The organism is Mycobacterium sp. 1165196.3, from assembly GCF_001673415.1.
Taxonomy (GTDB): domain Bacteria; phylum Actinomycetota; class Actinomycetes; order Mycobacteriales; family Mycobacteriaceae; genus Mycobacterium; species Mycobacterium europaeum_A.
This window is the reverse complement of sequence record NZ_LZLU01000152.1, coordinates 1-57,219: the sequence shown is the minus strand read 5'-3', so window position 1 is coordinate 57,219 and position 57,219 is coordinate 1. Positions and strand designations below refer to the sequence as shown.

56 protein-coding genes (1 of these 56 only partly in view) are annotated in these 57,219 nt (G+C 64.2%); 33 read left to right on the top strand and 23 right to left on the bottom strand.

The genetic code is table 11. From position 1 onward, the window contains the following. A protein-coding gene (locus A5659_RS16825) for an acyl-CoA dehydrogenase family protein (protein ID WP_067182728.1) crosses the window boundary here: on the top strand, nt 1-340 show its 3' portion. It extends 821 nt beyond the left edge of the window; 340 of the gene's 1,161 nt are visible here — the last part of the coding sequence; its start codon lies beyond the left edge, outside the window; it ends in the stop codon at nt 338-340. On the opposite strand, the gene A5659_RS16820 is transcribed toward A5659_RS16825, so the two are convergent. Further along, nucleotides 329-1,126, bottom strand: coding sequence for a TetR/AcrR family transcriptional regulator (locus tag A5659_RS16820; protein ID WP_067182725.1), 798 nt, complete (start codon nt 1,124-1,126; stop codon nt 329-331). The two genes, A5659_RS16825 and A5659_RS16820, sit on opposite strands and share 12 nt — an antisense overlap. A gap of 288 nt (nt 1,127-1,414) precedes the next feature. On the opposite strand from A5659_RS16820, the gene A5659_RS16815 reads away from it, so the two are divergent. Next, a complete protein-coding gene (locus tag A5659_RS16815) occupies nt 1,415-2,602 on the top strand; it encodes an amidohydrolase family protein (RefSeq protein WP_067182722.1) in 1,188 nt (395 codons plus the stop codon). Between the two features lie 16 nt (nt 2,603-2,618). Here the strand turns inward: A5659_RS16815 and A5659_RS16810 are convergent, their stop codons facing one another. Genes A5659_RS16810 through A5659_RS16795 form a run of 4 tightly spaced genes read right to left on the bottom strand, consistent with a single transcriptional unit; the run spans nt 2,619 to nt 6,539 of the window. Next, nucleotides 2,619-3,443 carry an enoyl-CoA hydratase/isomerase family protein gene (locus tag A5659_RS16810; RefSeq protein WP_067182719.1) on the bottom strand — a complete coding sequence of 275 codons (825 nt, stop codon included), beginning with the start codon at nt 3,441-3,443 and terminating at the stop codon, nt 2,619-2,621. A 38-nt stretch (nt 3,444-3,481) separates the two neighbouring features. Next, nucleotides 3,482-4,552, bottom strand: coding sequence for a hydroxyacid dehydrogenase (locus tag A5659_RS16805; protein ID WP_067182716.1), 1,071 nt, complete (start codon nt 4,550-4,552; stop codon nt 3,482-3,484). Between the two features lie 28 nt (nt 4,553-4,580). Next, the gene (locus A5659_RS16800; protein WP_067182711.1) at nt 4,581-5,696 is read right to left on the bottom strand and encodes a TauD/TfdA family dioxygenase; all 1,116 of its coding nucleotides are present in this window, start codon (nt 5,694-5,696) and stop codon (nt 4,581-4,583) included. A gap of 42 nt (nt 5,697-5,738) precedes the next feature. After that, nucleotides 5,739-6,539, bottom strand: coding sequence for an HpcH/HpaI aldolase/citrate lyase family protein (locus A5659_RS16795; RefSeq protein ID WP_197498039.1), 801 nt, complete (start codon nt 6,537-6,539; stop codon nt 5,739-5,741). Nucleotides 6,540-6,627: 88 nt separating this feature from the next. Here A5659_RS16795 and A5659_RS16790 point away from each other — a divergent pair, with 88 nt between their 5' ends. Together A5659_RS16790 and A5659_RS16785 are read left to right on the top strand one after the other, a co-directional pair. After that, a complete protein-coding gene (locus tag A5659_RS16790; RefSeq protein WP_067182708.1) occupies nt 6,628-7,776 on the top strand; it encodes an acetyl-CoA acetyltransferase in 1,149 nt (382 codons plus the stop codon). Next, nucleotides 7,773-8,177: a Zn-ribbon domain-containing OB-fold protein gene (locus A5659_RS16785; RefSeq protein WP_067182705.1), complete on the top strand. Its 405-nt coding sequence runs from the start codon at nt 7,773-7,775 to the stop codon at nt 8,175-8,177. Before A5659_RS16790 ends, A5659_RS16785 begins: the two co-directional genes overlap by 4 nt. On the opposite strand, the gene A5659_RS16780 is transcribed toward A5659_RS16785, so the two are convergent. Beyond that, nucleotides 8,167-9,720 carry a class I adenylate-forming enzyme family protein gene (locus A5659_RS16780; RefSeq protein WP_082976090.1) on the bottom strand — a complete coding sequence of 518 codons (1,554 nt, stop codon included), beginning with the start codon at nt 9,718-9,720 and terminating at the stop codon, nt 8,167-8,169. The genes A5659_RS16785 and A5659_RS16780 overlap by 11 nt on opposite strands. Before the next feature lie 104 nt (nt 9,721-9,824). Between A5659_RS16780 and A5659_RS16775 the strand changes: the two genes are divergently transcribed. Next, the gene (locus A5659_RS16775; RefSeq protein ID WP_067182698.1) at nt 9,825-10,691 is read left to right on the top strand and encodes an SDR family NAD(P)-dependent oxidoreductase; all 867 of its coding nucleotides are present in this window, start codon (nt 9,825-9,827) and stop codon (nt 10,689-10,691) included. Nucleotides 10,692-10,702: 11 nt separating this feature from the next. Here the strand turns inward: A5659_RS16775 and A5659_RS16770 are convergent, their stop codons facing one another. Next, on the bottom strand, nt 10,703-11,536 hold the full coding sequence (locus tag A5659_RS16770; RefSeq protein WP_067182695.1) for an enoyl-CoA hydratase/isomerase family protein: 834 nt from the start codon (nt 11,534-11,536) through the stop codon (nt 10,703-10,705). Nucleotides 11,537-11,625: 89 nt separating this feature from the next. On the opposite strand from A5659_RS16770, the gene A5659_RS16765 reads away from it, so the two are divergent. From A5659_RS16765 to A5659_RS16715, 11 genes are all read left to right on the top strand, one after another. After that, nucleotides 11,626-12,882, top strand: coding sequence for a hypothetical protein (locus A5659_RS16765; protein WP_067182692.1), 1,257 nt, complete (start codon nt 11,626-11,628; stop codon nt 12,880-12,882). Further along, on the top strand, nt 12,879-13,685 hold the full coding sequence (locus A5659_RS16760) for an enoyl-CoA hydratase/isomerase family protein (RefSeq protein ID WP_067182689.1): 807 nt from the start codon (nt 12,879-12,881) through the stop codon (nt 13,683-13,685). The genes A5659_RS16765 and A5659_RS16760 overlap by 4 nt, the downstream gene beginning before the upstream one ends. Before the next feature lie 15 nt (nt 13,686-13,700). Then, nucleotides 13,701-14,960: an acyl-CoA dehydrogenase family protein gene (locus A5659_RS16755; protein ID WP_067182686.1), complete on the top strand. Its 1,260-nt coding sequence runs from the start codon at nt 13,701-13,703 to the stop codon at nt 14,958-14,960. Beyond that, complete coding sequence (locus A5659_RS16750) at nt 14,957-15,772, top strand: enoyl-CoA hydratase/isomerase family protein (protein WP_067182683.1); 816 nt, start codon at nt 14,957-14,959, stop codon at nt 15,770-15,772. Before A5659_RS16755 ends, A5659_RS16750 begins: the two co-directional genes overlap by 4 nt. Continuing rightward, nucleotides 15,769-16,569: an enoyl-CoA hydratase/isomerase family protein gene (locus A5659_RS16745; protein ID WP_067182680.1), complete on the top strand. Its 801-nt coding sequence runs from the start codon at nt 15,769-15,771 to the stop codon at nt 16,567-16,569. The genes A5659_RS16750 and A5659_RS16745 overlap by 4 nt, the downstream gene beginning before the upstream one ends. Continuing rightward, the gene (locus A5659_RS16740) at nt 16,566-18,029 is read left to right on the top strand and encodes a class I adenylate-forming enzyme family protein (RefSeq protein WP_067182677.1); all 1,464 of its coding nucleotides are present in this window, start codon (nt 16,566-16,568) and stop codon (nt 18,027-18,029) included. Before A5659_RS16745 ends, A5659_RS16740 begins: the two co-directional genes overlap by 4 nt. 363 nt (nt 18,030-18,392) lie before the next feature. After that, nucleotides 18,393-19,052 (top strand): hypothetical protein, encoded by a 660-nt coding sequence (locus tag A5659_RS16735; protein ID WP_067182737.1) that lies wholly within the window; start codon nt 18,393-18,395, stop codon nt 19,050-19,052. Between the two features lie 96 nt (nt 19,053-19,148). Beyond that, the gene (locus A5659_RS28570) at nt 19,149-19,493 is read left to right on the top strand and encodes a hypothetical protein (RefSeq protein WP_067182674.1); all 345 of its coding nucleotides are present in this window, start codon (nt 19,149-19,151) and stop codon (nt 19,491-19,493) included. Nucleotides 19,494-19,545: 52 nt separating this feature from the next. Then, the gene (locus A5659_RS16725) at nt 19,546-20,097 is read left to right on the top strand and encodes an SDR family oxidoreductase (protein ID WP_231997853.1); all 552 of its coding nucleotides are present in this window, start codon (nt 19,546-19,548) and stop codon (nt 20,095-20,097) included. After that, nucleotides 20,094-20,852 (top strand): SDR family NAD(P)-dependent oxidoreductase, encoded by a 759-nt coding sequence (locus A5659_RS16720; protein WP_067182667.1) that lies wholly within the window; start codon nt 20,094-20,096, stop codon nt 20,850-20,852. The genes A5659_RS16725 and A5659_RS16720 overlap by 4 nt, the downstream gene beginning before the upstream one ends. A 66-nt stretch (nt 20,853-20,918) precedes the next feature. Next, nucleotides 20,919-22,103 (top strand): amidohydrolase family protein, encoded by a 1,185-nt coding sequence (locus tag A5659_RS16715; protein WP_082976089.1) that lies wholly within the window; start codon nt 20,919-20,921, stop codon nt 22,101-22,103. A gap of 4 nt (nt 22,104-22,107) precedes the next feature. Here the strand turns inward: A5659_RS16715 and A5659_RS16710 are convergent, their stop codons facing one another. The 4 genes from A5659_RS16710 to A5659_RS16695 are packed head-to-tail and all read right to left on the bottom strand — an operon-like array spanning nt 22,108 to nt 27,029. Then, nucleotides 22,108-23,664: a class I adenylate-forming enzyme family protein gene (locus A5659_RS16710; protein WP_067182661.1), complete on the bottom strand. Its 1,557-nt coding sequence runs from the start codon at nt 23,662-23,664 to the stop codon at nt 22,108-22,110. Beyond that, a complete protein-coding gene (locus A5659_RS16705; protein ID WP_067182657.1) occupies nt 23,661-24,863 on the bottom strand; it encodes an acyl-CoA dehydrogenase family protein in 1,203 nt (400 codons plus the stop codon). Before A5659_RS16705 ends, A5659_RS16710 begins: the two co-directional genes overlap by 4 nt. Beyond that, nucleotides 24,860-25,825: an acyl-CoA dehydrogenase family protein gene (locus A5659_RS16700; protein ID WP_067182654.1), complete on the bottom strand. Its 966-nt coding sequence runs from the start codon at nt 25,823-25,825 to the stop codon at nt 24,860-24,862. The genes A5659_RS16705 and A5659_RS16700 overlap by 4 nt, the downstream gene beginning before the upstream one ends. A 7-nt stretch (nt 25,826-25,832) precedes the next feature. Then, a complete protein-coding gene (locus tag A5659_RS16695) occupies nt 25,833-27,029 on the bottom strand; it encodes an amidohydrolase family protein (protein WP_067182651.1) in 1,197 nt (398 codons plus the stop codon). 339 nt (nt 27,030-27,368) lie between these two features. On the opposite strand from A5659_RS16695, the gene A5659_RS16690 reads away from it, so the two are divergent. Next, a complete protein-coding gene (locus tag A5659_RS16690; protein ID WP_067182648.1) occupies nt 27,369-28,484 on the top strand; it encodes an acyl-CoA dehydrogenase family protein in 1,116 nt (371 codons plus the stop codon). Further along, nucleotides 28,481-29,383 (top strand): TIGR03619 family F420-dependent LLM class oxidoreductase, encoded by a 903-nt coding sequence (locus tag A5659_RS16685; protein WP_067182645.1) that lies wholly within the window; start codon nt 28,481-28,483, stop codon nt 29,381-29,383. Before A5659_RS16690 ends, A5659_RS16685 begins: the two co-directional genes overlap by 4 nt. A gap of 7 nt (nt 29,384-29,390) precedes the next feature. Here A5659_RS16685 and A5659_RS16680 read toward each other — a convergent pair whose 3' ends face one another. Continuing rightward, nucleotides 29,391-29,837 carry a nuclear transport factor 2 family protein gene (locus A5659_RS16680; RefSeq protein ID WP_067182642.1) on the bottom strand — a complete coding sequence of 149 codons (447 nt, stop codon included), beginning with the start codon at nt 29,835-29,837 and terminating at the stop codon, nt 29,391-29,393. Between the two features lie 50 nt (nt 29,838-29,887). Here A5659_RS16680 and A5659_RS16675 point away from each other — a divergent pair, with 50 nt between their 5' ends. The 3 genes from A5659_RS16675 to A5659_RS16665 all read left to right on the top strand — a co-directional run bounded on the left by A5659_RS16675 (nt 29,888) and on the right by A5659_RS16665 (nt 32,284). After that, nucleotides 29,888-30,517 (top strand): cysteine hydrolase, encoded by a 630-nt coding sequence (locus A5659_RS16675; RefSeq protein ID WP_067182640.1) that lies wholly within the window; start codon nt 29,888-29,890, stop codon nt 30,515-30,517. A gap of 100 nt (nt 30,518-30,617) precedes the next feature. Continuing rightward, nucleotides 30,618-31,811, top strand: coding sequence for an amidohydrolase family protein (locus A5659_RS16670; protein ID WP_067182637.1), 1,194 nt, complete (start codon nt 30,618-30,620; stop codon nt 31,809-31,811). Beyond that, complete coding sequence (locus A5659_RS16665) at nt 31,808-32,284, top strand: MaoC family dehydratase (protein WP_067182634.1); 477 nt, start codon at nt 31,808-31,810, stop codon at nt 32,282-32,284. The genes A5659_RS16670 and A5659_RS16665 overlap by 4 nt, the downstream gene beginning before the upstream one ends. Nucleotides 32,285-32,306: 22 nt before the next feature. Here the strand turns inward: A5659_RS16665 and A5659_RS16660 are convergent, their stop codons facing one another. Beyond that, the gene (locus tag A5659_RS16660) at nt 32,307-34,676 is read right to left on the bottom strand and encodes a CaiB/BaiF CoA-transferase family protein (RefSeq protein WP_067182631.1); all 2,370 of its coding nucleotides are present in this window, start codon (nt 34,674-34,676) and stop codon (nt 32,307-32,309) included. Further along, nucleotides 34,673-36,133 carry an aldehyde dehydrogenase family protein gene (locus A5659_RS16655; RefSeq protein WP_067182628.1) on the bottom strand — a complete coding sequence of 487 codons (1,461 nt, stop codon included), beginning with the start codon at nt 36,131-36,133 and terminating at the stop codon, nt 34,673-34,675. Before A5659_RS16655 ends, A5659_RS16660 begins: the two co-directional genes overlap by 4 nt. 254 nt (nt 36,134-36,387) lie before the next feature. Between A5659_RS16655 and A5659_RS16650 the strand changes: the two genes are divergently transcribed. Genes A5659_RS16650 through A5659_RS16615 form a run of 8 tightly spaced genes read left to right on the top strand, consistent with a single transcriptional unit; the run spans nt 36,388 to nt 43,126 of the window. After that, the gene (locus tag A5659_RS16650; RefSeq protein ID WP_067182625.1) at nt 36,388-37,560 is read left to right on the top strand and encodes a cytochrome P450; all 1,173 of its coding nucleotides are present in this window, start codon (nt 36,388-36,390) and stop codon (nt 37,558-37,560) included. Beyond that, on the top strand, nt 37,560-38,759 hold the full coding sequence (locus A5659_RS16645) for an acyl-CoA dehydrogenase family protein (protein ID WP_067182622.1): 1,200 nt from the start codon (nt 37,560-37,562) through the stop codon (nt 38,757-38,759). The genes A5659_RS16650 and A5659_RS16645 overlap by 1 nt, the downstream gene beginning before the upstream one ends. Next, nucleotides 38,756-39,331 carry a MaoC family dehydratase N-terminal domain-containing protein gene (locus A5659_RS16640; protein ID WP_067182620.1) on the top strand — a complete coding sequence of 192 codons (576 nt, stop codon included), beginning with the start codon at nt 38,756-38,758 and terminating at the stop codon, nt 39,329-39,331. Before A5659_RS16645 ends, A5659_RS16640 begins: the two co-directional genes overlap by 4 nt. Continuing rightward, nucleotides 39,331-39,744, top strand: a complete 414-nt coding sequence (locus tag A5659_RS16635) for a Zn-ribbon domain-containing OB-fold protein (protein WP_067182618.1) — start codon at nt 39,331-39,333, stop codon at nt 39,742-39,744. The genes A5659_RS16640 and A5659_RS16635 overlap by 1 nt, the downstream gene beginning before the upstream one ends. A gap of 20 nt (nt 39,745-39,764) precedes the next feature. Further along, entirely contained in the window at nt 39,765-40,871 is a 1,107-nt protein-coding gene (locus tag A5659_RS16630) for an acyl-CoA dehydrogenase family protein (RefSeq protein ID WP_067182616.1), read from the top strand. Continuing rightward, nucleotides 40,868-41,320, top strand: a complete 453-nt coding sequence (locus tag A5659_RS16625; RefSeq protein ID WP_067182614.1) for a MaoC family dehydratase — start codon at nt 40,868-40,870, stop codon at nt 41,318-41,320. Before A5659_RS16630 ends, A5659_RS16625 begins: the two co-directional genes overlap by 4 nt. Next, nucleotides 41,317-42,486, top strand: a complete 1,170-nt coding sequence (locus tag A5659_RS16620) for a lipid-transfer protein (RefSeq protein WP_067182611.1) — start codon at nt 41,317-41,319, stop codon at nt 42,484-42,486. The genes A5659_RS16625 and A5659_RS16620 overlap by 4 nt, the downstream gene beginning before the upstream one ends. Nucleotides 42,487-42,508: 22 nt before the next feature. Then, entirely contained in the window at nt 42,509-43,126 is a 618-nt protein-coding gene (locus A5659_RS16615; protein ID WP_067182606.1) for a TetR/AcrR family transcriptional regulator, read from the top strand. A gap of 64 nt (nt 43,127-43,190) precedes the next feature. On the opposite strand, the gene A5659_RS16610 is transcribed toward A5659_RS16615, so the two are convergent. From A5659_RS16610 to A5659_RS16600, 3 genes are all read right to left on the bottom strand, one after another. After that, nucleotides 43,191-44,423, bottom strand: a complete 1,233-nt coding sequence (locus tag A5659_RS16610) for a cytochrome P450 (protein WP_067182604.1) — start codon at nt 44,421-44,423, stop codon at nt 43,191-43,193. Further along, complete coding sequence (locus A5659_RS16605) at nt 44,420-45,652, bottom strand: CaiB/BaiF CoA-transferase family protein (RefSeq protein WP_067182602.1); 1,233 nt, start codon at nt 45,650-45,652, stop codon at nt 44,420-44,422. Before A5659_RS16605 ends, A5659_RS16610 begins: the two co-directional genes overlap by 4 nt. 137 nt (nt 45,653-45,789) lie before the next feature. Then, nucleotides 45,790-46,320: a nuclear transport factor 2 family protein gene (locus A5659_RS16600; RefSeq protein WP_082976088.1), complete on the bottom strand. Its 531-nt coding sequence runs from the start codon at nt 46,318-46,320 to the stop codon at nt 45,790-45,792. Between the two features lie 115 nt (nt 46,321-46,435). On the opposite strand from A5659_RS16600, the gene A5659_RS16595 reads away from it, so the two are divergent. Beyond that, entirely contained in the window at nt 46,436-48,046 is a 1,611-nt protein-coding gene (locus A5659_RS16595; protein ID WP_067182735.1) for a class I adenylate-forming enzyme family protein, read from the top strand. A gap of 47 nt (nt 48,047-48,093) precedes the next feature. Here the strand turns inward: A5659_RS16595 and A5659_RS16590 are convergent, their stop codons facing one another. From A5659_RS16590 to A5659_RS16580, 3 genes are read right to left on the bottom strand one after another with little or no spacing between them, the layout of a single operon-like run. Continuing rightward, entirely contained in the window at nt 48,094-48,798 is a 705-nt protein-coding gene (locus tag A5659_RS16590; RefSeq protein WP_067182598.1) for an alpha/beta fold hydrolase, read from the bottom strand. Next, entirely contained in the window at nt 48,795-49,898 is a 1,104-nt protein-coding gene (locus A5659_RS16585; RefSeq protein ID WP_231997851.1) for a dihydrodipicolinate reductase, read from the bottom strand. The genes A5659_RS16590 and A5659_RS16585 overlap by 4 nt, the downstream gene beginning before the upstream one ends. Nucleotides 49,899-49,903: 5 nt before the next feature. Beyond that, complete coding sequence (locus A5659_RS16580) at nt 49,904-50,668, bottom strand: spirocyclase AveC family protein (RefSeq protein ID WP_255364647.1); 765 nt, start codon at nt 50,666-50,668, stop codon at nt 49,904-49,906. A 556-nt stretch (nt 50,669-51,224) separates the two neighbouring features. Here A5659_RS16580 and A5659_RS16575 point away from each other — a divergent pair. Both A5659_RS16575 and A5659_RS16570 read left to right on the top strand, forming a co-directional pair. Then, a complete protein-coding gene (locus tag A5659_RS16575) occupies nt 51,225-52,028 on the top strand; it encodes an SDR family oxidoreductase (protein WP_067182589.1) in 804 nt (267 codons plus the stop codon). Then, entirely contained in the window at nt 52,019-52,822 is an 804-nt protein-coding gene (locus tag A5659_RS16570; protein WP_067182580.1) for an SDR family NAD(P)-dependent oxidoreductase, read from the top strand. The genes A5659_RS16575 and A5659_RS16570 overlap by 10 nt, the downstream gene beginning before the upstream one ends. 6 nt (nt 52,823-52,828) lie before the next feature. Here the strand turns inward: A5659_RS16570 and A5659_RS16565 are convergent, their stop codons facing one another. Genes A5659_RS16565 through A5659_RS16555 form a run of 3 tightly spaced genes read right to left on the bottom strand, consistent with a single transcriptional unit; the run spans nt 52,829 to nt 56,189 of the window. After that, the gene (locus A5659_RS16565) at nt 52,829-53,827 is read right to left on the bottom strand and encodes a hypothetical protein (protein WP_067182579.1); all 999 of its coding nucleotides are present in this window, start codon (nt 53,825-53,827) and stop codon (nt 52,829-52,831) included. Nucleotides 53,828-53,870: 43 nt separating this feature from the next. Continuing rightward, nucleotides 53,871-54,935, bottom strand: a complete 1,065-nt coding sequence (locus tag A5659_RS16560) for a dihydrodipicolinate reductase (RefSeq protein ID WP_067182564.1) — start codon at nt 54,933-54,935, stop codon at nt 53,871-53,873. 15 nt (nt 54,936-54,950) lie between these two features. Beyond that, a complete protein-coding gene (locus A5659_RS16555) occupies nt 54,951-56,189 on the bottom strand; it encodes a cytochrome P450 (protein ID WP_067182732.1) in 1,239 nt (412 codons plus the stop codon). Between the two features lie 116 nt (nt 56,190-56,305). Here A5659_RS16555 and A5659_RS16550 point away from each other — a divergent pair. Then, nucleotides 56,306-57,219: dihydrodipicolinate synthase (locus A5659_RS16550; RefSeq protein WP_067182562.1), on the top strand; the 914-nt coding region annotated here is incomplete at its 3' end.

Sequence of the window (57,219 nt, the reverse complement as noted above, 5' to 3'; positions counted from 1 at the left end):
AACCGATGTTCGGCGCCGGCTCGCCCGCGTCGCAATGGAGGCCGAGGTGTCGATGCTGTTGCAACGGCGGTGCGTGTGGATGCACGAACAGGGTGATGTACCGGTGGCCGAGGGACCAATGTCGAAGGTCTTCAGCACCGAGGCGCTCGAACGCGCAAGTCAGGACATGTTCGAACTCATCGGCACCGACGCCTTACGCAGCTACCTCGAGCCGACCGCCCCCGAACGCGGCCGATTCGACCACTCATTGCGATTCTCGTTGGGCACCACGATCTATGCGGGTACCAGCGAGGTCCAGCGCACGATCATCGCCCAACGTGGGCTCGGTCTACCCCGTTAGTTTCTTTGGCCGTCCGGCCCGACTGGTCGACCTCGCACGGGGGTCTGCCTTGCGCGCAGGCTTGGCCTTGACGTCCTGGACAGGCGGTGAGACAGCCTGCTTGCACCACGCCCACAGTTGGTCCTCGGTCAGCTTCGGACTCTTACCGCCGAGATGGAAGACCCCAATTTGAGCGAGGGCGGTGAGTGTGGTGTTCAGCAGCGTAGTCAGCTGCGCTGGCGTCAGGTCGGTGCGGACCAGTCCGGCGCGTGCACATGACGTGATGATCTTGGTCAACAGTTTCAGGTGCGGCTCCCACACCTTGGCGAAGTCGTCCGGCCGCTCGATTTCTAGGCTGAGGTTATAGATCGTCATGACCCGGCCGCCGACCGCTTCCGACGACTCGGCGCGGGATAGCACTCCCCGGCAGAATGCCTCGAGTTGCTCCATCGGACCGTCGGCCGCTGCAACATCCTGCCGGATATCCTCGGTGAACTGACTCGTGACGTTCTCGTAAAGCGCCAACATCAGTTCTTCTTTGCCGGCGAAGTGTTGGTAGAACGCCCGCAGGCTCAGATTCGACCTGTCGATGAGCGTCTGGATCGTGAAATCGGCTTTACCCGACTCCTCTACCAATTCGAGCGCCGTGGCCAAAAACCGCGAACTGCGGGCCAGGGCACGCGCTCTGGCGGTGCTCAACCGCCGTTCGATCGTGCGTTGCTGCCACGTGCCCGGCAGATCGACCTCGTTATCGACTAGTTCTAAGCCGGTTTCGACGTTGCCACCGGCAGGCTTCTTCGTAGGCATAATGCGGTAAGAATACGCGCCCGGAACGGAAAACGTGCGATCTACCTACACGTGTATGTTGATTCTCACTGCGCGTAAGCGCTTGTTGTCGACTGGACCGAACCCTTCGACGACCGCAGGCGCCGCGGGCGTCCCTCGCAGTGCCTCGCCGGGCGTCGCTGGCGACGGGTTGGCGCGACGCCCGGGCGCGCGGCCGATCTTTGATGCGGTACCGTGGAAACGGTCATTCTCATTTATGATCATGCCCCGCACATCGAGCCCGCGGACCGTTGTCGAAGGAGAGCAGCCTTGAGCGCAGATATCCTAATCGTCTCGCCGGACGACCATCTGGTGGAGCCGGCCGATCTGTGGACCAGCCGGCTTCCAGAGCGTTATCGGGACATCGGCCCGCGGATCGTTCGCACCCGCGGGCGCATGGATCCGTCTGTCACGTCCGACGTCGCATTCGTCGAGGACGACGAGGGCCGCGACGCGGACATCTGGCGCTACGAGGACGCGGTCATTCCCATCCCACTCATCAGTGCGGCCGCCGGCTACGAAATCGACGAGCTCACCACCGACCCGATCACCTACGACGAAATGCGGCCCGGCTGCTTCCGTCCGGCGGATCGCCTCGCGGACATGGACGTTGCCGGCATCGAGGCCTCGGCCTGCTTCCCCAATACGCTCGTCCGGTTCTGCGGTCAACGCTTCCTGTACGGCAAAGACAAGGAACTCGCCAAGCTGTGCGTCGAGGCATACAACGACTTCCAGATCGACGAGTGGGGCGGTAGCTCGAACGGTCGGCTGATTCCGCTCGGCATCATCCCGCTCTGGGACGTCGAACTGGCCGCGAAGGAGGTGGACCGGGTCGCCGCCAAGGGCATGCACGCCGTGTGCTTCTCCGAGCTGCCCTCTCGTCTCGACCTGCCGTCGATTCACAGCGGTTACTGGGACCCGTTCTTCGCCGCCTGCGAGCGGAACCAGGTGGGGATCATGCTGCACATCGGATCGAGTTCTTCACTCACCAAATCCTCCCCAGACTCTCCCCATGTCGTGACGAGCGCACTGATGGCGGTCAATTGCACGATCGCCCTGGTCGACTGGCTATTCTCCGGCAAGCTCAAGCAGTTCCCCGACCTCAAGCTCGCTTTCGCCGAGGCGCAAGCGGGTTGGATCCCGTACTACCTGCAGCGGGTCGACGAGGTATGGGAGGACCGGCGAGCGTGGGGCGGGATCCATCCCCTGCTGACCGAGCCGCCGAGCACCCAGGTACCCGGTCGAGTGTGGTTCTCCACCTTCGGCGATCCGGTCGCCTTCCGCATCCTTGATCTGGTCGGTGAGGACCAACTCATGTTCGAAACCGACTACCCGCACAACGACACGAACTGGCCACACAGCACCGAGGTCGCCAACAAGGCGACGGAGGGACTCGACGAGGCAACTAAGCGAAAGGTGCTGTCCACCAACGCGAAGAATTTCTTCGGGATGCTGTAGCGCGCCCGCCCCAGCGCTACAGTGCTTTCCATTCGGGTTTACGCTTCTCCAGGAAGGCGCGCGGACCTTCGACGGCATCTTTCGTCAGGGCCACCTTCATCCGGTAGTTCTCGGCAAGCAGCTCTGCCTCATAGATCGGCATCGTCAGCCCCTTGCGCACCGCCATTCGTGAACCCCTGACCGCCAGTGGCGCATTCGAATTCACTACATCGGCGATCTCCCAGGCGCGGGCCATGAGCGCGTCGTGCGCGACCAACTCGGTGAAGACACCCAGGTCATAAGCGCGCTGCGCGTTGAGCCTTTCGTGCTTGCCCATCAAAACCAACCGCATTGCCACCGGCAGCGGAAGCACACGGGCGAGCCTGACCCCTTCACGACCCGACGTCACGCCGATGCTGACATGCGGGTCCATCAATGTCGCACGCTCGGACGCGATGGTGATGTCCGCCGTGGTCACGAGGTCCAGTCCCGCACCACAGGCGATGCCGTTGACCGCGCAGATGATCGGCTTGGTCATCTGCAACCATGGCGGCGTGGCCTCCTGTGGCGCATCCCATTGCCGCATCGAACTGAGAATTGGTTCTCCCTGATTATCGATTCCCGCCGCGTTCTCCATGTCATGGTCGGCGGCCTTGTTGACATCCGCCCCGACACACAACGCGCGGCCGGCGCCCGTGATGATCACCGTCCAAATGTCCCGCGAGCGTTCGATTTCCGCGTAAGCTACCTCCAGCTCGGCGATCATCTCGTCGTTGATTGCGTTGAGCACCTCAGGGCGGTTGAGAGTCACACACGCGGTATGACCCTCAACCTCGACCTCGATCGTGTCATATTGCGTCACCTTGTCAGGGCCCCTCTCTCAAAGCCTATGCGGCTTGGCTAAGTAGCAACGCGGGCAGCGGGATAAATGCCCAGGATGTCGTGGAAGCGTTCGCAGTACCGCGGCCAGACATCAGGGTTCAGCAGGCGTGGCGGGATGCGGCCATCAAAGATCGTCTGCCATTGCGTCGCGGTCGCAACAGCGATGTCCCGCGCGGCTTCCACGGTGATGCCCGCGGTGTGCGGTGTTGCCACGACGTTGTCGAGCTGAAGCAGCGGGTTGTCCTGGCGGGGCGGCTCTTCGTGAAACACGTCGAGGCCTGCTCCGGCGATTCGACCGCTGCCCAAAGCTTCCAACAGCGCCGCCTCGTCATGGACGGGCCCGCGCGCCGTCGTGATGAAGAAGGCGGTCGGCTTCATCGCGGCGAACTGCGTTCTGCCGATGAGACCGCGCGTTTCGCTGGTCAGAGGGCAGGTCACCTGTATGAAGTCCGAATGCTCGACCAGCTCGTCGAGCGTCACCAGCTGCACACCGCGAGACTGTGCGGCCGCCTCGTCAAGATAAGGGTCGACCACAAGCACCTCCATGCCGAACGGCGCGCACAGCTCGACGAGCCGGCCCCCGATGGCACCGAGCCCGACGACGCCGAGGGTCTTGCCAAACAGCTGACTGCCACGCAACGAAAGCCGATCACCGAGCGGACCGCGCCTCAATACCCGGTCGGATTGGGTGATCTTCTTGGCTAGATCAATCATGAATCCCAGCGCGTGCTCGGCCACCGCCTCCGCTCCCGGCCCGGAGTTGTTACACACCGCTATGCCGGCGCGAGTGCACGCATCGACATCGATGACGTCATAGCCGGCGCCGGCCGAACACACGGCAAGTAGAGACGGGCAGCGCGCGACCAATGCCTTCCCGGCCAGCCACTGTGCCCCCTCAGCGACCGCAGCAACGTCGGTTCGCGTGGCGACTTGATAGCCATGCGCGGACTCCAGTGCCGCCCAACCTAATTCGGGGGGTGCGGTGAGATCGAGCTTGACGACGTCGATGCCGGAACCTTTTAGGACCTCCCCAGCAGCGGGGTCGGTCCACCGCTCGACGACCAACCGCGGTCGTAGCGCGTGGGTCATCTCCCCGGCGCGCCGTTCGCGCCGCTGGTCATGGTCGCGCCTTCGGCTTGGCTTGGGCAGCCTTGAACATGTCGGCCAGCGCGGGGTCGACGTTGCGGTAGTCGTTGCGCGCGATCGTCCCGTCGCGGCCCGGCACCACGTCGTATCCGAGCCGCAGATCCTTGTTTTCCATGTGGAAGTACTCACGCCCGATCGGCAGCCGCCGATCCTGCTGCGGGACCTCCATCCAGGCGCGCAGGAAGCACCGGGCCTTCTTCGGGTCGTTGCTGCTGACGAAGTCGGACCGGGAGTGGCACATCGCGAAGTTGTTGGCCACGGCCGCTTCCCCGGATTCCAAACGGAATTCGACCTGTTGCTCGACGAGTATGTTGCGGAGCAGCTCGATGGCCTCTTCTTGTTTCGGGGTGAATTCGCGCCCGAGGGTCTTCATCGCCGGCAAGATGCTGCTGTAGGTGAAGTTGATGCAGATTCGCCCGTTGACCTGCGAGAAGACCGGGACATCGTAGGGGGTGACATCGGGCTGGTCATCCGGCTGTTCGCTGCGCCGATGGTGCGGAAAGCCTTGATACAGCACGTCCAGCAGGTCGGGGCGTTCGGCCAGGATGCGGTTGTGTGCGGCGGGGCCGCTGGCGAACTGGCTTTCACCGCCCTGGGCCGCCGGGTAGACGCACAGCAGGGACAGGATGTCGGCGGCGTCGTTGTGCATGGCTAGTTCGGCGCGAGATTTCGTGCCCCGGGCAGGTTGAACTCCGCCGGGCAGGATCTCTTCCTGGACGCGCACCATGCGGTGACCAAACGAATTGTTCGACACCAGATAGCCGAGATGCGTGCAGAACGCCCAGTAAATGCGCTCGAGGTCTTCGATCGAGTGCTGCTCGACGGGAAACCCCCGCACGCAGGCCAGGCCTTTCCCGAACATCAGGTCCTGGTAAAGCCGTGCCAGATCGTCGTCGAGGTCGGGGTGTCGCGCGTCCTCTGGCGTGATGTCGTCGCGGTCCTTCTTCGCAGTCTTGGACAGGATCGATTCCAGCGCAGCCACATTGCGGGCGGACAGATCGAAGGCGAAGTCATCCTTGCTCGCGAAGTCCGCGCCCGTCCACGCCATTGGGTCGGTGACACGTTCGGTGTAGATGGCGGTCGGCATCCGGTCCTCCTGTTGTATTGGCTTCGCTTGCGGCTATCGATGTCATTCATCACCCGCGTTCTCCCTGCGGCCCGTGAGCCCACGGAGTGCTTGCGCGCGGGTTGTGGCCGCCTCGGTCATCATCGCGACGTCGGTCCCCGCCGAGATGAACCGCAACCCCAGTCCCACGAACCGATTCAGCAGATCAAGGGACTTTATTCCGGCTATCCCGAGCGCCACGCCGTGACCACGACAAGCCGCCGCAACAGATTCTACTGCATCCCGGAAATGACCATTCTCATACTGTCCGTGGATACCCATTTCGGCGGTCAGATCACTGGGGCCGAGGAGGATCATATCGATGCCCTCGACGGAGGCGATGGAATCAGCCGCTCGGACAGCCTCCGGGGTCTCGATCATCACGGCCACGACTGTGCGTCTCTCGAGTAACTCCACCAGTTGCGGCGCCGGCCGTGGTTGGTATCCACTGACAGCGTTGGGGCCCGAGATAGAACGATGGCCGATTGGCGGGAACCGCGCGGCGTGGACGACCTTCTGCGCTTCCTTTTTCGAATTGACGTGCGGCACAATGACTCCTACCGCGCCGCCGTCCAATACTCGTGCGATCAGGCTGGGTTCTTGCGACGGCACCCGCACCAGGCCGGATATCCCCGCCCCAAGCGCGCCCGCGCACAGCATCTGCGCGGTATCGAGGGACGTCGAGGTGTGCTCGAGATCGATATAAACGGCGTCGTAACCACATGCCGCCACCACGCCCGGAACGTCAGGGGTGCGCGAATTGAGCAGCGCCAGGCACAACACAAGCGCATCACCCCGCAACGCCTCGCGCAGCGTCGTCGTCATAGGCACACGGTAGCGGACTGAGAATAACGTTTCCACAATATCGCAATGGTCATTATCGGCCGCCACGTCGATGTGATAACCATTAGCTATGCCGTCGAACCGCGTCGCCATCGTGGGTGTGGCCCTGTCCGAGTGTGGCCGCGTGCCCGACAAGTCCGCAATGGCTCTGATGGCCCAATCCTCGCGGCTCGCGGTCGCCGATGCCGGGCTCACGAAGGAGGACGTCGACGGTTTCGGCGGACACGGAACGTTACTCCCCCCCGCCGAGGTCAGCGAGTACCTCGGTCTGCAACCTACCTGGGTCGACGCAACCAATGTCGGTGGATCCTCATGGGAGGTGATGGCCGGTCATGCCGCCGCCGCGATCGCGGCCGGGGAAATCGACGTCGCCCTGTTGACCTATGCATCGACCGCACGCTCCGACGTCAAGCGGCAGCTACGCGCGTCGGCTGCTGCGATGGGCACCGGCGGCGCACTGCAGTACGAGGCGCCGTACGGCGCGACCCTGATTGCCAAGTACGCCATGGCGGCCAGGCGCCACATGATCCAATTCGGCACCACCGTCGAGCAATTGGCCGAAGTCGCCGTCGCGGCACACGAGTGGGCGGCCATGAACGAGAACGCCTTTGAGCGAGACCGCATCACCGTTGCGGACGTCGCCGCGGCGCCCATGTTGGCAGATCCGTTCACCTCCAAGCATGTCTGCCTGCGCACAGACGGTGGCGGTGCCATCGTGCTTGCCAACGAGCACGTGGCCAGAGATTGTGCAAAGGAACCGGTTTGGATTCTCGGCACAGCCGACGCGACGTCGCACGTAAGCATGAGCCAGTGGCCCGATTTCACCACATCGCCGGCGGCACGCTCGGGCCCAGCGGCTTTCGCGCGTGCCGGCGTCAGCCCGGCCGACATCGACGTGTGCCAGCTCTACGACTCGTTTACCTCCACCGTCTTGCTGACCGTGGAAGACCTGGGCTTCTGCGCCAAGGGCGATGGGGGGCAGTTCATAGAGTCCGGCGCGCTTCGCCCGGGCGGGGCGCTCCCGACCAACACCGACGGCGGCGGTCTGGCCTCGTGTCACCCCGGTATGCGAGGAATGTTCCTCATGGTGGAGGCGGTGCGGCAATTGCGGGGGGAATGCGGCCAACGCCAGGTCAGCGATGCCAGGCTGGCTTGCGTCCACGCGATGGGTGGGTTCTTCACCCACAGCGCCACAATGATTCTCGGGAGGCAGCGATGACAGCTCCTGATCGGCCCGCAATCGACGCCGACGGCCAAGCATGGTGGTCCGCGACCCAGGACCGCCGGCTAATGGTCAACACCTGCCGGTCCTGCGGTCAAGCATCGCTGTACGCCCGGCCGTTCTGTCCGCACTGTTGGCACGATGACGTTGAATTGATCCAGGCCACCGGTCGCGCGCGGCTCTACACATGGAGCGTCATTTACAAAAACGCCGCCCCGTTTGACGCACGCACGCCGTACGTGCTGGCGATGGTGGACCTCGAAGAGGGACCCCGACTGATGACGGTCGTGGAGAATTGCCGCGCCGAAGAGCTGCGCGGAGACATGAATTTGGTGGTCGCCTTCCGCGAGGACGACGACGGATTCGTCGTCCCGGTGTTTCATCCTGCTACTGGCTAGTCTTGCGCGGCAGGCTCTTTGCACTGGTAATCGCGAGACGGTCGGCGAGCAGTCGGTGGCGACCAGCCGACCGCGCGTCGAGTTTGGTGCGATCGACCTTGCCGTTGGCGTTGACAGGAAGCGGCTCGTTCCACAGCACCAGCTCCTCAGGCAGCTTGTATTTCGGCAGCCCCTCCCCGACGAGGGCCCGGGCAACTTCGGCAAGCGAGATCTCCATGCCAGGTTCGAGGACGACGGCGATAGCTAATCGCTCACCAGTGGTGGCGTCGGGGACAGAGTAGGCGGCACACTCACACACGCCCTCCATTCGCGATACTGCCTCCTCCACTTCGACGGCCGGAATCTTCAGCCCATTGCGAATCACGATGTCCTTGATCCGGCCGACGATCCGGACCCGACCGTCGACAAGCTCTGCCACGTCTCCGGTGCGGAACCACTCGCCCTCGAACGCGACTTTGTCGTCCTCGGCATCGGTGTAGCCGAGAAATGTGTGCGGGCCCTTGACGCAGCACTCGGTCGGGTCGGCGAGCGAACCGACCCGTACCTCGACCTCGCCGAGGGCGACTCCATCGTCGGCATGACGTATGTCCCGGGGCTCGGTCCGCAAGCCGGACGTGCTGATCGGGATCTCCGAGGACCCGTAGGCGCGCATGACGACGATGCCGAAATCGTCTTCGATGCGTTCCACGATCCGACGGTCCAGCATCGTGCCGCCCAAGTACACCGCGCGCAACGAGACGACGGCGTCGCGTACCACGGCCTCATCGAGCATCCGGTCCAGCAGCCGGTCGGGTCCCCCGTACCACGTCGCACCCGACGTGACCAGCAGGTCGCAGGTCGCCGTCGCGTCCCAGCGATCTTCGAGAATCACCGGTATGGCGAGCATCGGACCGATAAACAGCGCTTGCAGTACCCCGGTGACCGATGCGAGAGGGCTGATCAGGAAGATCCGGTCGTCCGAAGCGAGCCCCGCCGCGGCGATGTAATTCGCCGACGCCTTGGCCAACGTGCTCAGCGAGTGGATCACGCCCTTGGGCCGAGACGTGGTACCCGACGTGTACAGCACAAAGCACGGCTCATCGGCCGAGCGCACCGGCCGCACTGGCCGGCAGGCCCCCCTCTGGGCGCCGTCACCGATTTGGATCCAGCGACAACGCCCGGACAATTCCGGCTCGGTGATCTTCGCCCAGTTTGGCGCCGCGCCGAATTGTGCACCGGCGCGCGTGAGAATGTCGGCCACTTGGGCGGGTCCCGCACTGCGCGGCGCGAGCAGTACCACCGCATCGATTCGCAGCGCTGCGTGGACCGCCACCACGGAGCCCACGTCGTTACCGACCACCAGGACGATCGCGCTGCCCGGAGCAACGCCGGCATCGACCATCGTCAGAGCAGCCGATTCGATGCGCTCGTCCAGTTCACCGTAGGTCAGTTTGGTGCCTCGATCCGCCACGGCAAGCCTGGTGGGGTGGCGCGCCGCGGTGGATCGCACCACGTCGATCGGCTCCGCTGACCAGAAACCGGCCGCACGGTAGCGGGCCCGCAGTTTTTCGGCTCGCTGGTGCGCATGCCGTAGCAGCTCGGTCGAGCCGGTCATGGGTCCTCCGATGCAAATGATCGTTCTCGATTAGGTAAATGTAACCTCTCCCCATGCATGCAATGACTTTCGACAACCAAGTAGCCATTGTCACCGGGGCCGGCGGCGGACTAGGCCGGTGCCATGCTATCGAGCTCGCCCGGCGCGGCGCCCGGGTCGTGGTCAACGACCTGGGCAGTTCGGTGGACGGCAGCGGGGCGTCGACATCGGCGGCCCAAGCCGTAGTGGACGAGATCACCGCGGCCGGGGGCACCGCTATCGCCAACGGCGACTCGGTAGCCACCGAGGAGGGTGGCGCCGCAATCGTGACGGCCGCGATGGATGCTTTCGGCCAAGTCGATGTGTTGGTGAACAACGCGGGAATTCTGCGCGACGCCGCGTTCAAGAACATGACCGCCGATCAAGTGGACGCCGTCATTGCCGTGCACCTCTCCGGCGCGTTCAACGTCACTCGCGCGGTGTGGCCGGTCATGCGGGAGAGAAATTACGGCAGAATCGTTCAAACAACCTCGGGCACTGGGCTTTTCGGCAACTTCGGTCAGGCCAACTACGGCGCCGCCAAGATGGGCCTGGTCGGCATGATGCACGTTCTCGCCATCGAAGGTGCCCGCAACGGCATCGCCGTCAATGCCATCGCCCCCATAGCGCGGACCCGAATGACGGAAAACATCATGGGCGACGCCGGCAAGGCCATGCATCCCGAGCTCGTCACCCCCGTTGTCATCTATCTGTGCCATCGGTCCTGCGACCGCACCGCACACATTTACTCGGTGGGAGCAGGCAAAGTGTCGCGGGTGTTCATCGGTGTCACCAAGGGAATCGAGGACACATCGCTGACCGCCGAGTCGGTGGCCTCGTCGATCGACGAGATCGACAACAGCGATACGTTCACCATCCGCGGCGGACCCACCGGAGGCTGACGCGGCCGAGCTCAGCGGCCGAGGAATCTGGCCTTTCGGCGCTCCGCGAAGGACGCGAGACCTTCCTGGAGGTCCGCGGTGCGCGACACCACCTCCTGCGCCCAGGCCTCCTGCTCGAATGCGCGGTGGCGATCCGACTCCGACGACACCGACAGCAGCCGCTTGGTCAGCGACAACATCACCGTCGGCCCGGCGGCCAAGCGGCGCGCGAGTTCCTCGGCGACCGCGTCGGTGCGCTCCGGCGGGGCCACGCGGTTGACAAGACCCAGCCTCTCACAGGCGGCCGCGTCGACCGGCTCCCCGAGCATCAGCAATTCCGTCGCTTTGCGCAGGCCGACGATTCTCGTCAGGAGGTGGATGGCTCCGGAATCCGGCAGGATCCCGCGATGCACAAACGCCTCGACAAGCCTTGCCTCCGTTGACATGACGACCAGGTCGCACGCCAGGACCAGGCTTGCCCCAGCGCCCGCGGCTGTGCCGTTGACCGCGGCGATCACCGGCTTGTCGCAGTCGAGAATGGATGCGACCAGCCGCTGCCAGCCCTGCTGAAGCATCCGCGCGATGTCACCCGGACGCTTTTGTACCGGCTCGACGGCAGCCCGGTCGCCCGCCGGTTGCGGTGCGAGTCCAGCACCGGCGCAGAAGTGTCGGGTGCCGCTGGCGCTCAACAGCACCGACCGGACGGCAGGATTCTCATCGGCCCGCACGAAGGCCTCGGTCAACGCGTCACGCGCCAACGGCGACAACGAGTTTCCCACTTCTGGGCGATCTATCGTCACCCGTGCGACACCGTCATCGCCGATTGCCCACTCAATTCCGGATGCTTCAGCTGACATCGCGTTCACCCCTGCGTTAACGGCATTTCCGTTTTTCGGGTATCTTAATTTCCACCTTGTCCGGGCTACGACGCGGGCCACAACGAGGAGGCAATCCGATGGGGCAGACGGGCCTGATCACCGATGAGGGATTGGCCAGGTTGCGGGCTACCATCGGCATCGCCGTCCCGCACACGCAGCCGCCGCACTACTATCGCCCCAACGCGGACACGTTTCGCCACGTCGCCGAAAGCTACGGTGACGCGAACCCGTTGTGGGCCGATCCGGAATACGCCGCGAAGTCTGTGTGGGGAGAGTCTGTGGCCCCACCCGCCCTGGTCGGCGGCGACACGCTGATCGGCGAGGACGAAGTCACGACACTCTCCGACGAGGACCGCGCGCTGACCAAAGGCGACCCACTGCGCGGGGTACATGCCTTTTACGCCTCGTCGGCTCGCGAATGGTGGGCGCCGCTGCGTGCCAACCGCCGCGTGTACCGGCGCAATGCCTTGGTGGCCGCGCTCGACAAGAGCAGCGAGTTTGCCGACCGCGCCATCCACGAGTGGTCCGCCCAGGTATTTCGCGACGACGAGGGCACGATTCTGGGTGGCCAGTACCGCAACATGATTCGTACCGAACGCAGCAAAGCACGGGGCCGAAAGAAGTACGAGACCGTCGAGCTCAAGAGGTGGACCGCCGACGAGATCGCCGAACTCGACGAACGCTACGCGCGCGAAAGTGCCCGCGGCGCCGACCCGCGGTGGTGGGAGGACGTCGACGAGGGCGACGAGGTGGGGCCATTGACGAAGGGCCCACTGACGGTCACCGACATGGTCTGCTGGCACGTTGGCATGGGTACCGGCATGTACGGTGTGCGTCCACTTCGATTGGCGTGGCGTAATCGCCAGCGCATCCCGCGGTTCTACACGCCCAACGAATACGGAGTCCCCGATGCCCAGCAGCGGGTGCACTGGGAACCCGACGCCGCACGCAACGCCGGCAACCCCACCACGTTCGACTACGGCCGGATGCGCGAGACGTGGTTGATTCACTTGTGCACGGACTGGATGGGCGACGATGCCTGGCTGTGGAAGCTCGATTGCGAGTTTCGCCTGTTCAACTACGTTGGCGACGCCCACATGGTCACCGGCACCGTGGTCCGCAAGTACCTCGCCGACGGCGAACGGCCCGCCGTCGACCTCGATCTCGCGGCGACCAACCACCGCGGCCAGATCACCGCGCCGGGCCACGCGACCATCCTGTTGCCCAGCCGCGAGCGAGGACCCGTGCGTCTGCCCGACCCGCCGGGCGGAGCGGCCAACCTGAGTGAACTGCTGACCGCCGTCACAGAACAGTTCGCCGAGCTGAGCACATGAGTTACCGCAGTGTTCCAGGCCTTCTGGCCGAACAGCAGGGCCCGATCCTGCGGCTGACCCTCGACCGCGCCGACCGCCGCAATGCCGTCGACGACGTCATGCTCGACGCGATGATCGCCCATCTTGCCGACGCCGGCATCGACGAATCGGTACGGGTCATCAGGATTGACGCCAACGGCCCGGACTTCTGCGCGGGCGCGGATCTGATCGCCAACAACGCGAAATCCGAACGCAAACCACGCGTGGGCAGCACGCAACGCCGCTTACCGAACAAGGCCAATCGGCTGATTCCGTTGCTGCTTCAGACCCAGGTGCCTATCGTCGCCATGGTCCGCGGTTGGGCGACCGGGCTGGGGTTCCACATCGCGCTGGCATCGGATTTCTGTGTCGCCGCCGACGATGCCCGGTTCTGGGAACCCTTCATGGCCCGCGGCTTCACGCCCGACAGCGGCGCGGCGTGGTTACTGCCACGCCTCATCGGATTGGTACGCACCAGACAACTGCTGATGCTGGGCCAGAAGATCACCGGAGCCACCGCGGCCGAATGGGGCATCATCCACGGCGCCTACGTATCCGATGAATTGCCCTCGGTCACAGAGCAACTCGTCAGAGAGCTGGGTGAAGCGCCCACGGTTTCACTCGGCCTGACCAAGTGGTTGCTGCACAGCGGCAACGGCCTCGACCTCGACCGGCATCTCCAGAACGAGGCGCTGGCGCTCGAACTATCCAGCAGGAGCGAGGATTTCAAGGAGGGCCTGGCCGCCTTCCGCGACAAACGCGGTGCAGAATTCACGGGCCGCTGAAATGTTGACAAGACCATGACACAGCTAGCCATCACCCACGACACACCGGTCGATGATGCGGTCACGGTAGTGCGGCAGTGGATCGACGCCGAGGTTCCGCCTGCGTGGCGTTCGGCCGCCGCCGAGGGTCCTGCGGCACTGCGGGCTGTGCGCAGCCCGGCCGACTACCGCCGGTGGTATCCGAAATTCGCCCGAGCTGGCCTGGTGGCACCTACCTGGCTCCCGGAACACGGCGGCCTCGGCGTCGGCAACGACGTCGCCCGCGCCATCGAGGGCGTGCTTGCGCCGCTGCGGCTCCCCCGACTCAACCCACTGGGGCTCAACAACGCCGCCGCCGCACTGTTCAGTCACGGGACAGAGGAGCAACGCCGACGCTTCCTCCCACCGATCGTGCGTAACGAGGAGAAGTGGTGCCAGTTGTTCAGCGAGCCGGGAGCAGGCTCGGATCTCGCATCGCTCGCCACCAAGGCCGTACGCGACGGTACAGGAGACGCTGCAGACTGGGTGATCTCCGGCCAGAAGGTATGGACCACGTGGGCCGACGAGGCTGATTTCGCGATCTTATTGGCGCGGACGGATCCTAACCGGCCCAAGCACCAAGGCATCACGTACTTTCTGCTGGACATGCGCCAGCCGGGTGTCGAGGTCCGGCCGCTCCGCCAGATCACCGGCGGGGCCGAATTCAACGAGGTCTTCCTCGACGGGGCGCGGGTGCCCGACGCTCACCGCGTCGGTGACATCAACGATGGCTGGCGCGTGAGCGCATCGACGCTGTCTAGCGAGCGGCAGATGGTTTCCGGCTCAGGCTCGGGAGGCATGGGCCGCCTCGGTGGCTCGAGCGCCGAGCGGCTGATCACCCTCGCCCGGGAGACGGGACGGTGGGCCGATCCTGTAATCCGCCACAAAGTGATGCATCTGTGGGCCCAAGAGCAGGTTCGCGGTTGGACCAATGAGCGTGTGCGCGCCGCACTTTCAGCGGGTAAGTCACCCGGCGCCGCGTCGTCAATCGGCAAGGTGCACCAGGCGACGCTCAATCAGCAGATTCAGGATCTCATGGTGGACCTACTGGGCACGGCGGCGGTCGCGTGGCCTATCTCCGAGGACGACGATGCTCTGCCACGAGACGTTCACGGCATGCTGCGCAGCCTCGCCAACGGTACCGAGGGCGGCACCACCGACATCAATAAGAACATTCTCGGCGAGCGCGTGCTCGGGCTGCCCAAGGAGCCGGACCCGTGGAAGGGCAAGCCCTGGAAGGACATCCCGCGCTCATGAACGCGTACCAGCGTCTGGTGGTGGAAAAGTCCGACGACGTCGGCTGGCTTATTCTGAACCGGCCCGACACGGGCAACGCCTTCGATGCGCTGATGCTCGACGAGCTCGAGGCGGCCTGGGCCGACCTCGATGCCGATCCTGACGTCCGTGTGATCGTCAACGCCGCCAACGGCACAGCGTTCTGCACCGGAATGGATGTGGTGCAGGTGGCACGTGACAAAGAGGCGATGCGCCGGCACTCCCGCCGAACCAGGGATGCCGAGCTGAAGATCTCATCGTGGCATTGCGGGGTGTGGAAACCGGTGATCGCGGCCGTAAACGGGGTCTGCGCGGGCGGTGGTCTGCATCTGGTCGCTGACGCCGACATCGTGATCGCCGCCGAAGAGACCTGGTTTGTCGACCCGCACGTATCGCTCGGACAGGCCGTCGCCTACGAAGCCATCACACTGCTGCGCAAGTCCCCCATGGAGACGATTACCCGAATGGCGTTAAGCGGCAGGGACGGACGCATCTCGGCGCAGCGCGCTTACCAGCTGGGCATTCTCTCCGAGGTGGTTCCGTCCGGCCAGCTTCGCGAGGCGGCAGGCCGTCTCGCCGCGGCCATTGCCACCAATTCGCCGACCGCGATGCGGGCCACCAAGAAGGCGCTGTGGCGTTCGATGGAGGTCGGCATAACGCAGGCCCGCAACGACGCGGCAGAGCAGATCTGGCGGCTGCGAAACCACCCCGACCACGCAGAGGGTGTTCGGGCGTGGCGCGAGAAGCGCACGCCGCAGTGGCGACCGCTGGCGGACCCGGCGGAGGTTTCATGACATACCAGAGGCTCATCGTTGAGCGACGCGGACCGGTCGGCTGGATCATCAACGACCGGCCGGATCGGCTCAACGCCTACGACGCCGTGATGCGCGAGGAATTCCCCAGGGCCTGGGCGGAATTGAACGTCAACCCCGAGGTCCGCGTCATCGTGCACACCGGAAACGGTCGGGCTTTTCAGGTCGGTGCCGATGTCGAGGATCTCGACGGAGAGGCCGTGGTGCAGTTCCAGGAGACCATGCGCACACTGGATTTGAAGCTGAGCGCCTGGCACTGCAATGTCGAGAAGCCGGTCATCACCGCCGTCAATGGGGTTTGCGCGGGCGGCGGGTTGCATTGGGTGGCCGACGCCGACATCGTAATCGCGTCTTCGGACGCCAGCTTCGTCGATCCGCACGTCTCAATCGGTCAGGTCAGCGCTTTGGAGACCATCGCCCTGATGCGCAAGATGCCGGCCGAGGCCGTGCTGCGGATGGCGCTGGTGGGCAGCCACGAACGGCTCAGCGCCCAGCGCGCCTACGAGCTGGGCATGATCAGCCAGGTCGTCGACCCACCCGACAAGCTGCGAGAGGTTGCCCAGGAGCTTGCCGAAAAGATCGCCAAGAACTCGCCCGCGGCGATGCGTGCCACCAAGCGGGCACTATGGGGCGCGCTGGAATACGGCCTGACGGATGCGTGCCGCGAAGGCGCCAAGCACCTGACGTCGATGTGGGGACATCCGGACCAACACGAGGGCCCGATTGCCTTCGCGGACAAGCGAACTCCGAACTGGGCTCCGTTGGAGGCCGATTCGTGAACCTCGCAGAGCTGCTGGCTGGCCTACCCGATATTGCGGTGCACACGGTGAATACCGATGTCTCACGCGATGAGCTGTCGGCCAGCGCCGAAAGACTCGCAACACTGCTGACCGACACCGGGGTGTGCCCGGGACAGGTGGTGGCCGCGATGCTACCCAACGATGCGACGACCATCGCGGCACTGTTCGGCACGTGGCGCGCCGGTGGCGTCTACACACCGCTGAACCCCAGGGCGGCCGACGCCGAGATCGTGACCCAGCTCGAGACACTCCGTCCCGTGGCTATTGTCACGACGCCTGCACTCGCACCCCGGTGTTCGGCGTCCGAAGTTTCGGTCATCGTCGGCGACGCATTGGCGTGGGCCAGGACGGCCAGACATGACCCGCCGACCGACGCGCGGTCCTACGATGGCGATGTCGCGTTGCTGCAGTTCACATCCGGCACTACGGGGCCGCCAAAGCCGGTGCCCCTGCGTCACACCACCGTGCTCGATCTGATCGACCGGCTGCTGGCCAAACTCCGTGGCGGAAAATCCGCCTCCGCATCCGCGTCAGCCACACCGAAACGGGCGCCGATGCCAAACCTGGTGCCGTTATCGTTGTCGCTGTGGGCCGGCATCTATCAGGTCCTGTTCGCCTTCCGGGCCGGCTCGGCCGTCGTTCTCATGGACCGGTTCTCTCCGTCGGATTTCGCGGCACTGGTCCGGCGGCACCAATTGCGATCCACAGTCCTACCGCCCGCGGCGCTCACCATGGTTCTGCACGACGACTCGATTACTGACTTGTCACCGCTGAAGATCGTGCGGTCGATCACCGCTCCCCTGTCGCCCGTTCAGGCGGGCCGATTCCGGGACAGGTTCGGAGTGATCGTGCTGAACTCCTATGGGCAGACCGAACTCGGGGGAGAGGTGGTGGGCTGGTCGGCCGCCGATGCCCGCGAGTGGGGAGAAACCAAACTCGGATCGGTGGGACGGCCGCTGCCCGGCATTGACGTGACCATCGACGACAACGAGGTGATGGTACGGACACCGACAACAGCGGCCCGCAACATCGATCCAGCCTTCCTCGACCGGCTCACCGACGACGGCTGGTTCCGCACCGGTGATCTGGGCTGGTTCGACGACGACGGCTTCCTGTGGCTCGACGGCCGAGTCTCAGACATGATCAATCGCGGTGGCCTCAAAGTATTTCCCGGTACCGTGGAGGACGTGCTGCTGGCTGCTGACGGCGTGCGGGAAGCAGCCGTCGTGGGGATACCGGACGAGCGACTGGGCGAAGTGCCCTGGGCGTTCGTGGTCAAAGGCGACGAGTCGATCTCGGAAGACGGTCTCGTGTCGTGGTGCCGGGCGCGCCTGACGCCCTACCGCGTCCCCGTGCGGGTGATCTTCGTCCAGGAGCTGCCGCGCAACGATGTCGGCAAGGTGGTCAAACGCGAACTGGCAGCGCTCGCAGGCGTCTGACTCCAGTCCGATGCGGCATCCGCTTCGGAAACGGCTGTTCTCAATACTGAGAGTGATGTTAACGTTTGATGCAAGTCATCGCTTCGGCAGGAGGATCCGATGTGGCAGGAACTGGTTCGAATGGCGGTGACCTGGGTCGCGATGTGCGGGCTGGTCGCCTTCTTTTACTGGATGCTGGCCAACATCGGCACGTTCTGATAAGCGCGGGAGACGCAGTGGACGAGCAGGATCGACGGCGGAAGCGTGGCTTGATCGCGTTTCAGATCTTTATCTACGGAGTACTGATCGCGATGTTTGCCATCCAACTCCAGATGTATCTCACGAGGGATTGGTGAACAGATGGGTGCCACACAATCGCTCGGCATGGACGAGCATGAGACGCAAACCCGAGATGTGCAATGGCGCGCGGATCGATGGTGTATCGCAGGTACAGCGCTCATGGGCACTCTCGTCCTCGGTTTCGCCGGCCTGCCGCTGTTTTGCCGCGGCATTTATCTGCTGAGAAAGGCGCAGCACGAGGGCATTTCGGTGCGGCCAATGATGGTCACGCTCATCGGATACGTCATCATCCTCGACGCCGCACTCAACAGCATCGGCTGGGCGCTTGATCTTTTCGCCAACCACGCTTTGATCACCCGCACGGTCTTCACTGCGTGGGGCAATCTGATCGACGCGGGCTACTTCTGGCACTACAACGAACTCTGGATCGGTGGAGCCAGCGCGCCCGGCGAGAAGGCCTGGGTTCTGGTCTGCGTGTTGATCGTCTTCCCCATGCGCATCGCGGCCGCCATCGGTCTGCTTCAAATGAAGCGGTGGGGGCACCAATGGACGATCGTGACGTGTTGGTTCGGAGTGGTCGTGTGGACGGGTTACATCTTCAACATGACGATGTACGCCGACGTGCGCTATGCGGCGGTCGGGCTGCCGGTTCTCGGATGGTGGGCATTCAACATCTTCTACGTGACGCCGTTCCTCGCCATCCCTTATCTGCATACCGTCAACCGAGAGATCTTTACCGACTAGCGCTGATCAGAGAGGACCGTGGTGTCTAATTCCACTGCCGAGACGGAAGATTCGGTTGAACCGTTGCCGGTCGGGACTACCCCGACGTGGGCGCGAATGCACAAATGGCTCAAGCGTGGGCTGTACGTCTGCCTGTTCGGGCTAGTCATCGAGGGCTCGTTGACCGTCCCGGTGATAGCGGTCTGGTACGGCTGGCCGACTCTCTCACTAAGCGAGATTTGCAGCGAGCTCATGAAGGTGCGTTTCTCGGACGACAAAGTCGAATGTCAACAGCCCTACCCAATCGGCGGTCCTCCCTTTGGCGGAGCTCCCGAAGCGGCCGGGCAACATACGGCGCACGACGACTGGGGCATTCAGCCGAAGCCCCGATACGTACGTATCGGGTTCAGAGAACTGGTGAAGATTCACGATGAACGCATAGCGCGCCAATCGAGCCGGTGACATGGCTCCGTCCGCAGTCGTTTTTGGCCCGTCCTGCAGCTTGTCGCGCAGGTTGGCAGGCAAACTCGACGCGACCGTCGCCGAACCGGAACAGACGCTGCCGCCGGATATCACCAACGCAGTAGTCGTCGGTAGTGATCCTCCCGCACAACTGTGCGATGCGGCCGCACTTAGTGGCGAAGATTGGGACCGCACAGTCGATCAAACGATGTGGTGCGCGCTGACCGCGCTCCAACGAGCACGGTCCGCATTCGAATCCAAGGGCGGACGAATCGTTGTTGTCGTGCCGACGATCGGCATGGCGGGAGCAGCCCAACTGGTGGCCTACACCACCGCACTGGAAGGCATCCGGGCGATGGCCAAATCCGCAGCGCGCCAATGGCTGCCGGAGGGAATTTTTGTCAACCTAGTCGCGGCTCCCTTGCAGTTGTTCGCTCCTTCGATGGGCGCGGCGACCGCACATCTCACCGCTGCGGTGTCCCATGACGACCCGGCGCTTCTCCACTCGGTTGTCGAGGCGGTGACGTTTCTCTTGCGCTCCGACATCGGCCACGTGCTGGGTGAGACGATCGTCGTCGACGGAGGGGCGCTGATGCTGCCATGAGCCTGCGTGGTCTGACGACGCTGGTGACGGGTTCGGGCGCCGGCCTCGGCCGTGGCATCGCACTGGCTCTCGCGGCGGCCGGTGCACACGTCGTCGTCGCGACCAGATCCGAGGCGGGGTCCGCCGTCGTCGACGAGATCACCGCACGTGGGCATGACGCAACGTGGGCACGATGCGATGTGACCGACAGCCAAGCGGTCGCCGGCGCAATCGATCTGTCGTTGGCGACCACCGGGCGACTCGATGCGGTTGTGCACAATGCCACGAGCAACGCATCGAGCCAGCCACACCAACTGGCTGATGTCGATCGTGCCCTGTGGGTGGCCCACTACTCGGTGTCATTGGGCGGAGCCCACCACTGTGCCGCGTCCGCATTTCCCGCTTTGCAGAACCGGGGCGGAACATTCCTGGTGATGACCTCGCCCGCCGGCATCGAAGGCAGTGCGACACTGCCCCTCTACGCCACGATGAAGGGAGCGTTACGCGGATTCGCCAAGAGCCTCGCGCGGGAGTGGGCCCCTCACCGCATCACGGTGAATGTGGTTTCACCGCTTGCCTATTCACCCGCAATGACCGCGGCGATCGAGGCCGAACCGGCGATGGGAGAACGGCTGGCACGCCGAATCCCGTTGGGACGCATCGGAGACGCTGAGCGCGATGTCGGTTCGGCCGTCGCGTTCCTCGTCGGCCCCGCCGCACGCTACGTCACCGGACAAACGCTAGGTGTCGATGGTGGCCATTTCATGAACCTCTGAGCCCGTTCTCTAAAGGATACCACCATTGGCTATGATCGAGAATCGATATTCTCACACATGCTGGAGGTGCTGGTGAGCGACGACAATGCGTTCGAGGTGTGGGACGCCGACAACCATATGTACGAGACCATTGACGCCTACACGCGGTATCTACCCGAGAAATACTCCGCGGCGCTGAAATTCGTCGACGTCAACGGCCGCAAAAAACTGCAGATCCTCGGGGTTGTCACCGAATGCATTCCGAACCCCACGTACGAAGTGATTCCCACGCCGGGGGCGTGGGCCGACTACTACCGCGGGATCAACCCGGAGGGCAAGACGCTGCGGGAACTCGCCAACCCGATCCGCTGTCCCGACGAGTTCCGGCGTCCCGACCTACGCCTGGCGCTGATGGACCGCCAAGGTGTCGACGGTGCCGTGATGTTCCCGACCACCGCGGGCATGCTCGAGGAACGCACGAAGTCCGACACCGAGCTCACCCACGCGGTGACCCACGCGTTCAACCGCTGGCTGCTCGACGACTGGACGTTCAACTATCAGAATCGGATCTTTGCGGTGCCGGCGATCTCGCTCAACGACCCCGCGAAGGGGGTCGAAGAGCTCGAATGGTGCCTGGACAACGGCGCCAGGACGGTGCTGATCCGGCCGGCGCCGGTGCCGCGCGAAGACGGCACCTCGCGCTCGCCGGCGCTGCCCGAGTTCGACGACTTCTGGCGGTTGGTCGAGTCGTCGGGCATCTCGGTTCAGATGCACAATTCCGACGCCGGCTACGACCGCTACCTCTCGGATTGGGAGGGCGGCAACGAGTTCCAGGGCTTTCAGTTGACGAAGTTCCGCGGCTTCATCTACGAGGAGAGCCGCCACATCTTCGACACCCTCGCGGCATTCATCGCTCACGGGGTGTTCGAGCGCTTTCCGGGCCTGCGTATCGGCGTGGTCGAGAACGGCGGGTCGTGGGCGCAGCGGCTGATGGATGTGTTCGATCGGGTGTACCGCAAAAAACCGCGGGAGTTCAGCGAGCACCCCTGCGATGTCTTCCGCAGGCATGTGTGGGTCAACCCCTTTCACGAGGAGGACATGTCCCACCTCGTCGACATTCTCGGCGCGGACCGGGTGATGTTCGGATCGGACTACCCGCATCCCGAGGGACTGGCCCACCCAGCAGATTTTGTCAAGGAACTCGGAGACCTCCCGGCAGCCACGACGGCACGAGTGATGGGCGGCAACCTCAAAGAACTCATCGGCCTTTAGCCGATCACACACTCCGAAACCGGGCGCGCAATTCGGTCTTGAGCACCTTGCCGGTCACGTTACGCGGTAGTGCATCCACAACCTCGAGCCGCTCTGGCGTTTTGTGCTTACTCAAACCTCGCGCCTGACAGTGTTCGAACACCGACGAGAGCGTCACCACCGCGCCCGGCCGCGCAACCACGACGGCGCAAACGCGCTCTCCGGTCCGATCATCGGGTACGCCGATGATCGCGACGTCGGCCACTGCTGGATGGCTCGCGAGCACACCCTCGACCTCGAGCGCCGAGATGTTCTCCGCGTTACGGATGATCGCGTCCTTGATCCGGCCCGTGACGACGATGTTGCCGTCGTCGTCGATGCGGCCCAGATCCCCCGTGCGAAACCACCCTTCGGCGTCGAACGCGTCGGCGTCCAGCGAGGTGTCGACGTAGCCGAGGAAGCATTGTGGGCCTTTGACCCGCAACTCCCCTTCCGCTCCGTGCGGGAGCTGCCGTTCCGCTTCGTCGACGACCCGCACCGCAACGCCGGGCACCGGCTTACCGACGGTGTAATCCAGCAGTTCCGGGGGACCGTTCGGCGCCTGAGACGTGGCGACCGGAAATTCGGTCAGTCCCCACGCATTGGCCACACCGTTCACTGAAAGTGCTTGCCGCACTTGGTGACCAAGCTCAGGGGTAATCGGCGCACCACCCCCGACGCAGCCACGCAGGGCGGGGTAGAGCGGTTCGTCACCATGCTTGGCCTGTGCCGCCATGAAGGCGACAAAGAAGGGGGTCGCGCTGCCCAACAGAGTCGGGCGGTGTGCGGCGATCGCAAAAGGGGTCTCGGCGGGATCAAAGCCGTCGAATAGCACCAATTTCATTCCGGTGCGCAGCCCCGCGGCAAGCATCGCGGCGCCCCCGATGTGCGAAACCGGAAACGCGATCGGGTTGACATCACGACTGGAAGCCCCGACGATTCCAACGATCCCGGCCGAGCCGGCGATGACCGAGCGGTCGCAGTGCCGGGCCCCTTTGGGCGCCGCCGTCGTGCCCGACGAATAGTAGATCCAGCGCGGGTCCTCCGCGCTCCTCGGAGCAGCAGGCAGTGTTCTCGGATCACTGGTGGGCAATCGAAGCCCCTCGGCAACCGGTGCGTCGTGGTCGATGACCACGACCCTCATGGGCCGCTCATCCGCGAGCCGATGTGCGAGCGCGGTGTGATCGAAGTTGCGCCACAGTCCCGGAACGATGACGACGTCGGTGGCGAGTTGCGTTGTCACGAACCGGAGTTCGCTTTCCCGCCATATCGGCAACACCGGGTTCTGGACGGCACCGAGGCGTGTCAGCGCCGTCATGACGACCATCGTCTCCAACGTGGTCGGCAGTTGCCACGACACCACCGTGCCCGCGCAGATCCCCCGCTGCGCCAGCGCGGCCGCACACGTCAGCGCGGAGTCCCGCAGCTGGGCACACGACAGGCTGCGGCCATAGTCATCCGCGAGGACCACCCGGTCGGGGTGCGCTCGCGCGGCGGTCTCGACCAGGGACCAGTACGTCTGCACGGCGCGATGTGTGGTCACCGGCTCGGCAAGTGCAGTCGGCGCTTGGCAAGGATGTTGCGCATCATCTCCGAACTGCCGCCCGAAATCGTGTAGGCGCGCGACCACAACCAGCTTTCCCGCAACCGTTGCTTGGCGGCCTGCACTTCCCGGCCCGCGTCCCCTGCGGCCGTCGCAGACGCTGCCAACTCCGCACCATAGGACGCGACGCGATGATATGTTTCGGCAAAACTCAACTTGGCTATTGACCCGTCACCCGGTTGCTCGTCGCCCGATATCAGCCGCTCCACGTGGTCATCGATAAACGCCTTGGCCACCTCGACCTCAACGGCCAACTCGGCCACATTCTGACGGATGTCGCTGCACTCCAGCGCGGGCGCCCCGTCGATCTGCGCGCCACGGGCCACCGCGACCAGATCATCGATCAGCAATTCCAGCAGGATGACGTTGCCGCCGATGCCGAACCGTTCAAAGTCCAGGCCCGCCATGATGATCGACCATCCTTGCCCCGCCTCGCCGATCAGACTGTCAGCACCAAGTCTGACTCCGGTGAGGAAGACCTCATTCACCTCGATCGCGTCGCCGATTGTGCGGATCGGGCGAACCTCGACGCCGGCCGCCGTGAGCGGCACGACGAACACCGAGAGGCCGTGGTGGCGGGAGGAGGCCGGGTCGGTGCGGATCAGCGCAAGGCCCATGTCGGCCCAATGCCCGTCGGTGATCCAAGTCTTCTGCCCGTCGATCAGCCAGCTTCCATCTCCTTGCCGCGCACCGCGGCTGCGGACTCCGGCGATGTCGCTGCCGGCGTCAGGCTCGCTGAGCAGCTGACACCACACATGTTCGCTGCGTCGAATCGATGGCAGCAGAGAGCGTTTCTGCTCCTCCGATCCAAAGTGCAGAAGCACATGGGCAGCCAGGTTCACCTGGTCCACCGGCCGTGGTGCGCGGGCGCGCAGAATCTCCTCGCTCACGATGCGGTCGTGCAGCGGGTGATAGTCACCGCGGCCGCCGTATTCGACCGGCCAGTCCGCGCCGACAAACCCCGCCTCGAACAGGCCGGCGAACCAGGTGCGCAGCTGGGTTTCCTGGTCGGGGGTCTCGGGGGCCCGGTGGCCTTCGCGCGCTTCGATCGCCGGTGCGTGTTCTGCGATGTGGACTCTGATCCGATTTCTGAAGTCGGCGAGCTGGGCCTCGGTGGGACGGCTCCGTAACGCATTCACCAGCCGAGCACCTCTGCCAGTTGGGCTCGACTCGACCGCGCCGTGCCCATCAGCTGGCCGTTGGTAAAGGCACGACGGAGTTCGTAATGCAGGGGGTACTCCCAGGTGAATCCGATGCCTCCCGACAGTTGCATGCACTCGTCGACGGCGGCTGCGGCTTTCGCCGCCACGAAGGCGTGCGCCGCCGCCGTCAGCGCGCCCGCCCCCGGGTCGGCCGCGGCGATGGCGCGCGCCGCCTTCATGACGACGGCGCGCGCTTTGACCTCGAAGACCAGCAGCTCGACGAGGCGGTGTTGAATCGCTTGGAAGCTCGCGATCGGCACCCCGAACGCGACGCGCTCCCGCAGGTAGGCCGTCAGGCGCTCAAGGGCCATCGACACGGCGCCCACGGAGTCGGCCGAAACCGCCAGCCGCGCCACGGCGATCAGCTCCTTGGCCCGTTCGGGTGGGCCGATCAATGTGCTTGGCGCGTCCGTGAGATCGACATGCCATGCCGTTCTGCTGATGTCGAGAAGATCACCGTCCGGCGCCAACCGCGCGGGATCCAGGTCGCGCAGCAAGTGAATCCCGTTGTGTCCCATGAGAAGGACGATATCAATGTCATCGCCGCGAATGATCCGCGCCGAGTCGGCGACGGCGACGCCCGCTGACGTCGTGCCATCGAGCAGACCGGGCAGCAACTGTTCCCTGATGCCGTCGGGTGCCGAGGCGATGGCCGCGGCGGTAATCGTAGTTCCCAACCACGCCGATCTGTCGTTCGCTCGCCCGAGTTCCTCAGCTACGACGCATGTTTCGACAAGGCGCCAGCCGGCACCACCCATTTCCTCGGCGACGAGCAGTCCGGTCCAGTCCATCACCGCGAGGTGCTTGAGGGATTCCTTGTCTGCGCGTTCGGCCAGAAACTGCCGCGCTGAGACCCGCAGCAGGTCGAGGTCGACGTCGGCTGTGTCCTGGTCTGCCATCGAGCTGCTAACTCCGCACCAGTAGCTGGTCGGCGTTGTCGCGCATGATCCGCCGCTTGGCGGCGTCGTCGAGCGGGTCGAGCAGCTTCACGAAGTCGGCCGGCTCGGCCATCCCTTCGGCGTGCGGGTAGTCCGAGCCCATTACCAGGCAGTCGTCGTACCCCAGGCTCGCGACGATTGCTGGGATGTCGTCCTCGGGGTACGGCACGACACGGACATGGCGACGGAAGATCGCGGACGGCCGCTCCGTCAGCTTCCCGCCGACCCACGGACCGTTGCGGCCCATGCCACGGCTTTTGTCCATGTGCCTGAGGAAGAATGGCACCCATTCCGCCCCGTGCTCGGCGACAAGGACATTCAGCGCCGGAAAGCGACCGAAGAGATTGTCGAAGATCAGCGCGGACAACGTCTCCTCGATCGGGCGCTGGCCATAAATGTTCATCCACTGCCACGCCGACATGTGCCACGAGGCGGGATCGGAATTCTGCCCCCATGCGGGTGAGATCGCATTGAAATACCAGAACGGCATGATGTGGAACACCAGGACGCAGCCGGCCTCCTGCAAGCGGGCGTAGACCGGGTCGAAGTACGGGTCACCGGGTGATCGACCGTACGCCGGCCCGGTTGGCAGCAGCACAAACTTTGCCCCCTGCGCGATGATCGCCTCTGTCTCTGCGATCGCAGAATCCAAGTCGCGCAACGACAACAGAGCAGTGGCAAAGATCCGGCCGTCGTAGTTGAAGCCCCACTCCTCGTCGAACCATCGATTGAATGAGCGCAGATTGGCATACAGTGCCGCTGTGTCATCGACGTAGTGTTCGGCGGCCAGGGCCATTCCGCTGGGGTAGATGACCATACGCTCAATGTTCTGGTCCGCCATGACGGAAAGCCGCGCGGCTCGCTCGATGAACTCCGGTTGCATGGGTTGCGGCTCGTAGGACTCCTCGGGATTGCCCGATCCCATTTGCTTGAGCATCTCCTTGAGCGAGCCCGGCCGATAGGCGACATCGAGCCCCAGGCCCCCTTCGCTGTTGAAAGTGGCAACGCGATGCCCCGCGAGGATCACCTCGACGCCGTCCGCCCCGCGCACGGTGGTGATCGCCCGGTCCCGAAACTTCTCCGGCAGATAACGGGTGAACGCGTCCCGCGTCTCGTAGCAGTGGGTGTCACAGTCAAAGATGCCGTAATCGAGTTTCGTCGTCACCAGCCACTCCTTCAGCGAGAATGATTATTCTCTATTTTCACAAAACATACTATCCTGATCCGGCAATGGCTATCCCGGGCCGGGATAACCAGGCGCCCGGGGCCAGTGGCGCCGCCGTCGACCGCGATCGCACAAAGGAAGATGTGACCCCATCAAATCTGCTGACCGACAATATGATCGGCTGGGTCCCAATGAGCCTCCGGACTTCTCTGCTGGGCAATATGATTCCCGAGTCTGCTGAGTTGTCCTCGGGTCCAGCCTGCACGACGGCAAATGCCGGCCCCACTCCCCACCCCCGCGAGACCTTGACCGCCCTAGGACCTACGTTGGGGGACGTGCATGTCGACGGCTGACGTCGATGACCTTCGTAGCGTCGTGCGCGGTTACCTGACTGCGACGTCGCCCAGCGAGACCGTTCGCATGCTGATGGCGTCGGAAACCGGGTACGACGAAATTTCGTGGCGCCAGATGGCCGGCGAGTTGGGCCTGCACGGCATCGCTGTTCCCGAACGATGGGGCGGGGCCGGCGCCGGTGTTGCCGAATTGGCAGTGGTCTTCGAGGAAATGGGACGCGCGCTGTTGTGCTCCCCGTTTTTTGCCACCGTGGCCCTGGCGACACAGGCCGTCCTCGCGAGCGGCGACGACGCGGCCGCGGAACGATTCGTCCCCGGGTTCGTCGAGGGCTCCACCACCGCCACGCTGATCCTCAACAACCGACTCGGTGCATGGGACCCCGCCGCAGTGGCGCTGCGGGCCGGCCGCGTCGGCACCGGCTATCGGATTCGCGGTGAGGCACCGCTGGTGATCGACGGTCACACCGCGGACGTCATCTTGGCGCCGGCCGTCACCGATTCGGGCATCTCGTTGCTCGCCGTACGTGCCGGTTCGGAGGGGCTTCGTCGCGCGCCGCTGGCCGGACTCGATCGCACCCGCAAGGTAGCCCACGTGCAGTTCGACGGCGCGCAAGCAGAGCTGATCGGAACCGAAGGTTGCGCCGCGAACTTCCTCGCCCGCACCTTCGATCTCGCCCTCGTCGCGCTCACCGCGGAGCAGGTTGGCGCCGCGCAGCGCTGCCTCGACATGGCCGTGGACTACGCGAAGAATCGTATCCAGTTCGGTCGGCCGATCGGCAGCTTCCAAGCCGTGAAGCATCGGTGCGCAGACATGTTGGTTGCGCTGGAGGGCGCACGTTCTGCCCAGTTACATGCGGCCGAGGTGGCCGACACCGACGACCTCCCGACCGCAGCGTCGGTCGCGAAAATGGTGTGTTCGGAGGCCTTCCTTCAGGTTGCGCTCGACAACATGCGCATCCATGGCGGCATCGGCTTTACCTGGGAACACGACGCCCACTTGTTCGTCCGACGTGCCAAGGTCACGCAGTTGACCTTTGGCGACCCCGATTATCACGCCCAACGCCTGGCCACGCTCGTCTCCGAAGTGAAAGGATCCTCGTGACGGTCTGCTTCTCCCTGGAACTGCCCACACAGCGTGTCGAGGCGGTCGATGAGTTCGTAACTGCCCAAGCCATCGCCGACATCGCGGGGGTGGCGGAATCAATCGGATTCGCCGCAGTCCACGTCACCGACCACCCCGCACCAGACGCGAAGTGGCTCGACCACGGTGGCCACCACGCCCTCGACCCGTTCGTCGCGTTGGCGTTCGCCGCCGCCGCGACGACCGACCTCAAGCTGCTGACCAATGTCTACATCGCCGCCTACCGCAACCCGTTTCTCGGTGCCAAGTCGATTCAAAGCCTTGCGACGCTGTCGAAGGGACGGCTCATCCTCGGGACGGCCGCGGGCTACCTCAAACCCGAATTCAAAGCCCTGGGAGTCGATTTCGATAACCGCGGCGCTCTGCTCGACGAGGCGCTCGACGTGCTGGACAAAGTGCTCACGGGCGAGGACACCGCCTATGAAGGGACCTCGTTCACCGCGCGTGGAGTTCGGCTGCGTCCGCTGCCGGCGACTCCCCCACCGGTCTGGGTCGGGGGCAACAGCAAGCCTGCCGTGCGCCGGGCGGTATCGCGCGCTCAGGGATGGGCTCCTTTCAATACGTTCGGCTACGCGGCGGCATCGCGCACCGCGGAGATTTCGACGATCGACGAGTTGCAGCACGCCATCGACTGGGCCAAACAGTACGCCGCTGAAATCGGCCGCACCGCGCCACTGGACATCTGCTTTTCTGCGGGAAACCTGTTGGATGACAGCAGATCGAACGACGAACGTCACACGACCATTGAAAGGCTCGCTGCCGCCGGGGTCACCTGGCTCACCATCGCACCGCCGGGGGCCGACAGGGCCGAAGTCCTCGACCGTTCGCGCGCCTTCGCCAAGGAATTCATCACGGGGTGACGCGCCCTCAGGCCATCAGGCTGTCTGGCGCGAACGCGTCCACGCTGATCCGGCGACGGGCAAAAAGCCACCGGCCGTCCACGGGCAGGAGTATGTCGCGGTAGCGGCCCCAGTGGTCGAGCCCGATGTCGGTGTGGACCGCGAAGTAACTGCTGGCCTCGACACGCTCGCGGACCACCGAGGCGAACCTGATGCTGGAAACGTGGTGGCGGACATGCGTCGCCGCCCGCCGTACCGGTTGCCCCGATGTCAAGGGCCGCGTCATCGCCGCGCCGAGGCCGGCCTCGATCTGCGCGGGTCCCGTCAGCGGCTCGGCGCCGCCGGTGAATTCCAGTGCCCCGTCGCCGCAGAAGCATGCCGCCAGCGCACGGAGGTCGAACCGATCGGTGGCGGCGGTGTAGTCGGCCATAGTCTGCCGTACCGACTCCCGCACTTCGAGCTCCCAAACCTCCATCGGCCCTCCTCGTGGAAACTGCTTTCGGACACACGATAACGTGTATTCTCATGCCGCAACCCAGCCTGCGAGAACTGCTCGATCCCGCAACCACCGCGCTCGTGACCCAGGAGTGCCAGGGCGGGGTGATCGGGCCGCAGGCCGGCCTCCCATTGCTCGCCGAGGAGGCGCGCCGCGAGGCCGTTCCCAACATCGCGAAACTGCTCGACGCCGCCAGGGCGGCCGGTGTCACCGTGGTGCACTGTCTGGTCCAGCGGCGCGCCGACGGTCGCGGCTCCAACACGAACGCACGGTTGTTCGCAGCCGGCAATTCGTTTGACGCCGACCTCACTCCAGGCAGCCCGGGCGCCTCGGTGTTGCCCGAGTTGGGCCCGTACGAGACCGACCTCGTCCTCACCCGCACCCATGGTGTCGGGCCGATGTGTGGCACCGACCTCGACTCCGTGCTGCGCAACCTCGCCATTAAGACAATTGTGGGAGTGGGTGTTTCGGTCAATGTCGCGATCACGAACTTTGTCATGGACGCGGTCAACCGCGGCTACCAGTTCGTGTTGCCGCGGGACGCGGTGAGTGGGTATCCGCGGGAGTACGCCGATTCGCTCATCGACAACACCCTGTCCCTGCTCGCCACGGTGACGTCGTCGAGCGCGGTCGTCGACGCGTGGAACGCAGTGGGTTGAGCGTGAGGTCCACCTTGACCTGGATGTTGTGGGACGTTGATGATAACGTCGTTCTCACATAGCGTAAATGATCATATTCGCTGCTCAGGAGGAAAGTGCAATGCCTTCCCGTACCTTGCCCTACCCGGTTTTCGATATCGACAACCACATGTACGAGACGACGGATGCGCTCACGAAGTACCTACCGAAGGAGCACCGCGGGAAGGTCGGTTACGTCGAGGTCAATGGCCGGCCGAAACTGGTCGTCAAAGACCACATCAGCCATATGATCCCCAACCCGACGTTCGCGCGCGTCGCCAAGCCGGGTAGCGCCGAGGATTACTTCCTCGGCAACAATCCCGAGGGCCTCAACTTTCGCGAATTCGTCGGCGAGGCAATGGATGTCATTCCCGCCTATCAGGCGCCGGCTCCCCGGCTGGAGCTGATGGACGAGCTCGGCATCGACCAGTGTGTGATGTACCCGACCCTGGCCAGCCTCATCGAGGAGCGCACGACCGACGACGTGATCCTCACCCACGCGATCATTCACGCGCTCAACGAGTGGATGCACGAGCACTGGACGTTCAACTACCATGACCGGATCTTCGCGACCCCGGTCATCTGCCTGCCGCTGGTGGACGAAGCCATCAGGGAGTTCCACTGGGGCCTCGAGCGCGGCATGAAGACGTTCCTGGTGCGCCCGGCACCCGTTCCCAGCCGTTTCGGAGGTTCGCGCTCGATGGGCCTACCCGAGTTCGACCCGTTCTGGGAAGAGGTCGTCAGCGCCGGCATGCCGGTGACCATGCATGCGTCGGACAGCGGTTACCAAAAGCACCTCATGGAATGGGAGGGCGGCGACGAGTATCTGTCCTTCAAGCCGAGCGCGTTACGCGAGGTCGTTATGGGCCACCGCGCCATCGAGGACACCCTGGCGGCGATGATCTGCCATGGCGCGTTGTCGCGCTTTCCCGATTTGAAGATCTTCTGCGTCGAGAACGGCAGCGGGTGGGTACGAAATCTGCTCGAACAGCTCAACACCGCGTACAAGATCATGCCCAAGGAGTTCGACGAGCATCCCGTCGAGGTGTTCAAGCGCAATATTTACATCCACCCGTTCCTTGAGGACGACATCAAGGGAATCATCGACATCATGGGCGAGGACCACGTGATGTTCGGTTCCGATTTCCCGCACCCCGAGGGCATCGGTGACCCGCTGAGCTTTGTCGATCGGCTGGACGGCATCACGGATTCGGCCAAGGCGAAGATCATGGGCGGCAACGCTATTGAGCAGTTGGGGCTCAAGGTACCGGCATGACGCAGGCGTCCACATCACCGAAGGTATATGACGGAATCGCGGACTTCGAGGCTCACGTCGGCGAGCACCTCGGCTTCAGCGGCTGGCGCCAGATCTCCCAGAAGGAGATCGACCTGTTCGCCGAGGCGACCGGTGACCATCAATGGATTCACGTCGATCCGGAGAAGGCGGCCACCGGCCCCTACGGTAAGACCATCGCGCATGGCTATCTGACCTTGTCGCTGGTTCCCATTCTGGTGCAACAGATTTACCGGGTGGCCGGTCTGGCGATGCAGGTGAACTACGGCTCGGACAAACTACGGTTTCCCGCCCCGGTGCCGGTCGATTCCCGCATCAGGGCCGGGGCAGAATTGCTCAAGGTCGAACGCAACGAAAAGGGCGGCCGTGCCACGGTACGCGTCACCGTCGAAGTCGAGGGAAGCGACCGGCCTGCGTGCGTCGTCGACACCATCGCCGCGATGGTCGACGCCTGATTCAGCGCCCGGCCATTCGCAACTAAGCGTTCAGTACGCGTTCTCCGATGACTCCTTGTTCGCGCAGCGCGGCGACCTGCTGGCCGGACAGCCCCAGTGCCCCAAGCACCTCGGTGTTGTGCTGCCCGAGCGTCGGCGCCGCTGTCCGATGATGGTGCGCGGGTCCCGGCGAGATGCGAAACGGCCAGCCTGGGAACCGATGCCGGCCCGTGACGGAGTGATCCAGATCCTGGTAGAAACCGCGCGCGTCGAGCTGTGCGACGTCATACATCCGATCGGCCGTCAATAGTCGCTCAGCGGGCACGCCTTGCGGACCAAGTGCTACCAGGATCTCGTCCGCCGATTGCCTGCCTGTCCAAGTCATCAGCACCTCGTCGAACTCGTCATGGTTGTCCCGGCGCGCCTGTGCGGTGGCGAACCTCGGGTCGTCACGCAGGTCGGGACGCCCGATGGCGTCCAGTACCCCACGCCAGTCGGCGTCATCACGCACCGACAGCGCGACCCACTCGTCGACCTTGCTGGTGGCGTAGACGCCCTGGGCGTATTCGCGGTGGCGATTTCCCTCGCGCGGCCGCACCGCTCCAGTCAACGAGTATTCGATGACGGGTTCGGCGGTCACCGCCGCGCCAATCTCGATTTGCGCGGCCTCGATCAGCTGCCCCTCGCCGGTTAAACGCCGGTGCTCGAGCGCAGCCAGCAGCGCGACGCACGCGTGTACGCCGGCGATCGGGTCGGCGGGCCCCTGCAAATTGCACGGCGGGCCATCCGGATAACCGGTCGCGGCCGACATGCCCGACACCTGTTCAATATTCAGCGCCCAGCCGACGTAGTCGCGCCACGGACCCTGCAGTCCGAATCCGGGCATCCGCACCATGATCACGCCGGGATTGAGGCGCGCTAGGGACTCGTAGTCCAGCCCGAATTGCTCGACCACGCGCGGCGAGAAGTTCTCCACCACCACGTCGGCCTGGCCGGCTAGGCGCAGCGCCAGCTCGCGGCCGGCGGCAGAGGTCAGGTCGAGCGTGATGTCGCGCTTGTTGAGATTGGTTCCCTGCCACAGTGGTCCCCGCTCGTACCAGTCGTCGCCCTGACGCAGTAGCGCGCCCGAGTAGCGATGTCCGTCGGGGCGCTGGATGGATTCGACCTTGATCACGTCAGCCCCGAACGCACCGAGGTAGCAGGTCAGGTATGCGCCCGCCCAGAAAGTGCTCAAGTCGAACACCTTCAACCCTGCGAACGGCAGCGAGGCGTCGGAGACGTCGCCCACCGGGCGGGGTGCGTCGCGCTCGCCCCACCCGAGCTTCACATCTGTGCGGAGAGCCGGCGCGGGCGATGGCGGCGGGACCGGGGTCTTCGAAAGTCGGAACGGCGCTCCCGGTCTGGTGAATCGCCCCGCCTCAGTGGCTGACTCGACGAAAAACCGGCGCTCGGCATACTGCGGACAGTCCAGGATCGTGTCACCTTCGGTGATCGGCGCCGCGGGTATTCGCATGGCCTGACTCAATTCGACCAGGTCGGCAACGGGCATCGATTCAAGAAAGGGCTGGGCCTTAGCGAAAAACTCGTCGCGCTCAGGACCGCCGAGCATGATCGCGAGCTGATGGTCACCGAATTCGGGCAACCCGACCATTGCGCACACGTCCAGCCAATGCTGGCCGGTCAGGCAATTGATCCCGATCCAGCCATCGGCGGCGCGCACGATACCCAGCATCGGCGCCGCTTTGGAATTGGTCGGCAGCCCAAGGGCTTTCATGCGCGCGGCCATCAGCATGGGATACGGCAGCGTCGACAACAACGACTCGAACATCGACACGTCCACCTCGACCGGCCGGTTCGTTTCGGCCGCGACGATGCGTAGTGCAGTGAGTGCCCCGAGGGCCGCGTATCCGCCGGCGATGTATTCCGGGATGCGGGCACCGGCCTGTACAGGCGGCCGGCCGGGCTCACGGGCATTGACCCAACCCGCCGCCGCCTGCAGCGTCAGCGGCGTCGTCACCCGGTTGCGCAGCGGCCCGTCCTGACCGAAGCTCGAGATGCGCACCACGACGAGATCCGGGTTGATCCGCTCGAGGGTGCCCGCGTCCAGGCCCCACTTTGCGCGCTCGGGTGCGCCCGGCGGCAGGTCCTCGACAAGCACATCCGCCTGGCAGAGCATCTCGTGAACCGCCGCGACATTGCGTTCATGTGCGAGGTCGATTGCGGCACCGCGCTTCCCGGCATTCAGGTACTCGAACAGCCCACTTCGCGAACCCCAACGGCGCAGTGGGTCACCTGACGGCGGCTCGATCTTGCACACGTCGGCACCGAGATCCACGAGTAGCTTCGTGCAGTAGGGACCCGCGATCTCGGATGCCAATTCGACGACACGCAAGCCCGTCAGCGGCCGGTTCACGCAGGTACCCCGATGGCCTTTGGTTCCATGTAGGCCCGCAGCCCCATCACACCGCCCTCCCGACCGATTCCGCTCTGCTTGAAGCCGCCGAACGGCGCGTCTCCGGGAATCGTGCCGTTGATCGAAACCTGTCCGGTTCTGATTCGACGGGCGATCGCGACCGCGCGGTCGACGTCGCTCCCCCACACCGCGCCACCGAGCCCATAAGACGAATTGTTGGCGATGTGCACCGCATCGTCGTCGTCTCGGTACCGCAACACCGTCAGCACAGGACCGAACACCTCCTCCTGCGCGATGTACGAATCGGCGGATGACTCGGTGAGTATCGTTGGCTCGAAATAGAAACCGCTGCTCAGATCCTTCGGACGGGCGCCTCCAGCCACCACGGTTGCCCCATCGGCTTCGGCCCGTTTGACGAATCCCTCGACGCGGTCGAGGTGCTCGCGGCTGATCAACGGCCCCATGGTGACCCTCGGATCGACGGGATCTCCGATCACGACCGCGCGGGACAGCTCGGCAAGCCGATCGACCACGACGTCGTGGAGCGCATCGGGCAGCAGCAACCTGCTGTTGAGAATGCAGGCTTGACCGGCATGCATCGTGCATCCCTCGAACAACAGCCGCTCCAACAGATCGTCGCTGACCTCGACGTCGGGCAGCAATATTGTCGCCGACTTGCCTCCGCACTCCAGCAAGACGCGCTTCATCGTCGTCGCCGCGTCCGCCATCACATCGCGACCGACGGCGGAACTGCCGGTGAAACTCACCATGTCGACCCTGGGATCGAGCGTCAGGCTCCTACTGGCCTCGACGCTGGTCGGCGTGACCACGTTGACGACGCCAGCCGGAATGTCGGTGTCCTCGTCGATGATCCGCGCGAGGGCGAGCCCTACCAGCGGCGTCAGCGGAGAAGGCTTGAGTACGAGCGTATTTCCCGCCGCGAGCGCTGCGCCCAACTTCATGACGTTGAGGGTGTGCGGGAAATTCCACGGCGTCATCGCCGCCACCACACCGAGCGGTTCGTAGCGCAACAGCGTTGTGCCCGCCGCGCCCCACGCATCCATCGGCGCCTCGGCGGGCTCCGTGGCGAGCTCGGCGGCATGACCAACCATGAACGCCGGACCATCGACGTGGATCAGGCGTTCGTTTGCTGAACAACCCCATTCGGCCTGCGCGAGGGCGTAGATCTCCTCGCCCCTGGCGAGTAGCGCATCGCTGAGCTGTTGCAGGCATCGGGCTCGTTCCGCTGGGTCGGCCGCGGGCCAGGGGCCCGTGTCGAAGGCCGACCGGGCCGCTGCGACCGCCTGCTGAACCTGAGCCACACTCGCATCGGGCGCCGTCGCGATCACCGCCTCAGTCGCGGGGTTGATGACGTCGTAGCGCCCGCTGTCCGGGGCGATCCATTGGCCGTCGATGTAGTGCGCGTAGGTGTCTAGAAGAGAACGCGACCCAGTCATCTGCCTGCCTTCCTGACTGCGCGATCGTGGAGCGACGTGGGCGACGCCATTTGAAAACTTACATACTCAAGCTGTGTGTACACGGCTGGCCATAACGTCGTCAACGCCTAATTCAGCATTAATTTGGCTAGTAGACCACGATTGACAGACGATCCGACTGTAATGTAGACAGCTTGAGAACGGACATTCTTCGCAAATATGTCTGACGAGCATTGGGTCAAGGAAGGCATGCTGTGCCCACTACTACTGTTCCCTTGCACTCACCGGACTTCTACGCGGGCGACCCCTACCCGATCTACCGGGAACTCCGCAACACGACGCCCGTCGTGTGGAACGACGTCACGAATTTCTGGGCGCTGTTGAAGTACGAGGATGTCCGCTACGTCTCGGGTCACCCACTGACCTTCTCGTCGACGAAGGGCATCACGATCCCGGATCCCACCCAGCCTGAACCCGTTCAGGAGGGAAACCTGATTTTCACCGATCCCCCCCGTCACAGACAGCTTCGCAAGCTCATCAACGCCGGCTTCAGCCGCCGCCAGGTGCAACTGCTCGAGCCCAAAGTGCGCCAGATCGTCAAGGGCATCGTCGACAGTGTCGACACATCGCGGGATTACGAATTTGCGGAGGAGATCGCCGCGCCCCTTCCCACTCGGATGATCGCAGAGATGCTGGGCGCCCCGCCCGAAGACTGGGAGCAGTTCCGCGCTTGGTCGGACGCGGCGGTCGGCACCGCCGACCCGGATATCGAACTGGACTCGATCGTTGCGCTGGGTGAGCTGTACGAATACTTCACCAAGCTCATCGCCGCGCGGCGCTCCGGCGATGTCACCGGGCAAGACGATCTGCTCAGCATCCTGGCGGCGGCCGAGGTTGACGGCGAGCGACTGTCCGATGCGGATCTGCTCAACTTCTCCTTCTTGCTCTTGGTCGCTGGCAACGAAACCACCCGCAACCTCATCGCATTGGGCACATTGGCGCTGATCGACCATCCCGACCAGTTCGCGCTGCTGCGATCGGACCCGTCGCTGCTGCCGTGCGCGGTCGAGGAGATGCTGCGATTTACCAGCCCAGTCACGCATATGGCGCGCCGCGCTACCGAGGACGTCGAGATCCGCGGCCAGCAGATCAGGGCCGGCGACACCGTCGTCATGCTCTACGGTGCGGCCAACCGCGACGAGGAGATCTTCGGGCCCACTTGCGAAGAGTTCGATATCACTCGTAACCCCAACCCGCACATCGCATTCGGCGCCGGTGAGCATGCCTGCCTCGGTGCGCAACTCGCTCGCCTGGAGGCCCGGGTGATGTTCGAGGTGTTGCTCGGGACGTATCCGACGATCGAACTCACCGGCGACGTGTCACGACTTCGCGCCACCATGGTTCCCGGTGTGAAACGCATGCCCGTCCGATTGGGAGCGGAGAACTGATGGACTTCGACTACACGCCCGAACAGGACCAGCTCCGAAAGGACTACCGGACCCGGCTCGAGGCGGTGATGACCCCGGAGCGCCGCGCTGCCGTCGCCAACCTCACCGAGGGCGGCGAAGCGATGACCGAGTGCAGGCGCGCACTTGGCGAGGCCGGGCTACTCGGGGTTGCCTGGCCGGTTGAATACGGCGGTGGCGGGCTGACCGCATTGGAACAATACATTTTCTCCGAGGAAGCACGCAGGGTCAACGCACCGTTGCCATTTGTCACCCTGAACACGGTGGGCCCCACACTCATTCAGTACGGCACCGACGAACAGAAGGCCAAGTTCCTCCCCGCAATCCTCAAGGGCACGGTTGATTTCGCGATCGGCTACTCGGAGCCGGGCGCGGGTAGCGACCTCGCGTCGCTGCGTACCACCGCAGTACGCGACGGCGACGAGTTCGTCATCAACGGTTCGAAGATGTTCACCAGCGGCGCGGAATTCGCCGACTATATCTGGCTGGCGGCACGCACCGACCCAACTGTGAAGAAGCACAAGGGAATCACCCTGTTCATCGTCCCGACCGATTCTCCCGGATTTTCCTGGAAGCCGCTGCACACGATGCCGGGGGTTTCCACGTACTACACCTTCTACGATGACGTCCGGGTGCCCGAAAGCGCCATCGTGCTGGGTGAGAACCAGGGTTGGACGCTCGTGACAAACCAGCTCAACCTGGAACGCGCCGCCCTCGGCAATCTCGGCGCGCTGGAACCGCTTTTCACCAAGACGCTCAAATGGGCGTCGACGACGCCGCTCGACGACGGCATGGTCATCGACCAACCCTGGGTCCAGCAGGCCCTGGCCCGCGTCGAAGCGCAAGTCGCCGCCTACCGGCTGCTGAACCTGCGCGTGAACGCGACGATGAGCTCGAGTGCGCTCGGGATGGGCGAGGCCTCCGCGGCAAAGGTATTCGGCACCGAGCTCACCCAACAGGTCGCGCGCGAACTGCTTGAGGTGGTGGGGCAGGCCGGTGTGCGCAAGGGCTCGGCGGGGCCACTCAAGGGCGAGCTGGAAAGCGCATACCGCCTGGCGGTGATCAACACCTTCGGCGGCGGAGCCAACGAGCTTCAACGCGACATCATCGCCATGGCCGGTCTCGGGATGCCGCGCGCACCCCGGGACATGCGGGACTCCGGAAAGGGGAAATCCACGTGACAGAGCTAGCCAAAGACGACCTGCGCGAGCGCCTCGACGCGCTGATCGGGACGCCCACCGACGGAGTCGGCAAGCCCTCACGCGCCCCTGATCCGGTGAATACCGCAATGATCCGGCACTGGGCGTACGCGTTGGACGACATGAATCCCGCCTACCTCGATGCCGAGTTCGCGGAGAAGTCTCGCTACGGTGGCCTGGTTTCGCCGCCGGTCATGCTGCAGAGCTGGACGATGCCCCCGCCCAAACTCGCCGGCATCCATGAGCGCGGCGGCGTGCCGATCGAAATCAAGACGAACCCGCTGCAATTCCTCTCCGACGCGGGCTACACGGGCATCATCGCGACGAACTCGGAGTTCGAGATCGAACGCTATCCCCGCGTCGGTGACGAGATCACCGGTGAGACGGTTTTCGACTCGATCTCCGACGAGAAGACCACGGCGATGGGCAAAGGTTTCTTCGTCACGTGGGTGACCACCTACCGCGATCAGCACGGGGAAGTCATCGGCCGCCAATGGTTCCGCACGCTGCGATTCAGGACGGGCGGCGCCCCCGCCGGAACGGCTGGGGACTGATGGCCACCAGGCTCGCCCCGTCGATCAGTCCGGACACCGAATTCTTCTGGTCGGGGCTGACGGACCACAAACTGCTGATCCAGCGATGCACCGACTGCAAAGCGTTGCGGGTGCCACCCCGTCCGATGTGTGGAAATTGCCAGTCGCTCAACTGGGATTCCATCGAATCGACCGGGAACGGAACGGTTTACAGCTTCGTCATGCCGCAGTACCCGCCGCTCCCCTTCCTCCAGTACCCCTATGTGGTGGCACTAATAGAACTGGATGAAGGCGTCCGCATCGTGTCGAACCTGTGCGGCATCGAGCCGGCGGCCATCGAGGTCGGTCTGCCCGTCGAGGTTTTCTACGAGAAGTTCGAAGCAATCCCGAGCGGGGAGGAGCTGGTCCTGCACCAGTTCCGGCCCGCGAGCTGAACGCGAGGCAGCAGGCGAACATGGATTTCTCCTTCACCGAAGAACAAGAGACCGTCGGCAAGGTGGCTCGTCAACTCTTCGACCACCGCGCCACGCCCGAACACCTTGCCGACCTGGAATCAGACGAGGTCCGCTTCGACCGTGAGCTGTGGCGTGAGCTTGCGTCGTCGGACCTGCTGGGCATCGCGCTACCTGAATCCGTCGGCGGCAGCGGTGGCAGCTTTCTCGACCTCGGCGTGCTGCTCGCCGAGGTCGGCTGGAGTGTCGCGCCGGTCCCCGTCTACGCGACCCTGGTGCTCGGAGCGGACACGATTGCGCGACACGGTGATTCGAGCATCCAGCAACGGTTCCTTCCGAAGGTGGTGGACGGCGGCACGTTCCTGACCGCCGCACTCGCCGAACCGGGGAACTCCGATCCGATCGCGCCGCGCACCATCGCACGGGCTGATGGCGACGCCTGGACCCTCACCGGGGCGAAGGAGCTCGTGCCCGCGGCGCAGCTTGCCGACGCCATCGTGGTTTCGGCACGGGCCGACGATGGCCCCGGCCTGTTCGTCGTCGAGACGGCAACAAACGGCGTCGTCGTCTCGCCGGCCGACACCACCAACGGCGAGCCCTATGCCGACATCGAGCTCGCCGGCGCTATCGGGCGTCGGCTCGACGGAGGCGGTGCGGACGCGATCGCCTCGCTGTACACCAGGGCGCTCGTCGGATTGTGTGCCATGCAGGTCGGGGTGACCGAGCGCGCGTTGAAGATCGCCGCCTCCTACACCACCCAACGCGAACAGTTCGGCAGGCCGATCGGCTCATTCCAGGCCGTGCAGCAGCGGTTGGCCGATGCGTTCATCGACGTCGAGGCGATTCGATGGACCACCTGGCACGCGGCGTGGCTGATCGCCGAGGGCCGACCCGCCGCCCGCGAGGCCGCCATCGCCAAATTCTGGGCAGCTGAGGCGGGTGCGCGAGTCGTCGCGTCAGCCCAACAGGTGCACGGCGGCATGGGCATCGACGTCACCTACCCGCTGCACCGCTATTTCCTGTGGGCCAAGCAGATCGAGCTCTCGTTAGGCTCCGCCCCCCAACAACTCGCGCGGCTCGGCGCCGCATACCCGGAAGGAAACACATGACCTCCACCGTCGACCGCACCACCACGCGCGCGTGGAATTCCATCAACGTGGGTGAGGAAGTCACCCCGATCGACGTTCCGGTGACCACCACACTCATCGTCGCCGGTGCCATCGCATCCCGCGACTACATGCCCGTGCACCATGACCGCGATTTTGCGAACTCCCAAGGATCCAAAGACATTTTCCTGAACATCCTGACGACCAATGGACTTTGCGTGAAGTTCTTGCATGACTGGGCAGGCCCGGAGGCGATGATCAAGAAGTTGTCCATTCGCCTCGGCGTTCCGGCGTACCCGAATGATCCGTTGCGCTTCACGGGATCCGTCACGGACAAGTCGTCGGCCGACGGCGAAGGATTCATCGAGGTCACGTTCAAAGGCGCCAACAGCCTCGGCGACCATGTCTCCGGCACCGCGGTGCTCAGTCTGCTCGACGGTGTGGATGCATGAGCGACGGCATCGGCGGCAGGGCCGCCCTCGTCGGAATCGGCCAAACCGAGTTCTCCAAGGAATCGGGCCGCAGCGAAATGCAATTAGCCTGCGAGGCAGTCAAAGCCGCCATCAGCGACGCCGGCCTTCATCCCGCCGACATCGACGGCATGGTCACGTTCAGCGTCGACGACAACGAGGAGATCGAGGTCGCCCGCAATGTCGGAATCCGGGACCTGACGTTCTTCACCAGGGTCCCACACGGTGGTGGCGCGGCCGCGGGAACGGTGATGCAGGCCGCGATGGCGGTCGCGACGGGCGCGGCGGAGGCGGTGGTGTGCTATCGGGCATTCAACGAACGCTCCGGATTCCGCTTCGGCGGCGCCGGACGTCAAGCGGGCGTGACGCCACTATGGATGGCACCGTATGCGCCATTCGGCTTCATGACGCCGGCCGCCTGGGTCGCGTTGCACGCCCAGCGCTATATGACCACCTACGGCGTCACCAACGCCGATTTCGGCAAGATCTCGGTCATCGACCGTAAGCATGCCGCAAAGAATCCCGACGCCTGGTTCTACCAGAAGCCGATAACCATTGAGCAACACCAACAATCGCGGTGGATTATCGAACCCGTGCTGAGACTGCTCGATTGCTGTCAAGAAAGCGACGGCGGCGTTGCCATGGTGGTGACGAGCCTCGAGCGAGCCCGCGACCTGGCCAAGCCGCCCGCCGTCATCGTGGCCGCCGCACAGGGCGCCGCCTACGACGGCGAGGTCATGACCAGCTACTACCGCGAGGAGATCACGGGGCTGCCCGAAATGGGTGTTGTCGGCAACAAGCTATGGCGAAATTCGGGTCTTAAACCGCAAGACATTTCGACGGCCTTCCTCTACGACCACTTCACGCCGTTCGTCTTCACCCAACTCGAGGAGCTCGGATTCTGCGGCCGCGGGGAGGCCAAGGACTTCGTGTCGGTCGAGGAACTTTCGTTGGGCGGGCGAATGCCGATCAACACCAACGGCGGACTGCTCGGCGAGGCCTACATCCATGGCATGAACGGCATCACCGAGGGTGTCCGCCAGGTGCGCGGCACGTCACATAATCAGGTGGACGACGTCGAACACGTCCTTGTCACGTCAGGTACGGGCGTTCCGACCAGCGGTCTGATCCTCGCGCCCGATCGCTGAGCAGGGAAAGCCAGGAGTTCAGATGACGCATGCGACGGCGGTCGACACCCGCGAGGTGCTCATTTCGGCCGCGTTCGCCTGCTTCCGAACGCACGGGTTGCGCAAAACGACCATCGTCGATATCGCACGCGTCGCAGACGTGTCCAGGAGCACCTTCTACGAGTACTTCCGGGACAAGGAGACGATCGTCGAGGCATGCGCGGAGGCGGCGTCTCAAGGCTTCTATCGCAGGCTGGCCAACGCGATCGACCGCCACGGCGGTAGTACGTTGGAGGAAAAGCTGGTCCGGGCAGGCATCTTCGTCACCCAGGCTCGACGGGTGGTCGAACCCGAGGCCTATTTCGACCAAGACGAAGTCAGTCTGATGTTGACCAAGAATGCGTCGACCCTGCTGAGGGAATGCAGCGACTTTCTTGCACCCTATGTCTCGGCCGCGCGGTTGACCGGCGAGGTCCGCGGCGACCTCGACATCCGGTCGGCAACGGAATGGTTTGCACGGATGTTGTTCTCACTGTTCACCACTCCGTCTCCTTACCTCGACATGAGTGACGACGAGGTGGTCGCGGACTTCGTCCGCGGCTTTGTGGTGCGGGGATTTCAGCCCGCAATGCTGCCTTCACGCAGAAAGTTGAGCGTGTAGGCCTGATACGTCAGGTCGTTGGGGTCGGCCGATGAGTTCGAGGGACGTCATCGTCCCTGCTTTCTTAACCCCTCTTGCGCACGGGCACATTGGACCACCCGCAAACGTTTGACATCGCCACCCTGTGCAGCCCGCTGTGGTCCACTTCGTACTCGGGGAGCAGATCGAGCAGGGCCTCTAACGCGATGCGGCTCTCCATCCGCGCCAGCGCCGCCCCCAAACAGCTGTGTATGCCGTAGCCGAACGCGAGATTGAAACCCATCTTGCGTTCCCTGTCGATGTCCAGCCGATCGGGTTCGGGGAACATCCGCTCATCGCGCGTCGCTGACCCGGTGACCAGCAAGACGGCGCTGCCTTCGGGAATCACCGTGCCGTGCAACAACACATCTCGGGTAGCGGTGCGGACCTGGTACTGCGACGGAGCCTCGTAACGCAACAACTCTTCGATTGCCGCGGGAATCTTGGTGCGGTCATTCTGCAACTTCTGCCACTGGTCGGGAAAGTCGGCAAAGGCAACCATGGCGTTGCCGACGAGCTTGGTGACGGTCTCGGCGCCGGCCCCCCCGAGCATGGTCGCGAAGCCGGTGATATCCACGTCGGTGAGCTTCTCTACCTGACCGTCCCGCTCGATCTCGGTCTCGATGAGGCGGCTGATCATGTCGTCGCGGGGTTCGGCCCGACGCTTTTGCACCAGGTTGTAGTAGTAGATCCCCGTCTTGGTCGAGGCCTCGAAACCCTCTGCGGTGGTGGCGATCTGACCCGGACGGCGTTCGAGCAGCAGATCGAGCCAAAGCCGGATCTGGTCGCGATCCTGCTTCGGCACTCCCAACATGGTGGTGATGACCTCGTTCGGAAACAGCGCCGAGAAATCGGCCACCACGTCGAAGGACGACGGGTCGAGCGCATCGATGCGCTCGTAAACCTTTTCGCGCACCATGTCTTCCAGCGCGGCGATAGCGCGCGGGGTGAACACGTTGCTCACCAGCCGACGCATCTTCTGATGTTCGGGCGGGTCCATCGAGATGATCACTTTAGGCACCGGTAGCGCATCGTCGTGCGCCTGCACCATGTCCAGCGTGGCGCCCTTCGCGGAGGAGAAGGTTTCGTAGTCCTTGGTAGCGGGCGCCACGTCGTCGTAACGGGTCAAGGCCCAGAAGTCCCACTTTGCGTTGTAGTAAACGGGAGCCTCGTCGCGCAGCCGACGGTACGTGTCGAACGCGCCGTTGAAAAAGTCGTCCGAGAACGGGTCGAAGTCAACGGGGCTCCCGGAAGTGACCGGCGACGGCGTTGCACTCATAGGATCGCCCCGGTCTCCTTATGCTTCGCGATGGTGTCCCAGTCCAAGCCCGCCTCCATCAATACCTCCTCCGTGTGCTGGCCATGCTCGGGCGCTCCCGGCGGGACAACGGCCCGTTCGTCGAACTGGACGGGGTTTGTGGGCAGCGAATACGGCGAACCGTTCATCGTAGTGGTATGCGCGACATAGCCGTTCGCGGTCACTGCCCGGTCTTGACAGAGTTCCTCCGGTGTCTGCACTACCCCCCAGGCACCGGAAAGCCCGGCCAGCTGTTCACGCCATTCGGCGAGTGTGCGCTGGGCAAACACATCATCCATGAGGGAGATGAGTTCGGTTCGGTGGGCGAATCGCGATGCGGGATCGGTGAATCGCGCGTCATCGATCAACTCGGGTAGGCCGATCGCGCGCATCGCTTCGGCGTAGAACTTGTCGAGTTGCAGCATCATCAGCTGGACGTAACGGTCGTCCTTAGTGCGGTAGGTCCCCACCAAAGGGTTGGGCGCGTCGGCGTGGCTGTACTTCGGGATCGAGCTGCCGCCGTGGATCTGGCTCACTGCGACATCAGGACTGAGGTTCCATGCCGCGAGCCCGAGCAGGGAGACGTCCACAATGGACCCCTGCCCGGTGGTCGACTTCCTGTACAGGGCGGCCGCGATCCCGCCCGCGATTGCCATGCCCCCGAGCAGATCTCCGAACGCCGGCCGCGACCGCACCAACTCGTCGCCATCCTCGGTGAGCATGGTGGCGACGCCGCCGCGCGCCCAGTAGGAGACGCCGTCATAGCCGGGCTTGTCCGAATCGGGACCCTTCGGGCCGTGGCCCGACCCGCGCACGTACACGATGCCCGGATTCACAGCTCTGATGTCGTCGACGTCGATGCCCATCTTCTTGCGTCGACTCGGCAGATAGCTGGTGAGAAATACGTCGCAGGTGGCGGCGAGCGTACGGACGACCTCTTGTCCGCCGGGTGTGCTCAAATCGACCCCGATCGACTTCTTCCCACGATTCGGTATCTCGATCATGTAATTCACGGTGCCGCCGCCCTCGTCCACGATGCCCATCGTGACGAGGCCACGCTGAGGGTCGCCGCCCTCGCGCGGCTCGACCTTGATAACCTCGGCGCCCCATTCCGCGAGTACGGCGCCGGCCGACGGTACGAAGGTCCACGCGGCAACCTCTAGCACGCGCACACCATTGAGCACTTTGTCGACCGAAATGGCTGCCTCCATTGATCGCAGTGGTACCGATGCGAGCGTACCGCCAGCCTACCAACGGGCGGAAACACCCGATTGCACTATGTGAGAATGTCAGTTTCGACGGCGTTTGTAAACCGCGTCGGAGCGTACGACGCCCCCACCACCGGGTGCTACGGGCGCGCCGACAACCGTCCCGGGAGCGCAGGATCTCCGCCGGTCCAGAAGGACTGCCACGTCGGCATGCGGTGCGGCATTGCCGCACGCAACGGAACGTCGTTCGGCCAGCGCATGAACTCCGGGCCAGGGCGCTCCGTCACATCGACTGAGTACCAAGGGTGCTCCCGCCGCCTGACGAAGCACCACTGGCCGTCGCGACGCTCGTAGACGTCGTCATAGCGCATCGTGATCACGAACCACCCGTCGCCTTCCTCGTGTTCGGCGCGGCAGTACACCGACCCGAACGCGTGGTCGGCGTCGACGAAGTCGAATTGGTGGCCGCAGATGAGGTGGATGCTCCGGTAGAAGCGGCGCAGCACCCGGTCATACCAACGCTTCAGCGCTTCCCTGCCTTGCCCCTCGGTGCCCGCATGGACATCGTCGACGAACAGCGCCACCAGCGCGTCGAGATCGCGCGCATCGAGGGCCATGGCGTACCGGCTGGGCAACTGGCTGATTACCAGGCTTGACTCCAGCCGGTCCAACCGATCGACGCTGGCCCGACTTTCCGATTCTGTGGCCATGGTGGAATTGTAAGCCGATGCCAGGGCATGAGAACCCATGTTCTCGTTTTACGCAAAAGCCTACTATCCTGCGATCATGCCCTTTCCGAATATCTTGCCCACGGTTCCCGCTTTGGTGAGGTCCTGCGCGGCGCGTTTCGGGGACAAGCCGTTTCTCATCGTGGCCGGGCAGGAGCTGACCTATCGCGAACTTGACCGCCGCTCAGCCGCGCTGGCGGTCGCCCTGTTGGCCGAGGGCATAGGCAAGGGTGACCACGTCGGAATCTTGATGCCCAATAGCGTCGATTGGGCGTTGGCTTGGTTCGCCTCCACACGCATCGGGGCGGTCGCGGTGCCGCTCAACACATTCTTTAAGGCGTCCGAACTCGCTTGGACTGCGCGCCATGCCGATCTGCGCGCCATCTTGACGTGGTCGCGGTTCCGCAATCACGATTTCGTCGCTCGCCTCCGGGAGGCGCTGCCCGGGCTGGGCGATCAGCGCGAGCCGGGCCGCATCGCGGTGCGGAAGGCGCCGTTTCTGAGGACCGTTGCGGTGTGGGGATCATCCGATCAGGCCTGGACGACAGCGATCAACGCCGATGGGGAGGTGTCGGCCAAGGATGCCGATTTCCTGGTCGATGTGGAAATGTGCGTCACACCGGCCGATGACGTGACGATCATCTACACCTCGGGTAGTACCGGGGACCCGAAGGGCCCGGTCCACACGCACGGCGCGCTGGTGCGCCATTCTTATAACCTCACTTTCACCTACGGCGTCGCCAACGACGACGTCATGTTCACCGCCATGCCCTTCTTCTGGGTGGGAGGTCTGATCACCGGGCTGCATGCCGTGATCCACCATGGCGCAACGCTGGTCACCCAGCCCGCATTCGACCCTGCGGAGGCGCTGGAACTCATGGAGCGACACCGGGCGACAATCACGTTGGGCTGGCCGCAACAGGGCAAGACTTTGGCCGAGCATCCGGATTTTTCCGCACGCGATCTGAGTTCGGTGCAACGCACCAGCATGCCGGCAATGGTGCCCGCGCCCCGTCGGCCAAAGGGCCCCAATGCTCTCGGGATGACGGAACTGTGCGGCAATCACATCGGGGTGGATCCCTACGTGCCGCAGCCACCCGAGCGGTCCGAAACAGGCGGCGTATCCATCGAGGGACTACACCATCTGCTGGTCGATCCCGATACAGGACAGCCGGTGCCCGTGGGCACGCCCGGCGAAATTTGGGTTCGCGGCTACTCATTGATGCAACGGCTGCACAAGCATGAGCGTGAGGAGGTCTTCACCGCTGACGGTTATTACCGGACGGGCGACTGCGGCGTCGAGTACGACGACGGTTGGATCAATTTCACCGGGCGGTTGGGCGACCTGATCAAGACGGGCGGCGGCACCAACGTCACGCCCAGTGAGGTGGAGCTTGCGCTCGCCGACTGCGACGGCGTCCTCGAGGCTTACGTGGTCGGTGCCGAGAGCGATGACGGGACGGTGGTCGCCGCGGCGGTGGTGCCGCATGGCGAATCGGCGCTCGACGGCGAGTCGTTGCGCGCAGAGCTGCGTGCGAGGCTATCGGCGTACAAGGTGCCGAAATTCATCTGGGTCACCGGCAAGCAGGACCTCCCGTTCACCGCGAGCGGGAAGGTGAAGAAGTCGGAGTTGGCGCAGCAGCTCGCCGGACTATTGTCGCGCCGCTAAGGCGTAACCGGTTACGCGGGGGCATGTTGGTGCTCACGAGTTTCCGTTCATGCCGGGGACGCTGACCTCTGGAGCACCGCGCTAAGCTCGGCCGGACGGGCAAAGAAGGGTGAATGCCCGCCGTCCAATTCGACGATCCGTGCCCCGACCCTGCCGGCGGCATTGCGCCTGGCCCATGACTTCCCCACCGCGCGGTCGTCCCGCATGAGTACGTAGGTCGACGGCGTATCGGGCCAGCGGTCGATCGGACAACGCTCGGTGAATACGGTGAACGATTGGTTCCGCAGTTCGTCGAATGCACGACGGGCCAACGGTTCCGGGCAGTCATGGTAGAAACCTTCGCGTACCGACTCCCAGGTGAGGCCGAACGGGCCGGCACCCTGCTCTTCCGGCTCCGCAAAGGTGATCGCGTCGGGGTTGGCGCCCAGGTGTTCCACGAACGACTGGCCCGGAACGGGCAGGAGGCCACCGACGAACACCATGCGGCGCAACGGGTACAGGGTGGCGATGACGGGGGCGCACAGCCCCGAGATAGAGTGCGCGACCACGACAACGTCCTCGGACGGGTTGTCAGCTTCTCGCTCTATCGCGTCGATCGCCACTTGCGCCCATGTCAGCGCTCCTGCCGAATCGTCGTCGACCGGAAGATCCGGCGCGAGCGCGCGATGGCCTCGTCGTGATAGCTCGGTGCGGACCGCATCCCAGCAGGAGCCGTAATGCAGTCCGCCGTGCAGCAGCGCGAATAGGGTCAACGCCGGGTGCGGGATAGTCGACTGACGATTTCGGGTCCGGCCAGCGGTGATGCGATGACGCCAGGCGGCGCGGCTACCACGCGAGGGATGGCGTTGACCGCGGCCATCGCGGTGGCCGTGATAGCCGGGTTGATCCCGTTTGCGTCGGGCTGGTCGAAGTACAGCTCCAGGCTCATGCTGGGGTTTCCTTCCACACGAAAAACCATGCCGCCCTTGTCCTCGCGCGAGGGCTTCGGCCAGCCTTCGGGCCACGGTGTCGAGCTCACCGTCGCGAAGTATTGGACCGCGACCACGTCCCGATCGTTGATCACTCCGGAAAGCTTCCAGCGATGCCCACAGATTGTTCCCGACGGCACCACCCCGACGGCGGTCGGAAGATCGTCTGGCGCCAGCACTGTCTCCCAATCGAGGTCCACGCGTTCGAGTTCCATCCCGAGAATGTCCGCAAGGTAGCGCACAACCGTCTCCCAGTCATGATTTACCTTGCCCGAAGCAATGCGGGCGGGTACGTGTCCATCGGGCTTGCCGAAACCCATCGACTCATGCAACACATCCCAGATCGGATAGGACTCATCCAACGCGACCGCGTACTCATCCATCCGATACGAATCCACCGCGCCCGCGCCGGAAAGCAGCGCTGTCGGCAGATTGAGACTGATGAAGCCGGGCTCGCTGCCGGTAGCGTAGAACGTCGAATTGCCCGCTTTGGTGGCTGAATCGAGCACTGCCCGCCAACGATCCGGCGCGGCGTCTGGGTACACCATCGGAATTGTCGAGATCGTAACGACATTGATTCCCGACTCCAGCAGCGCGGCGATATCCGCTATTGCGTCTTCCTCCCGGCGGACCGCTGTTGCGCAGTAGGATGCACAATCAGGCTTTAGCGCAACGATTTCCGTCATGTCGCCTGTTGCCGTCACTCCCACGTCGTCGACACCGCACAGTAGGCCCGCATCAGCTCCAACCTTGTTCGGCGTGGAAACCTTTACGCCGACGAGATCTAGTGCCGGGTCGATAATCGTGGCGCGTAACGCCTCTCGTCCTGTGAGCCCGGTCCCGATGTGGACGACGCGATAGCGGGCGAAGGCTTTGTCAGTCATCCGACTCATTTGTAGAAGGGTCCCGGCTTGCCCGATTTCTCGAGGTGCCCGTAAGGATCGTATTCCTTGACATTCGGATACGGGTTTTGCTCGTACGCGGGTGACGACAATCCCGCGGCCCGCAGTGTGGCCAGTATCGCGAGCGGTATCGCGAACGATACGAGACCCACCGAAGCCGAAACGACGAGCTGGCGCGTCAGCGTGGCCTTGGTGCGGCCCGGCCACGCTGGAAGCCGGCGGGAGATCTCGTTGATCAGCACCAGCGTGCCGCCGTCGTCACGGACGCACATGACGGCGACCATCGCAAAGATGAACGAGTCATACACCGCCATGATGAGCGGGAAATGGATGTCGCCAATCTGCAGGGTGGGACCGACTGCCTCGGAGTAGTAAAAAATACCGAACCTCAGCCAGGTGAACTGCACAAGCCCGTTGAGCGGTACAGCGATGACGAACGCGCCGAGGAAAACCGCGGCAAGCCGATGGCGCGCAAGCCAACTGGTGTGCCGGACCAGTGGGGCCAAGAATCGGTCGTGAAGTTGCAGGATTCCCAAGCCGTTGAGCAGGTAATAGGCCGCGTAACCACCGAGGAACGACAACGCGGGCTCGAGTTCCGGCGCAATACCGACATACGGCCATGACAGTGGGAAGTGCAGCATGCGCGGGTCGAAAATCGCGAATGTCGCCCAGTTGGCCAATGGATCCAGCGCGCCGGTGATCAAGCCGGCGAACGCGATCACCACCGCCCAGTGCACCCTGCGCTGCCGCACCGATAACCACACCAGCGATCCGATCAGGCCGATCGCCAACGGGACGGAACTGAGTGCAACTACCAGCGGCCAGTTATCGAACCCGAGGAACGGCGGATCTGGCGCCGGCCCCGGCCTAGGGTTGGTGATGCGGGAATCCCCGTGCGTTCCCGATTGGATCGTCGCGACGGTCACCACCGCAAAGGCCAAGTAAGCGACGGCGCACAGTCCCCAGCCGACGCTAGACCGCGATGGCGACAGCGAACCACTCGTGTCCATGGGCTCGAATGACCCTGCTTCGCTAGCCGCGCCAACGGTATTCGTCATGACCCCCGGGCAGGCACCGCCACGTCCCGCATCCGCTTCCCGTCCTTTCCCGGCCGGCGAGAGAGACCCTCGACCCGTCGAGAATATGCGTTACCGACGGGCGTAAACAAGCTTTTCTCTGAGCTGTTCGGATTTAGTCCGCAACGCCAGCAGCGTCGACTCGCCACTGAGAATAATAATTCTCAGTGGCGAGAATTGCGGTAGCGTCAACGCAGCCGTCAATCGTGAAATCACGCGAAGGAAGTAGAGTATGAGCGACCGGCACTCCAGCATCGCGGGGACGCGGATGTTGATCATCGGGGCATCTTCGGGCATCGGGCAGGCGTTGGCCCTCGCCGCCCACTCCCGGGGCGCGGCGGTAGCCCTCGCCGCACGGCGGGTAGAACGGCTGTCGGAGCTTGCCGATCGGCTCGGCGGATCGGCGCACGAGCTCGACGTGTCCGATCCGCGCGCTATCGAATCTGTCATCAACGAGGTTGCCACCAACTTCGGGAAGCTCGACGCTGTCGTATTCACCAGCGCGGTAGTCCCGTTCGCGTTGATCGAAGAGACGGATGTGGAGACGTGGCTGCACGCATACGCCGTCAATGCCGTGGGTGCCTCCCACGTACTGCGGACGGCTCTCCCCCACTTGGCCGACAACGCCACGGTCGTCGTCGCGTCGAGTCACGATGTGGGCCGCCCCAGAGCGGGTGTGGCGGCCTACCATGCGAGCAAAGCCGCGCTCGACGAGATCTTGCGCTCCTGGCGCGCCGAACATCCCGAGATCGCGGTAATCCGGGTCAGCGTTGGCCCCACTTGTGACACCGAGATACTGCGCGGAGCCGATCGCGACCTGCTGGCCGACCTATATCGCGCCTGGGCGCGCAGAGGTCAGATTCCGGATGAGATGTCCACCGTCGAGGACGTGGCCAATGCAATGCTTTCCCTCATCGCGATCTCACGCACCAACCCGACTGTGGTTAGTGAGATCGTCCACCTCGCTCCGCGAATCATCAAAGGGCAGCAGGCTTCACCGGCGCCGGATAGAGAAAGGGCCGCGCGATGGACCTAGGTTTCGACGGAGCAACAGCGGTCGTCACCGGAGGCAGCAAAGGGATGGGGCTGGCGATCGCCGAGAGTCTCGGCGCCGAGGGCGCGTCAGTGGCGATCATGGCACGCGGCCATACTGGGTTGGACTCGGCTGCGAGGCGAATCCGCAGCGCGGGTGCTCCCGAAGTGCTGACGGTCAGCGTTGACATGTCCAATGCCGAGTCCATCACATCGGCGTTCGCGTCCATAGGCCACGCCTGGGATAACCTGAATGTCCTTGTGCACACCGTCGGTCCGGGTGCGGGCGCGTTCGAAGATCTCGACGACGACGACTGGTACGCCGCTTTCGATCTCGGCACTCTGTCCGCTGTGCGTTCGGTGCGGGCCGCACTGCCAATGTTGCGATCGGCGGATTGGGCTCGCATCGTTACACTGTCGGCGCACTCGATCCAGCGTCAGAGCTCACGCCTGGTCGCCTACACGGCCGCCAAATCGGCACTGTCGAGCTTCACCAAGAACCTGTCCAAAAGTCTTGGCGCTGAGGGTATCCTGGTCAACTGTGTCTGCCCCGGAACCATCGTGACGGCCAGTTTCACCGAGATCCTGCGGGATGTGCTCGCCGCGGACGGCCTGGACTCATCGGATCCGAATCACGTGATGACCTGGGTCGAGAAGACCTACGGCCATCCCTGCGATGTCGGTCGCGCCGGCCTGCCCGAAGAGATCGCGTCCGTCACCGCCTACCTGGCGTCACGACGAAACGGCTACGTGACCGGCGCCACCGTCAACGTCGACGGCGGATCGGACTTCGTCTGACCCACGTCATCGGTCGAGCCCCCGCGCCAGCTTGAACACGGCGGTGGCGGCGTCGAGCAGCTCCGGTGTCAGCATATTGCCGCTGTACTCCACCCAGCACCAGCTTCGTGCCGGCTGTGCACCGGACGAGGTCCTTGTCAGGGAGCCGAAAACGTGCAGTGGGCTGCCGCTGGATTCGAACGCGAAGCTGTACGAATCGGTGCCGATGGTCGCGTCAAGCGCGGTCATTCGTCCGGTCTTGTTGAATGTCGGCTCCGCGGTGATGTCCTTATGCGCCATGGTGACACCGCCTTTGACGTGATAGCCCGGGCCGAACGCGACACCTTCGCGCCCCTGCCAGAAGCTGCCGCCGCCCAGCTGCCCATCGTCCAACTCATGTAGCCACGACACCCACATACCTTGCAGGTGCCGAGCGATGGGGAGTTCGGTGTACACCTTTCCCGGCGGTCCGTACGCAAAGTCCTGATGTGCGTAGCCGGATACCTCGATACCGTCCACCCGGCCGGTGGCGTACATCAGTTCATGGCGGTAGTAGACGTCGTCGTCGATGCCGTCCTGGGCGGGCACGTGCGTGATGACGATGTCACTGACGGTCCGGCCGTGCATCTCCCATCGCCTGCTGGCGTCATGCCAGTGGAGTTCGTTGGCATCGCGTTCAATCCGTCCACTTGGATACGAAAGCCGCACGGTCTCGCCATCGTCGGCGTATTGCAGCGGTTCGAACCAGTCAAGCGTCGAGTACTCGAGGAAGAGGTGGGGCGAGTCGTCCTCAAGGCTTTTCGGTAGCGATCGAAATCCACACACCGGAGAAACGACGTGAGTCATACCGGTGAGGAAGTCGTCACATCCCCGCACTCCCCAGTAATTCTGACCGGATGCGTCGGCGACGACCGCCCCAAGCCAGATGCCCGACAGTCCCATCCCGGGACTGGGGACCCAGTCGCGACGGTAATGGGCGAGGGACGGTGTCTCGTGGAGCACCTGAAATTCAATCGGTTTGAGCACTCACCTCTCCTTGCGGCGTCACGGCGGGTCTAGGGGCTCGCGCCTACCTCGTCGGTACGACGCCGCACTCAGTCCAGTGCGCGACGAACGGGGCGATCGTCGACAAGTCGTAAAGTCCTGGCTCAGCGGCGATCACCGCGGGGATGGCATTGATGGCGTGCATGGCGGTGGCCAGACAGCCCTGCTCGGCGTGGTCCTCCCCGTCGGAGCCGATCACGAGTTGAAAGGTCATGTTCGGCTTTCCTGCAAAGGTCACCGCATAACCGATCTCCGTCGGCCAGTCGGGGGCCAGGTCGTCGGCCATCCTGGTGAGGTGTTCGACGGCAAGTGTGGTTTCGCCGCAGTCGGCTACGACGCCGAAGCGCATGGCGCCCACGGTTCCTGCAGGAATCACCCCGGCAGCCACCGTCAGCGTCCTCGGTGTCGTCACGACCTCGCGGAACCCCTCGACGGACCGGATATGGAGTCCGAGCGCCTGCGCAAGCACCGTCACGCTGCCGATCCATGCGCTCGCGGCATAGTCGGTGTTGGACAGCAACGGGGTGGGGTCATCCGGCGCATGACCGAAACCCATCGCGTTGAAGATCAGGTCGTGGCTCGCATAGGTCGAGTAGTTCAGCACCTCCCGCACGCTGATCCGCTCGGTGCGCTCGGTCAGCCGGGATAGGACCGGCGCGAGCGACTCAGCGACGAAACCCGGGTACAGGCCTAGCCCGAGAAACGAGGATCGGCCCGCACCACAAGCCTTTTCGATGTCGTTCGCCAGCGATTCGTGGAGCGAACGGGGATGGACAAACCGGCTGCCGGTAGCAATCACATTCTTGCCCGAGGCCAACAGATCACAGACATCGGTGAAGCAGCCCGGCGTATCGGTCTCCACTTTGCCCATGTAGAGCACCACGTCCGCATCGGTGCCGATGATCGCGTGCCGATCGGCGGACGCGAGCACACCTGCTTGCGGCAGCCCGCACAGCGTGCCCGCGTCCATCCCGGCTTTTGCCGCGTCGTACACCCGGACAGCGGCCAGCTGCAGGTCCGGCCGGCTCAAGACGTGGCGCAGCGCCATCGTGCCGGTCACCCCGGTCGCCCACTGGATCACGCGAGTCATGTCAGGCGATCTCCTTCAATCCCACACCACATCGAGGCGCGGTGGCGAACGGAACATCGTGCCGGTCACGTACGGTGACGGGGCGTCGGGATCGAGCCGCAACCCCGGAAGCTCGTCGAGCAGCGCGTTGAAGATCTTGGTGCTCTCCAACCGCGCCAGGTGCATCCCCAAGCACACGTGGGCGCCGTGGCCGAACCCGATGTGCGGCTTGCGCTCCCGGAAGATGTCGAAGGACTCGGCATCCTGCCAGCGTGTTTCGTCGTGGTTGGCGCTGCCGAGGTTGACCACCATCGTCGAGCCCTTCGGGATGTGGCGCCCGTAAAAATCGGTGTCGGCGGTGACTTCCCGAATGAAGTTGAGCAGCGGTGTCTCCCACCGGATCCCCTCCTCGATCGCCTGCGGCAACAGGCTGCGGTCGGCGCGCACCGCAGCGAGTTGGTCGGTATGGGTCAACAGGCCGAACGCGAGGCTGGCCGTCGAGCGCGACGTCGTCTCCGCACCCGCGGGCAAGAGATTGCGCATAAACCCGTAGATTTGCTCGTCCGACATCCTGACCCCGTCGATTTCGGCCCGCGACAAGATGGTCACCATGTCGTCCTTCGGCGACTTGCGCCGGTCGGCAAGGATTCCGATGAAGTATTCCTTCATCTCCGCCGAGGCCCTCAACGCGCCTTCCATGTCGGCGCGAAAGCCCAGCAGGTCGATCGCCAACCGGTGGAACTCCCCGATATCGGATTCGGGTAACCCGAGAAGGGCGGCGATGATTCGGACCGGGATCGGCATGAACACTGCGGCGACCAAGTCGGCGCGCTTGTCGCCGCGGAACTTCGTGATCGTGCGATCCACCAGGGGCCCAACGAGTTCGGTGTCCCAGCGTTTCATCGAGGACCTGGCGAAAGCGAATTCGTGCAACCTGCGATACGTCGCGTGCTCGGGTTCCTGCATCTCCAGGATCGTCGGACCTTGCAGCGGTCGCACCACATCCTCATAGATGCGGGTGCTGAACGTGACGTTGTCGGTGAAGACGGCTTTGACCGCGTCGAACGAGTACGCCGTGAATGTCTTAGTGCCCTCGGGTCCGTCCTCGGGGACGCCCATCTCCGGCCACCCGGGGTGCACGGCCGCCTTCCTACGGAGCTCGCGCAGCAGCGGGTAGGGGGTCGCGTCGCCGTCGGCGCCCATTCCGGCATTGAACTTGTCCTGCGCCTCGCGAATGCGTTGCTCGATGTCGTCACTAACCGTAGGCTCCGCCACGTGCACCTCCCGTACGGCCCGCTCAACATACACCTTGTCGGTTGCAAACCTACATGATGTAGGTTGGACGAACCAGAAACTCGGGAAAATCCGAAAGCGCAACCTGGAGCATTCGATTGGTCATTCGAGTCGTCCAGTGGGCAACTGGCGCCGTCGGTCGGGCCGCGCTGCAGGAGCTGATTGAGAATCCGCGTTATCAGCTGGTCGGCGTGCTGGTGTACGAGCCGGCGAAGGCCGGTCTCGATGCGGGTGCGCTCTGCGGGCTACCACCGACGACGGGCGTGATCGCGACGGCGGACAAGGACGAGATCATCGCCCTGAGCGCCGATGTCGTTGTGCATGCGGCCAGCAAGGCACACGCCGTCGAGACGAATGCCGAGGACATCTGCCGCCTCCTCGCGGCGGGCAGCACCGTCATCACCACAACGTCGTACAACCATCTGCCCACCTGCGCCGCGGAGACCGAATCGGCATTCACCAAGGCGTGCCGAGCGGGCGGGTCACGCTTCCACGCGGCGGGTGAGAACCCCGGCTTCATGTTCGAGCGACTCGTCGCGACGGTGACGGGGTTGAGCAAGTCCATCGACCGCATCGATCTCTACGAGGCCACCGATGTCTCGGCCGTAAGCAGCCGGCCGATGCTGGTGGACCTCATGGGCATGGGCAGGCCACCGGAAGATGTCAGCGTTGATTCCCCGATCATCAGGAAGCTCGACATGGCCTACCGCCAGGCCCTCAACGCCACGGCCGACGTCCTCGGCATCACCCTGTCGCACATCGATGTGGCGGTCGACGCCACCACGCTGCCACACGACATCGAGGTCTTGGCCGGCACGATCGAGTCGGGAATGGTTGTCGGGCAGCGGTTCTCGTGGGTCGGTCACTGGTCAGGGCGCCCGTTGCTGGCCATTCACGAGGAGTGGGTGCTCACCCGTGACCTTCCGCAGTGGGGTATGAAGCCGCTGGCGCCGGGCGAGAAGGCGCCGCTGATCCGCGCGGTCATCAAAGGGGAGCCGAGCTTTGAACTCCA

Excerpts from the sequence above, each read along its gene's own strand:
- A5659_RS28570 (WP_067182674.1), top strand. The coding sequence starts at position 19,149 with ATGCACAAATGGCTCAAGCGTGGGCTGTACGTCTGCCTGTTCGGGCTA.
- A5659_RS16785 (WP_067182705.1), top strand. The coding sequence starts at position 7,773 with ATGACAGCTCCTGATCGGCCCGCAATCGACGCCGACGGCCAAGCATGG.
- A5659_RS16760 (WP_067182689.1), top strand. The coding sequence starts at position 12,879 with ATGAGTTACCGCAGTGTTCCAGGCCTTCTGGCCGAACAGCAGGGCCCG.
- A5659_RS16720 (WP_067182667.1), top strand. The coding sequence starts at position 20,094 with ATGAGCCTGCGTGGTCTGACGACGCTGGTGACGGGTTCGGGCGCCGGC.
- A5659_RS16665 (WP_067182634.1), top strand. The coding sequence starts at position 31,808 with ATGACGCAGGCGTCCACATCACCGAAGGTATATGACGGAATCGCGGAC.
- A5659_RS16610 (WP_067182604.1), bottom strand. The coding sequence starts at position 44,423 with ATGAGTGCAACGCCGTCGCCGGTCACTTCCGGGAGCCCCGTTGACTTC.
- A5659_RS16605 (WP_067182602.1), bottom strand. The coding sequence starts at position 45,652 with ATGGAGGCAGCCATTTCGGTCGACAAAGTGCTCAATGGTGTGCGCGTG.
- A5659_RS16620 (WP_067182611.1), top strand. The coding sequence starts at position 41,317 with ATGAGCGACGGCATCGGCGGCAGGGCCGCCCTCGTCGGAATCGGCCAA.
- A5659_RS16675 (WP_067182640.1), top strand. The coding sequence starts at position 29,888 with ATGCCGCAACCCAGCCTGCGAGAACTGCTCGATCCCGCAACCACCGCG.
- A5659_RS16700 (WP_067182654.1), bottom strand. The coding sequence starts at position 25,825 with ATGGCAGACCAGGACACAGCCGACGTCGACCTCGACCTGCTGCGGGTC.
- A5659_RS16645 (WP_067182622.1), top strand. The coding sequence starts at position 37,560 with ATGGACTTCGACTACACGCCCGAACAGGACCAGCTCCGAAAGGACTAC.
- A5659_RS16680 (WP_067182642.1), bottom strand. The coding sequence starts at position 29,837 with ATGGAGGTTTGGGAGCTCGAAGTGCGGGAGTCGGTACGGCAGACTATG.
- A5659_RS16800 (WP_067182711.1), bottom strand. The coding sequence starts at position 5,696 with ATGCCGACCGCCATCTACACCGAACGTGTCACCGACCCAATGGCGTGG.
- A5659_RS16765 (WP_067182692.1), top strand. The coding sequence starts at position 11,626 with ATGGGGCAGACGGGCCTGATCACCGATGAGGGATTGGCCAGGTTGCGG.
- A5659_RS16595 (WP_067182735.1), top strand. The coding sequence starts at position 46,436 with ATGCCCTTTCCGAATATCTTGCCCACGGTTCCCGCTTTGGTGAGGTCC.
- A5659_RS16635 (WP_067182618.1), top strand. The coding sequence starts at position 39,331 with ATGGCCACCAGGCTCGCCCCGTCGATCAGTCCGGACACCGAATTCTTC.
- A5659_RS16570 (WP_067182580.1), top strand. The coding sequence starts at position 52,019 with ATGGACCTAGGTTTCGACGGAGCAACAGCGGTCGTCACCGGAGGCAGC.
- A5659_RS16790 (WP_067182708.1), top strand. The coding sequence starts at position 6,628 with ATGCCGTCGAACCGCGTCGCCATCGTGGGTGTGGCCCTGTCCGAGTGT.
- A5659_RS16585 (WP_231997851.1), bottom strand. The coding sequence starts at position 49,898 with ATGACTGACAAAGCCTTCGCCCGCTATCGCGTCGTCCACATCGGGACC.
- A5659_RS16625 (WP_067182614.1), top strand. The coding sequence starts at position 40,868 with ATGACCTCCACCGTCGACCGCACCACCACGCGCGCGTGGAATTCCATC.
- A5659_RS16560 (WP_067182564.1), bottom strand. The coding sequence starts at position 54,935 with ATGACTCGCGTGATCCAGTGGGCGACCGGGGTGACCGGCACGATGGCG.
- A5659_RS16755 (WP_067182686.1), top strand. The coding sequence starts at position 13,701 with ATGACACAGCTAGCCATCACCCACGACACACCGGTCGATGATGCGGTC.
- A5659_RS16735 (WP_067182737.1), top strand. The coding sequence starts at position 18,393 with ATGGACGAGCATGAGACGCAAACCCGAGATGTGCAATGGCGCGCGGAT.
- A5659_RS16750 (WP_067182683.1), top strand. The coding sequence starts at position 14,957 with ATGAACGCGTACCAGCGTCTGGTGGTGGAAAAGTCCGACGACGTCGGC.
- A5659_RS16690 (WP_067182648.1), top strand. The coding sequence starts at position 27,369 with ATGTCGACGGCTGACGTCGATGACCTTCGTAGCGTCGTGCGCGGTTAC.
- A5659_RS16615 (WP_067182606.1), top strand. The coding sequence starts at position 42,509 with ATGACGCATGCGACGGCGGTCGACACCCGCGAGGTGCTCATTTCGGCC.
- A5659_RS16775 (WP_067182698.1), top strand. The coding sequence starts at position 9,825 with ATGCATGCAATGACTTTCGACAACCAAGTAGCCATTGTCACCGGGGCC.
- A5659_RS16655 (WP_067182628.1), bottom strand. The coding sequence starts at position 36,133 with ATGACTGGGTCGCGTTCTCTTCTAGACACCTACGCGCACTACATCGAC.
- A5659_RS16820 (WP_067182725.1), bottom strand. The coding sequence starts at position 1,126 with ATGCCTACGAAGAAGCCTGCCGGTGGCAACGTCGAAACCGGCTTAGAA.
- A5659_RS16630 (WP_067182616.1), top strand. The coding sequence starts at position 39,765 with ATGGATTTCTCCTTCACCGAAGAACAAGAGACCGTCGGCAAGGTGGCT.
- A5659_RS16795 (WP_197498039.1), bottom strand. The coding sequence starts at position 6,539 with ATGACGACGACGCTGCGCGAGGCGTTGCGGGGTGATGCGCTTGTGTTG.
- A5659_RS16805 (WP_067182716.1), bottom strand. The coding sequence starts at position 4,552 with ATGACCCACGCGCTACGACCGCGGTTGGTCGTCGAGCGGTGGACCGAC.
- A5659_RS16575 (WP_067182589.1), top strand. The coding sequence starts at position 51,225 with ATGAGCGACCGGCACTCCAGCATCGCGGGGACGCGGATGTTGATCATC.
- A5659_RS16745 (WP_067182680.1), top strand. The coding sequence starts at position 15,769 with ATGACATACCAGAGGCTCATCGTTGAGCGACGCGGACCGGTCGGCTGG.
- A5659_RS16670 (WP_067182637.1), top strand. The coding sequence starts at position 30,618 with ATGCCTTCCCGTACCTTGCCCTACCCGGTTTTCGATATCGACAACCAC.